This is a genomic window from Marinobacter sp. EVN1, assembly GCF_000475375.1.
Taxonomy (GTDB): domain Bacteria; phylum Pseudomonadota; class Gammaproteobacteria; order Pseudomonadales; family Oleiphilaceae; genus Marinobacter; species Marinobacter nauticus.
The window spans coordinates 1-57,671 of the sequence record NZ_AXCB01000011.1; the positions used below are offsets into that span (position 1 = coordinate 1).

Sequence of the window (57,671 nt, forward strand, 5' to 3'; positions counted from 1 at the left end):
CCCCAACGATAGTGAGGCGGTGGCTGCCTGATACTTGGTCATCCCACAGGGAATTCTGTTTTCGCGTAGCGGACGCGGGATTTGCGACGGACCGTCAGGGTATATCCCAGGGTAAGAGGCCCCAGACGGCCAATCAGCATGGTCGCCATGATAATCAGCTGGCCAGCGGTACCCAGCTCGCCCGTCGTACCCCGCGAAAGACCAACGGTGCCGAACGCGGAAACCACCTCAAACGCGATGTCCAGAAACTCATCCTCAACCAGGATGCTCAGTGAAATGACGCCCAGGAAGACCACCGCCATCCCGATGGTCGCTGTGGCGAGGGCCTTGAGCACCGTCTCGCTACTCAGGGAGCGTTTGAAAAAGCTCACGTTCAGATTTCCCCGCAAAAACGAACGGGTTGCGGCAAGCATAATGACGAATGTCGAGATTTTGATACCACTGGATGTGGAGTTCGGGGCACCACCGATGAACATTAGAAGCAGCATCAGCACACTGCTGCCGGCGGTTAACGATCCAATATCGAGGGTGTTGAAACCTGCGGTTCGTGGTGTCACGCCCTGAAACCAGGCAGCCAGGAGCTTGTCCCAGAAACTATCCAGTGCGCCAAGAGTCGCTGGATTGCCAAATTCCAGGATGAGGATGGCGCCGGTAGCGAACAGGTTCAGCAGTAGGGTGGCCAAAAGGATGACTTTGACGTAAACCGACAACCTCGACCAACATCGCTTATCAAAAAGCTCCATGATGACGATGTAACCCAGGCCACCTGTGATAAACAGGGCCGTGACGGACAGACTGATGCCCGGATGGTCAACGTAGGCGGAAAGGCTATCTGGTGAAAGAGCGAAGCCGGCATTGTTAAACGCTGAAATCGTGTAGAACAAGGCCTGGTAGAGACCCTCCCACCACCCCAACTCCGGGACAAAAAACACGCCGAGTAACACAACGCCAATAGCTTCTGCCGTTAAGGCGAATACGGCTATCGACCCGCTGGCTCGCCTCGCTGTCTGAAGCGAGATCTCATTAAAGGCTTCCTGCGCAACCAATTGATGCTTCAGTCGGAGCTTGAAGCCCAGGGCAAGGGCCGTGAGCACCGCGAACGTCATCAATCCTAGCCCGCCCAATTGAATTAAGGTCAGAATCACTAACTGTCCAAACAGGGTGTATTGACTCCCGGTGTCCACTACCACGAGACCGGTGACTGTGACTGCCGAGGTTGCGGTAAAGGCCGCCTCCATCCAGGTCACCGGCTCAACAGTCGCAAAGGGCAACTTGAGCAGGCAGGCGCCAAGAACTATGAGAACCAGAAACGACTCAAGCAGGAGTCTCGGTGGGTTCATACTTCCTTTTGCGGAAGGCTCGCCTCTGGCACCGTGGGAAACCAGATCCAGAAAATGGATTTTCATAGGCGGTTAACCAGATCCCTCAAGTCTTCAAGCTGGCCACCGAGGACAATCCTGTCGCCTTTTCGGATCTTCCAGGTGTGGTCCGGGTGGGGGTGCGCTTCCTTCATGCGCTTCACTACCAGTGCTTCAACTGGTTCGCCGTTGATCACCTCTCCGATGGTCTTGTCAACAAGGTCTTCTGTGGTGTGAAAATCCACGATGAAATAGTCATCGTCCAGGCCCAGGTAATCATGCACCATCGGATAATTCAGTTCCTGGGAAATCCGGACACCCATCTCAAATTCCGGTGCAATGATTCGGGTCGCCCCAAGCCTTTCCAGAATGCGATGGTGCTGGTTTGTGAGCGCCTTGGCCCAGACTTTCTTTACCCCAAGTTCTCGGAGTTGCAGCGTGGCGAGCATCGTAGCTTCGACGTTCCTACCTATGGCCACTACAGCGGTATCGTAACTGCCGGCGTTCAGTTCAATGAGCGAGTTTTCGTCTGTGACGTCCGCGATCACTGCATGAGTGATTTCATCAGCCAGTCGGTCAACTCGTTGTTCGTCCGAATCAATACCCAGCACCTCGTGGCCGAGGCGAGTTAATTCACGTGCGATCGTTGCCCCAAACACACCAAGGCCAATGACAATGAACTGTTGTTTTTCAATCATGGGTGCGATTCCGGTGTCGGTTACTGACTGGCTGAAGAAATCTTCTCATACACCTGTGATTGCGGTGCCCTCACTGCCGTAAAAATACCGTAAAAATTCGTTCTGCACCGTCCTAATTCCACCTCGAATATGATCTCCTTACGCCGTCTGATGCAAATTTGGTCGAGAGCAGGGCTTGTCGGCAATGGGATTCTATCGATTGAAACCGGGATTTCTGGGCCATGCCGTGATTGCGCTGGCTTGGCTCGGTTTTTTGGCTATAGCGAACAGACAGGCTTCCCAGCCAGTGGCGTCGATATTTCCTTATCTGGCACCCGTCGTCTTTTTTGCATGGGTATACAATGCAAGATGGGGATTCTTGTTGGCAGGCATTGCCACTCTTGCTGCACTTCCAGGTGATTATGTTGAAACTCATACCAGAGCGGAGCTGCTCTACGCAGGGTTTTCAACTTATGCGCAACTGACGGGAGCCGTAATTGGCTGCATGTTGGCGAAAATCATACGTGAACGGTCTGGGCGATCCTGATGATGGCTCTGTTTAATATCCTTCCTGTTATACAAATACTTGGCTTTCTGCTGATTCTCCTAAGTTTTTTGATGACCCTGCCTGTAAACCTGCTGATGTTCGGCGACACACCGGATTGGCTGGCTTTCGTGAAATCCGCAAGTATTTGTTTTGGCGTAGGACTGGTCTGCTTCTTCAGTGCTGGTCGAAAGCGATATGCGTTGAAACAGAGGCAGATGTTCATCCTCACCGTTTCCGCCTGGGTGTTCATTCCGTTATTTTCCAGCCTTCCGTTGCTGCTGAGCGATCTCAAACTTAGCGTGACGGACGCTTTTTTCGAAAGTATTTCCGGGGTAACAACCACCGGCTCCACAGTTATGAGTGGTCTCGATAACCTCCCGGGGGACATCTTGCTGTGGCGGTCGATCATGCAATGGATGGGCGGCATTGGAATCATCGGCATGGCGGTGGCAATCCTGCCATTCCTCAGGATTGGTGGTATGCGCCTTTTTGCCACTGAATCGTCCGAGTGGACAGAGAAGGCGGTGCCGCGCACCAATCGTTTAGCCCGTGGACTGGTGTTCAGTTACCTCGCACTGACGCTTGGTTGCATCCTGACCTACTGGGCATTGGGGATGGACCTTTTCAACGCGGTAAATCATGCCCTGACTACAGTTTCTACGGGAGGCTACTCAACGTCAGACAGCTCGATGGGTCAGTTTGACCAGCTCTCCATTCTTTTCGCATCAAGCCTCTTCATGATGCTGGGGGGCATACCGTTCTTTCTCTTCGTCAGGTTACTGAATGGCCAGGTTCAACCCATACTGAGAGACCAACAGATCCGCTTTTTCCTTAAGTTCCTTTTGTTGATCGCATGCCTGATTACCATTTATAGAGTGGTGAATGAGGGGGCGTTTCCGGTCGATGCCTTCGTTCATGCTTTGTTTAACGTGACATCGGTAGTCACAACTACCGGTTATGCATCTCAGGACTATTCGCTCTGGGGCCCCTTCGTGGTGGTACTGTTTTTCTTTCTTACATTCGTGGGAGGGTGTTCTGGCTCTACCAGTGGTGGCATGAAGATGTTTCGTTTTCAGCTGTCCATGCTGCTGTTACGTGAGCAAGTACTCCGGCTGCTACATCCGAACGCAGTAATTGCGAGACACTACAACGGACGAATCATCAGCGATGAAATCGTAGCGTCCAGTGTTGCCTTTTCATTCATCTTTCTTGCGACACTTGCTGTCGTCGCTGCCATCCTTGCTGCGCTGGGCCTCGACCTTGTGACGAGTTTGACCGGAGCCGCTACAGCATTGGCGAATGTTGGGCCTGGCCTGGGCGACACTATTGGTCCCGCTGGTAATTTTCAAACCTTGCCGGACGGAGCTAAATGGGTATTGATGGCGGCGATGTTGCTGGGGAGATTGGAGTTACTCAGTGTCTTTGTGATGTTCTCGCCTCATTTTTGGCGTAGCTAAGAGACTGACACATTCGAAATGGCCCTTCGAACAAGCCCCGCATCAAGGCAGAATTGGTAGCGGAGTAACTGTTAGAAGCTACCGTCATCGCCGATGGTCACGACAGTACCCAAGGTTCGCTTTTGTTTAGGAAGCCCATCTTTGAGACTGGTCAAAGCTCGAATAATCATGTTCTATGAAACAGCTCCCTCTTGCCATTTTTTAATCACGTTCCTCAGTTTTAAGAGCCCCGCCTCGGTGTCCATCAGCGTAACCGGCGCTTGATTGCCTATAGCCCGGATCGGAGATGACAGCCATAGTTCAGCTGTCACTCTATCGTCTTCGAAAAGCTCCAGGACCTCACAATAGACCTGCTCCCTCAGCTCGGCCACAGCCCGCGCGTCACTCATGTCAATACTCCTGTAGTAATCAACTAATCCCCGACAAGTTGGTTGGCTCTTGGCCAATTGCTTGGTCAAACACTGTGATCGTGTATTGTGGAATTCGACCGGTCAAAAATCTAATTCCACAAGAGATTTATCTATGAAGAACGTACTCGACCAAATCAGTTCATTGCTCAAAGAAGCGCTGGCTGTCGCAGAAACTCTCGATGACTTCAAAGGGAGCACAGCGACACTGGATTTGTCCTGTTTCGACGGCAGCACCGCCACTATCACCGAAACGCTCGACAACCTGTGCGATGACACCGACAACTCAGGATCGTCTATCACGCGCACGCCACCCAAAAAGTCATCGGTGGATCAACTTGGCGATATCAAAACGAACACCTGGTTCTGAAGGAAAACTGACTATGAAATCAATTACCGAAGCAAAGCGGCTCGCTGCCGCACTCTCAGCAGAATTCGGCTGTGGCGACCTGCACATCAATGTCCAAATGCACCGCGGCGACAGCTGGATCAGCATTGATATGTACCAGAACTCGGACGAACCTGAACGGCTTCTGGCCACTCTGGATTTCGATACCGGCGCGCGTTTGCTGGTGGATGAGTCAACCACACTGCACTAATAACTATGGAGCCGCCCCGGTCACACCCTCAATGACCGGGGCTCTTTGCCAAGAAAAACTCTCACATCTACGGAACTATGCCCAGCTGGATTTGCTGTATATAACGCTGCAGCCGAACAATGTCCGCTTGAGTCTTCAGCAAACATTCCGGCGCGACATTGCCCAAAAACAGCCGGGGGTGCCCTATCCAGTCCCGGGCCACAGCTTCGTCTCCTTCGAATAGTTCAAGCACGTCCTGCCAGGCTGCCTGTTTCAGCTGTAGCAGTTCCTGGTCGTGAGTCTCACTGTCATGTACCGGCATTGTGGGAACCTCTCCAATTCTGCATTTCCATCCGATCCCTCATCTGCTAACGGTAGAACTTTTTCGACTGTTTAACACCGATTTTCGTTGGACGGCCTCCTTGCTCCGTCGAAGTCTTTCCACCGAGAGCGCCCATCCACGTTTCTGGGCGTCCTGTCGCTCTGATAATCAGTCCAAGTGCACGCATATATTCGCTTTTTGTTGCGTCAGACGACGAATGGGCTGGCAGCCAAACATTCCGAAAGAACTGACAATTTTTCAACTTAATCTGCTCTGGCCGGGTTACGTGAGGGAATTGCGCCTCAATTACCGAAACAATCCGGATCATCCGGTTGATGTACCGTTTCCGCTCCGTTTCACTGAGTGCACTGAAATCCAATCGCCGCAAAATGTTGTCAAGCTGCATCGCGCGTTCCTCCCACATAAGAACTGGCTACTGACACTCTGTTGTGGCCCAGCTGCCTGGCCACTTCCTCCCTGGCAAGCCGGTCCATGATTTTGTCTCGAATTGGCTCTTTCAGCGGCGACGGCCCGCCCATTACTTCCTCGTAGATATCCTGGGCAAAACCCGCCCTGAGTTCCATGAAGTGAGGAATTCCGGATGACTGCAAAAACTGCCGGCATGGATTTACGTCGTTCAGCAAAAACGACTTTACCGTGTCGGTTTTCGACAACAGATTTCGGGATCCTTCCGGTCGAACCTCGATGGCATATCGCAACGCTTCCATTCGAAATTCATTCGCCTTGATGGTGCGGTCTTTCGAACGCCTTCCACCTTTGCAGCCTTCAAGAATCGTAGCTTCACCGGTGGCCTCGATTTCCCGCTTCATGCGATCAAGATCTTGAAGGATGCACTCTCTAACTCGCATACCCCAAGCACGAGCCAATAGAATCACGGCAGCACCAAGCTCGTATCCAGCGGCGATTGCCACGTTGGCTGCGTATCTGGCATCCAACACGTCTGCCTTAATTTCGTTGGTCCGAACCGATTTCCTGCAAACCCCTAGAACTTCCCTCGCGGATACTTTCAGAGCGTCATCACAACGAAATGCGCGCATGATGGTGTTAACCGTGCTGATGGCATTGTGTGCGTATGCGACGCTGATTTGCTCATCGACATCCCCATCAGGCCACTCGTAGTCACCATTCAATCGGGCTTTGATGTAGGCCCCGAATTGAAGGATCAATTCCCGATCGATTTTCCTAGCATCGTTCATCCGACAGCGTTTGCAGTAGCGCACAAATACAGCAGAGCGGCGTTTGTGGGTTGCTCGGGTGTTGAAGTGGCTGTCTGAACCGTAGTGCTGGTCCAACGCCCTATGAATAGCCTCGCTCAGTTTTTTGCCACAGCTGTAATTCCGCCTGTACGCCGGTTTTTTCCGCTTGGCAGAGCGGCGGCCTCTTTTGACAGATTTGTTGCTCATTCCATCCTCCGTTCTGTTGAAAAATCATGAATACAGAGTGCGTGGCCGACCATGCGGAATCTGGGGCTAAGAGCGGGTCCCCACGCTGATGCTCCGCCCCGTAGTCCGCATTAAGTGTGACTGTGCCAAAGCTTTGAAGGCGCCTTGACGGTGGGAGCATCCATCGTGCTGCTGTATCAGCACGTTTGCGTCTCGATTGCGAGCCGTGAACACGAGATCGAGAATCGACAGCGTGTACGGGGAGCGGCATCTCGTAATCAGCGAGATATCGCAACGGAGGGTTTGCCGAACGGCGGTGGGATGACCGGGGAGGCGAGCAGCCAACGATGATGCGCTGGTAACGGTCCTTGTTGCTCAGTTGCGGAGTTAACGTAGACCGTTTCCGCAATTTTCGGTCAGTGATCAGGCTTGCAACTTACTGATATCATTTTATTTGCAAGTCTCTTTCCTATATCCATCTCACTATGTAAACAGCAGCACTGCTGAGTGGTTAGCAGATCGGTTTTTGTGTTGGCGTTGATAGACGCACGTGCGGGAGTTGCTGGCGTGGCCAGCAGTTTTGGGTTGGATCTCGGAGATCCATTGAGGAGGGTGATCACGGGGGTCATTTCTGGGTCCGGCGAAGCCGGTTGTAAATGCTGATTATTTAAAATGCCCAGCTAGCACCCCTCGTAGTCCAAAAATGGAAGTGAGGATTTGATGATAAGTCTGGCGCATTGCTCTGAAGAGCTCAACGCGTGAAAACGCGAATTTTCCACGTAAACTCAAGAATATCCCACACCCAGAGTCCCGGCTTGCTCCCAAAGAAGAAGGGTCTAGCAAGAAAGGTGAGCACGGCAAGTGGACCCGAAGTGTACTCGAAATGGACTTACGCAAATTGCGCCGCAGCACGACCTTACAAAAAAGCGGCTCTAAGTGCCTTTGGAGTCCAGTTGGAGTCCACTGCGGCCGAATGAGCTCTTGGTATCCGGCGATGCACATTGCCGGCACAGGCCCTGGTCGATAAACTCAAACCCGTTTTCACCCGCATGGGGCCAAACTGATTGTTGCCCGTCCGTGTTCAGCACACGCCCCATGCTCATTGCAGTAGATGGAAGCCATTGAATGAGCCACAACATCACCCTTCAGCAACTTGAATCCTTCCTGTGGGAAGCCGCCGACATTCTGCGCGGCAACATGGACGCCTCTGAATACAAGCACTACATCTTCGGAATGATGTTCCTCAAGCGCCTGTCGGATGCGTTCGAAGAAGCACAGGAAGGCGTTGTCCGGTATTACATGGACAAGGGCAGGACCGAAGACCAAGCCCGTGAGCTGGCGGACGATGAAGACGAATACGACAAGACCTTCTATATACCACCCATTGCCCGCTGGGGTGCTATCAAAGACCTGAAGCACGACATTGGCTCTGAACTGAACACTGCTACCGAAGCCATTGAGGAATACAACCCCGTTCTGGAAGGGGTGCTGGTGTCCATCGACTTCAACATCAAGAACAAGCTGTCGGACAAAAAGCTGCGTGACCTACTCAGCCACTTCAGCCGCTACCGTCTGCGCAATGAAGACTTCGAACGTCCGGACCTGCTGGGCACCGCCTACGAGTACCTGATCAAGATGTTCGCGGACAGCGCCGGTAAAAAAGGCGGTGAGTTCTACACCCCGTCTGAAGTGGTGCAGCTGCTGGTTGCCCTGCTGAAACCCCATGCCGGGATGCGTATATATGACCCCACTGCCGGTTCTGGCGGTATGCTGGTACAGACCCGGAACCATCTTGCAGCCCACGGAGAAAACCCGTCCAACTTGTCCCTATTCGGTCAGGAGATGAACCTGAACACCTGGGCAATCTGCAAGATGAACATGTTCCTGCACGGGGTCTACAGTGCGGACATTCGCAAGGGTGACACCCTGCGCGAACCCCAGCACACCCAGCACGGGGAACTGATGACCTTTGACCGGGTAATTGCCAATCCGCCTTTCAGCCTGAAGAAGTGGGGCAAAGACGAAGCGGACAGCGATTCCTACGGTCGCTTCCCCTATGGAACACCGCCCAAGGATGCCGGTGACCTGGCGTTCGTCCAGCACATGATTGCCAGCCTGAACGCCGAAGGCATGATGGGCGTGGTCATGCCCCACGGTGTGCTGTTCCGGGGTTCCAGCGAAAAAGCCATTCGCCAGGGCATTCTGAACGATGACCTGCTGGAAGCCGTGGTTGGCTTACCGGCTGCCCTGTTCTACGGCACCGGTATTCCCGCCTGCTTGTTGATCATCAACAAGAACAAACCGGCAGACCGTAGGGGCAAGGTGCTGTTCATCAACAGCGAACTGGAATACGAAGAAGGTAAGAACCAGAACAAACTCCGCCAGCAGGACATTGAAAAGATCGTCCAGACCTTCAACGACTACGCTGAAATCAAACGCTATTCAAAAGTCGTCACTCTGGCTGAAATTTCCGAAAACGATTACAACCTGAACATCCGCCGCTACGCCGACACCAGCCCGCCCCCGGAAATCTTCGACGTGCGCGCCATCCTGCACGGTGGCATCCCGGTGCGGGAAGTGGAAAGCGAGTACATCCGGGAAGAGATTCTGGAAGACTTCGATGTGTCCACGGTGTTTGTGAAGCGGGATGCGGACTACTACGACTTCAAGCCAGAGATTGATACCAAAGAAGCCATTCGGGAAGCGCTCAGAGATGTGGATGCCAAGGTTGTCACCCAGCTGGAACGCTGGTGGGATAAGTATCGGGTATCACTGAACGAACTGGACGCACAGGTGACTGAAGCAGAAAGCGTGATGAATGGTTATTTGAAGGAGTTGGGGTATGAGTAAGGCTGCCGCCGACAATTGGAAGGAGGTTGCGCTTGGTGAACATGCCCATATAAAAGCCCGCATTGGGTGGCGGGGGCTTAGTAGCAATGAGTATACAGAGTCGGGTGCCTACCTCATCGCGGGTACGCACATCAAAGGTGCCAGAATAGATTGGGAAAAATGTGATCACATTGATGACTTCCGTTATGAAGAGTCCCCGGAAATACAACTAAGAGAACACGATGTCGTCATTTCCAAAGATGGAACCATCGGTAGGTTAGGCTATGTGGAAAACATGCCTGGGCGGGCCACTATCAACGGGACGATGATGCTAATTCGCCCCGAGAAAATGTTCTATTCCAAATTTATTTACTTCTATCTTCAGGGCGACAAATTTCAAAAGATCATCAAGGAAAAAATCTCAGGGAGCTCAGTACCCCATATTTTCCAGCGAGATATGGTGACGCTCCTAGTCCCGCATCCTCCACTCCCCGAACAACAAAAAATCGCAGCCATCCTGTCATCCGTCGATGACGTGATCGAAAAAACACGCGCACAGATCGACAAACTGAAAGACCTGAAAACCGGCATGATGCAGGAGTTGTTGACCAAAGGAATTGGTCATACGGAGTTCAAAGATTCGCCGGTGGGGTGGATACCTGCGTCGTGGGACGTTCGTTACATTTCTGACTTATGCAGTAACATCGTCGATTGCGTGAACAAAACTGCTCCAGTTGTAGACCACGTTACACCGTACAGAATGATTCGCACGACAAACGTTCGTAACGGACGAATTGTGATGGATGGGATGCGCTACGTTAGCCAAAAGACGTTCAAGTCTTGGAGCAGACGTCTTGCACTTAAGGCGGGCGATTTGATCTTTACCAGAGAAGCACCCGTTGGTGAGTGTGGGCTAGTCAGGGATGCTAAGGGGTTATTTCTTGGGCAGCGTACAATGGTTTACCGGGCAGCGTCTGAGAAGCTGGACTCAGGCTTTCTGCTCTGGTCCATGCTTAGCGAATACTGTCAGAATCAGATTGAAGACTTGAGCGGTGGTAGCACCACACCACATTTAAGGGTGCCCGATTGCGGGAAAATTCTGCTTAAAGTCCCTCCGTTGGCTGAGCAGCGAGGAATCAGCAGTGCAATCCAGTCAGTAGCAACATTGTTGGAGGAAAGGGAAACAAAGGTTGCTCACCTGACAGGACTGAAAAAAGCCCTCATGCAGGACCTGTTAACTGGCAAGGTCAGAGTCAACGTCGGCGAGAACGAAACAGCAGTCGCATGAAATTCGGCGGGGACAACCGTCCCCGCCGTTCCATCACCGCTTCTTACGAACCTTGATCGGAAAGACCTTGCCCTTCTTCGGGCGGATGATCTTTCCGTTCTTACGGATGTAAGGGCGGAAAATAATCTCATAGTCGTCTTTGCGAGCCATGGGACCATCTCCTGCAATTACCACGGCCTTGGAAACTTCGCAAAGTTGACGTGCTGCGCGGTGAGGTCTACTCTTTCGTGCGCAATATGCGATTGCAACCTGCCAAGAGAACAGGGCCGCCATGCTGAGTCCTGCTCTTTTGCGTCCTCCCGGTTCGGGCCCCCACCCGAGCCGGGTATCTTTCCAGAGAAAGCCCTTCAGACTCTCCTGCTACTCCGCCACTTCAAGTTTGAGACGAAAAACACTACATCTTGTGTGTTTGTGTAACCAATCTACCTATCAGGTTGACACTCGTCAAGCATAAACTAAAATCGTCAACCAATAGTTGTCAACGTTAAGGAAGAGAGCCATGTTGCATGATCGGTTGCGTCGTGCACGAGTCCTGAAAAATATGTCCCTGCAGCAGGTCGCCGACCAGATGGGGGACATCACCAAACAGGCTCTGTCGAAATATGAGCAGGGTAAGGATGCGCCCAATTCAACTCGCTTGATTCAGCTGGCGGATGTGCTGGGCGTGAATCCTGAATACTTCTTCCGCTCGGATTCCGTCGAACTGGGCGAGGTGGATTTTCGAAAGCATTCGGCGTTCGGTAAGAAGCATCAGGAAGCGGTTAAAGAACAGGTTCGAGAGCACCTGGAGCGCTACCTGGCTGCCGAACGTCTGTTTGATAACGAAAATGACGATAACGGTTTCGCCCAGTGGCGGGAACATTTTCGGGTGTCGAACACCGACGAGATCGAAAAGGCAGCCGAAGACCTGCGGAAAGCTTGGCACCTGGGTACCAATCCGATTGCCAACCTCACCGAGACTCTGGAAGAGAACGGCATCAAGGTTGTCGGTCTTGAGGCCCATGAGAAGTTCGATGGTTTGTGCGCGGTGGTCAATGATGGCGCTGATGCAGTTATCGTCAGCAACACCTCTCGCCCGGGAGAACGGCAACGGTTCAATCTGGCCCACGAACTCGGTCATCTGGTGATGAACATTCCCGATGACATTCATGGCACTCGCGAAGAAGAAAACTGGTGCCACCGTTTTGCCGGTGCGTTTCTATTTCCTGCTAGCCAGGTTCGGGCGACTTTTGGCCAATATCGAAGCCGCGTATTGCTCGAAGAGTTCCTGCTTGCCAAAGAGGAATGGGGTATTTCCATTCAAGCTATACTTCGGCGTCTCTATGACTTGGGCATTATTCAGCAGGGTTTTTACCAAAGCACTTTCCGGTTCTGGTCGTCCCAGGGTTATCGAAAAAACGAGCCAAGAGATCTGGAGCCGGAAAAAACCTATCGCCTGCGCCAACTCGTTTACAGGGCGCTGGCTGAGGGGCTTGTAACTCCATCCAGAGCGGCGGAATTACTGGGTGTCGGTCTGGGAGAGATCGAGGATGTGATGGCTAACGGACAAGCAGGTGACGGCGCCGATGCCCACGAAAATTCTCGTTTCTGATACCAACATCTGGATCGACCTGCACCACAGTAACCTGCTGGAAAACGTCTTTCAGTTGCCACACCAGTTCGTCACCACGGATTTTGTGTGGCGGGAGCTTCGGAAACCACCCGGGGCGCAACTGCAAGACATGGGACTCGTCATCGAAGCGATCAGCGGTGATGAAACCCTGGAGTTGTTTGGTCTAAAGCAGACGCTGAATAACTCCTCGCTGGCGGATGTGTCCTGCTACTTCATGGCCAGGGAGCGGGGCTGGACTTTGTTGACTAATGATGGCGCTCTCCGTAAATCCGGCCGACGCGCCTCGTTGGATGTTCGAGGCGTGCTCTGGATATTGGATGAACTGGAACACCACCGGGTTCTACCACCCACGGAGCTGTTCACCGCATTAACGGCAATGCTCAAGGCCGGGGCCCGCTTGCCTGAGGACGAATGTGATAAGCGCCTGGCCCGATGGCGGGCCGGCTGACATCCAATTTTTCCCTTCAAACTGCTAATCTAGGTTAATACCAATTAGTTGCCTCTCGCAGCAGGCACATGCTTACCAGGGAGCTTTCCTTGTTTCAGGATGAAGTCGAAAAGGTTGAACTGCCCGCCATCGAACAACTAACACGCCTTGGCTGGAATTATTTACCGGGATCGGCGTTGGTGCCGACAGCCGCAGGTTCAGAGTCAGGTGAACGGGGCTACTACCGGGATGTGGTGCTGTCCAAACGGCTGGAAGCTGCCGTGGTCCGGCTGAACCCATGGATCAGTGACGAGAACCTGCGCAAAGTCATCCGCGAGTTCACCCACCCCAACCACGCGGGGTTGATGGAATACAACCAGTCCATCTACGACCTGCTGGTGAACTACCTGTCGGTGGAGCAGGACCTCGGTGCCGGTCGAAAGGGGCAGACGGTCAAGATCATCGACTTCGACAATCCCGACAACAATGAATTCCTTTGCACCAATCAGTTCAAAGTTGAAGGCATCAACCAGAACATCATCCCCGATATTGTTTGCTTCGTGAACGGCTTGCCGCTGGCGGTGATTGAGTGCAAATCGCCATATACTGCCGACGCGGTCGCCGAAGGCATCAACCAACTGCGCCGGTACGCCAACCTGCGTTCGCCGGAAGACGATGAAGGTGCCCAAAAGCTGTTCTGGTACAACCAGCTGATGGTCTCTACCTGCCGCGATCAGGCGAAGGTGGGCACAATCAGCTCCAGTGCGCAGCATTACGGGGACTGGAAGGATGCTTACCCGTTCACGGATGCGGATATTCAGGCGACGGTGCAACAGCCAGCCTTCATCTCTACAGGCTCGACAGCATCCAGCCACAAGACGGGAGACGTGCCCTCACCGGAGTACCTGGTTGCCGCTAAACAGGTCGCTTCAGGTGCCGGAACCCGTTCAGGCGAAGTCACCCCACAACAGCGGTTGCTTGCTGGCATGTTTAACCCAGCCAGCTTCCTGGACCTGATGCGGAACTTCACCCTGTTTGAGCCGGTAGACGGTCGCCTAATAAAGAAGGTAGCGCGGTATCAGCAGTACCGGGCAGTGAACAAGGCCCTAGAACGCCTCAAGAACGGCACCACGCGCAAGGAAAAGTCCGGGGTAGTCTGGCATACCCAAGGCTCCGGCAAGTCCCTGACGATGGTTATGCTGGCGGTGAAGATGCGCCGTGACCCGGAGCTGAAGCAGTACAAGCTGGTGTTCGTCACCGACCGCACCCAGCTGGACGGGCAGCTATCGAAAACCTTCCGGGATGCGCAGAACGAAACCATTTATAACGCCGGATCAGTAGCGGACCTGAAGGAACTGCTCTCCAAAGATTCTTCCGACATTGTGACCGCCATGGTGCAGAAGTTTCAGGAAGCGGAACAGGAAGGCGATTTCACCGACCTGAACCCCAGCGACAAGATCATCGTGCTCGCGGATGAAGCCCACCGCACCCAGTTTGGCGGGCTGGCAATGACCATCAATACCGCCCTGCCCAACGCCCCGAAGATCGGTTTTACCGGCACTCCCCTGCTGAAATCCCAGAAGATGGACACAGCCTTCGGCGGCTACATCGACAAGTACAAAATCAACGAAGCAGTGGATGACGGTGCCACGGTACGCATCATCTACGAAGGTCGCCAGGTTCAGAGCGATGTAGTGGGCGACTCCCTGGACGCGCTGTTTGAAGAATATTTCAAAGACAAAAGCGACGACGAAAAGCGGGAAATCAAAAAGAAATACGGTGTGGAACGCGCAGTACGGGAAGCCCCTGCACGTATTCGCTGGGTGTGTATCGACCTGCTGAAGCATTACCGGGAAAAGATTCAGCCCAACGGCTTCAAAGCCATGATTGTGGTGGGCAGCCGCCATGCTGCCACGGTGTTCAAGAAGACCTTGGACGACCTGGAAGCGCCCCCTTCCGAAGTGATCATTTCCGGCACCCACAACGACCCGGCATACCTGAGCCAATACACCGACACCGCACACCAGAAGCAGGTAATCAAGAACTTCACCAAACCGATGGATGAAGACCCCACCAGCTTCCTGATCGTGAAGGATATGTTGCTGACTGGCTTCGATGCGCCCATTGCACAGGTGATGTATATCGATCGGAGCCTGAAAGACCATACCTTGATGCAGGCAATCGCACGGGTGAACCGAACCTATAAAGGTAAAGCCTGCGGTTACGTGGTGGATTACTACGGGCTGTCAGACTACCTGACCGACGCGCTGAAGCAGTTCAGCAGTGAGGACGTAGAAGGCGCCTACCACACCCTGAAAGACGAGATACCGCGCCTGAAATCGGCTCACACCCGTGTGGCTGCCATCTTTGTCGGGGTGAAAGGTACAGACGTGGATGATTACGTGCTGCACCTGAAAGATGAAGACACCCGCCAGCAGTTCGAACTGGCGTTCAGGAAGTTCGCCAAGCAGATGGAGGTGATCCTGCCGGACACCGCCGCCAAGCCGTTCATTCCGGACCTGAAGTTGTGGGGTAAGGTGCAGAACGCCGCCCGTAACCGCTACCGGGACCCCGGACTGAACATTAGCGATGCTGGGGCGAAAGTCCGCCAGCTGGTGGACGAACACATCATCAGCACCGGGGTAGACCCGAAGATTCCACCCGTGGACCTGATGGCAGCGAACTTCAAGGAGACGGTGGAGCAGATCAAATCCCCCGAATCCCGCGCCTCCGAAATCGAAAGCGCCATCAAACACCACATTACGGTGAACCTGGACGAAGACCCGGAATACTACAAGTCCCTGAGCCTTCGACTGCGGGACATAATCGAAAAGACGGCGGGCAAGTGGGACCAGCAGCTGGAACTGCTGCTTCAGATGGTCGATAGCATGGAGTCCGAACACAAACAGGCGGCGGACGATCTGGGGCTGAGCGAAACCGAATTCGCGTTCTACAACATCCTGATGGCGGAAGTGACCAGCCATGCCGGTGAAGATGCCATCAGCGAAGCCGTACACGACGAGATCAAGGCAACCAGCCAGGACCTGGTGGGCATGTTCGATGAAGCCACCCAGATTGTGGACTTCTTCAGCAAACCGGACGAAGTGAAGCGGATGAAGAAAGAAATCAAACGGGCGGTTCTGGATTGTTCGTTTGGTGAAAAAGCACTGGTCAACGTGGTTCAGGATCGGTTCATGGAACTGGCACAGAACAAGTTCAAATGATGGCAGCTGCACATAAACCAGAATACCGGGATGCCCACGGCTTCATTGCTGAAGTCATCCGCACCAACCGCCGCAAGTCTGCGGATATTCGGGTGGAAGACGGTGCCGTGTCTGTGGTGGTGCCCGTGAACACCCCTGCCGAAAAGATCGACCAGTTACTGGCAGCCAAACGCCGCTGGATCAAGGAGAAGATCACCCTGCACCAGGAAATGACACCCGCCAGCAGCAAACGCTATGTGTCTGGCGAAGCCTTCAGTTATCTGGGGCGCAACTATCGGCTAAAGTTAGAAACAGGCAACTTCGCGCCTGTGAAGCTGTTGAACGGACGATTGGTGGTCACCGTACCCAACGGCACCGAACAACCCCACATGGTCCGCAATGCCCTTGTACGCTGGTACAAACGGAAGGCTGAACAGAAGCTGACCGAGAAGGTGAACCGCTTCGTGCCCATGGTTGGCGTAGAGCCTGCCGGAGTTGGCATCCGCACCTTCAAATCCCGCTGGGGCAGCTGCACTACCAAGGGCAAGCTAGAATTTAACTGGCAGATTATGATGGCACCTAACCGGATGGTGGATTACGTGGTGATTCACGAACTCTGCCACCTGATACGCCATGACCATTCCCCGGAGTTCTGGCGGGAGATGGCGCGGGTGATGCCGGATTACCCTGAGCGCAGGGATTGGTTACGAACTCATGCTGCCAAGCTCCTGATGTAGCATTTGCCTGTCGAACTTCGACACTGATACAACCCAAGAGAGGTGTGACTATCCAAAGCGAACTCAATCAACGCTTTTCATCCCGAGCTGTAATCCGGTCAATCAGCCAGCAACGAACCTCCTCATACACATAAAAGGCTGGAGCCTGCTGAGAACTGCCATCCTTGATCGGCCTAGGAAAGGTGGGATCACGCTTCTTCAGCTCATAGAACCCACTGCTGGAGAGATCGAGCATTTCCATCAAGGTTTTCTGGCGGATAAGGATTTTCTGGATTTTCTTGGCCATGGGTGCCGCTCCTGAATTTGTTAAGAACGACACCTATACTATTGCCGGATTCGGTGGCCGTGTGGCGTCTAATTTCAATAAATTTGAAATAAGACCCGGGTGAGCCGATTTTCAAGCAGCAACCTGTTGGCCGGATTCGACCGGCCGATACCGGATCATTGCCTCGACAACACGCTGCTCAAATTTCTTTTTCTGCTTTTCAGTCAACCCTTTCCTTAGCGCGTCCAGATAATCGGCATACCATTGCATCATCACCCGGCGGGCTTCCAGATACGCGGCTTGGTTATAGACACCGGCAACACCCGGCATCCTGTGAGAGAGCTGGGCTTCAATGTGGTAATGGTGCCAGCCATGCTCATGCAGAAGGGTAGAAGCGGTGTGCCGCGAACCGTGGCCGGTCAATCGCCCCTTATAACCGATGCCCCGTAGCATCTTGTTAATCGAATCTGTGGGCATGGTCGGATTCTTTGGCCCGATACTTGGAAACAGGTACCGGGACCGACCGGTCATTTCTTTGAGTTTTTTCAGCAAAGCCACGAGTTGAACCGGAAGGGGAACAATGTGCTGAGTCCTGTTTTTCATATTCCCCTCGGGCACAACCCACAACGCCAGATCCAGATTTACATGCGTCCACTCCGCCTTGACGACCATCCCAGGACGCGATGCTGTGAAAAGCGTCATTTTCATAGCAATCACGGTCTGTGTCCGGGAGGTGGAGGATTCCACGGCTCTCAGAAAATCTGGCAGCTCAGGCTCTAATAAATGAGGGAAAGGAGTTTTTCCACCTCTTCGCTTGGCGATATACCTTAGTTCAGACGCGGGATTGGTCTCGCAGATTCCGCGCCCGATGGCGTAACGGAAGATCTGGTTCAGCGCCTGACGAACCTTCTTGCTTTTATCGAAGCTCTGGCTGAGCTCGATCTTGTGCTGCAGGTCGGCACACTGTTTTGGCGTAATCTGCTTGACCGGAATGTTTCCAAGTTCAGGCAGGATGTCATTGTCCAGATATCCACGCATCTGTTTGGCAGTACTTTTGGCATAACCATCATCGAGTTTCTTGTTGTACCAGTATTCACAAGACTCCGAGAAGGGATGTTCAATTAGCGCCTTTCTGGTTGCTTCCTCAGCACGGCGAACTTCCCGAGGATCCTTCCCGTCCGATACCTGTGCCTGAATGAGATCGGCCTGTTTTCGGGCAAACTTGGCGCTAACAGCCGGGTAACCACCAACACCCAGCCAGCTCCACTTACCATCAGGCCTTTTAAATCTGACCTCCCAGCGCTTAGAGCCATTAGCAGCCACGGTAAAATGCAGCTGGTTCGGCCCATCTTTGATCCTGTAGAGTTTATCTTCAGGCTCCAGGCTCCGCAGGACTGTCTCAGCCAGCGGGGTCCGTTTGATTTCTTTGCGCTTCATTCCGGTTTCCGTTTGTATAGCTCAGTTCGCCTTTGAAATTACCATACAAGCCGCTATACACAACGGGACCCGAGGTACAAGGATATACACGGGCGTATAAAGACATTAAGCTTACTTAAGCGATTGAAAAAACGGAGTTTTAAGGAGGTGTCAGGATGTGTGCGGGTATCGGTTTGGAGCGGGCGATGGGAATCGAACCCACGTCGTAGGCTTGGGAAGCCTCTGCTCTACCATTGAGCTACGCCCGCCTGCATAATGATTGCCACAGCAATATAAGCCCGGGCCCTGCGTTCGGGCAAGCCCCTTTGGTCTGGAGTCTGATGGATCCCACACTTACCCTGATTGGCGCCTTGATGCTGGTGATCAGCATCGTTCTCAGCCCGCTTTCCAGCCGCGTTGGCATGCCCGTGCTGCTGATCTTCCTGGTCGTGGGCATGATGATGGGGGAAGACGGCCCGGGTGGTATCGAATTCGACAACTTCGAGCTGGCCTTCCTGATCGCCAATCTGGCGCTGGGTGTGATTCTGCTGGATGGCGGCATGCGTACCCGGGTGGAAACGTTCCGGGTAGGTCTGCGGCCGGCACTGGTACTGGCCACCCTTGGCGTTGGCCTGACCGCCGGTGGCGCCGCACTGGTTGCCTGGTGGGTGTTCGACCTGCACTGGCTGATGGCTTTGTTGGTCGGCGCCATTATTTCCTCCACCGATGCCGCCGCCGTCTTCTCACTACTCCAGGGCCGGGGCCTGCATCTGAACGAGCGGGTCAGCGCCACGCTGGAAATCGAATCCGGCAGTAACGACCCCATGGCCATTTTCCTGACTCTGCTGCTGGTTACCCTGATTGGCAGTTACGAAGAGGGGGCATTGGCCAAAGGCCTGATGATGCTGGTACAGCAGTTCGGCATCGGCACGGTGGCCGGCCTCCTTGGTGGCTTTGCCGTGGTTCAGCTGGTCAACCGAATACGACTGACCCCGTCGCTTTACCCGCTGCTGGTAGCCGCTGCCGGCATCGCCGTGTTCTCCTCAACCAACGCCATCGGCGGCAGTGGCTTTCTGGCGATTTACCTCACCGGGGTGGTGATTGGTAACCGGCATGTTCGGATGATGCCGATGATTCTTCAGGTGCATGATGGCCTGGCCTGGTTGGCACAGCTTTGCCTGTTCCTGATGCTGGGCCTGCTGGTTAATCCATCGGATCTGGTGCCGCTGGCCGGTGGCGGTCTGATTCTGGCACTGGCGCTGATTTTCGTGATCCGGCCGGCCACCGTGCTACTCACGCTTTGGCCTTTCGCATTCAATCGGCGGGAACTGGGATTCATCAGCTGGGTGGGCCTGCGTGGCGCCGTGCCGATCGTGCTCGCCCTGTTCCCGATTATTGCAGACCTTCCGGATGCCCAACTGGTGTTCCATGCCGCTTTCTTTATTGTGCTGGTATCCCTGCTGGTTCAGGGCACCACCATGGCACCACTGGCCCGCAAACTGAAACTGGAAGTGCCTGCGGGAGAGGATCCATACCGCCGGCTGCCATTGGACGTGCCCGCCGCCGGTGACCACGAACTGATGCTGTTTCCGCTGCGCGGCAAGAACTGGGAAAGCCCCCGAGCCCTCGGCCAACTCCGGCTTCCCGACAACACCGCCGTTGCCGGTATTTTCCGGGATCGAACATGCCTGCAACCAACCCGGGAGCTGGAGGTCTATTCTGGCGATGTGGTCGCCATGTTCGCCACACCAGCGTTGCTGCCGGATCTGGGTAAAGCCTTGAGCGGCCGCCAGGCGCCGAAGCATCTGGCTGAGCGGGCATTCTTCGGGGATTTTGTGCTCAATGGCGATGCCCTGCTGGGTGATGTTGAACAGGTGTACGGCATTGAGTTTGATGAGCTGCCACCGGAACTCTCCCTGGCTGAGTGTTTTGCCAGGCGCACCAAGGGCCATCCGGTGGTCGGTGACAAGGTGGTGCTGGGCCCGGTTACCCTGGTCGCCAGGGCAACTGACGCTGACCGGGTCACCAAAGTAGGCATGAAAATGGATTCCTGAACGGGATCCCGGTCAAGAAAAGCCAAACTCTGTAACAGAACCCCTTATCAACCTGTTACCTGGCTATGGTATAAACAGCATGAATAAAGTTTAACCATTCAGCGATTTGTGCGAGTTTCATGATTGTTCGAGCTTTACTGACCATTGCCCTGGTTGCGGCCCCCCTGCTGGCGTCAGCCTCTGAGCTTCTGGCCCGGGCCGACACCAGCATGATGCCGAGCCCACCGGAACCGGCGTTAATGGAAGGCCTGCTGGAGATTACCCAGGTACTGGTCAACAAGGGGGAACGTCGCCTTTACCTGCTCAGCGGTGATGAAACCGTACGCCAGTACCGGATCTCCCTCGGTGACAATCCCGTCGGCCACAAGCTGTACGAGGGGGATGAGCGCACACCCGAGGGTGATTATGTGCTGGACTGGCGCAATGCCGGCAGCGATTTCTATAAATCCATCCATATCTCCTATCCCAGCCCCCGGGACCGGGAACTGGCCGAGGCCTGGGGCCTTGATCCGGGTGGCAGCATCATGATTCACGGCCTGCCCAACAACGCCGGCGACATGGCCTTTGCCTACACCGGGCTGGACTGGACCGATGGCTGCATTGCCGTGAGCAACGAAGCCATGGATGAAATCTGGCAGCTGGTTCAGAACGGAACCCCCATCCGCATCGTACCGTGATTCTTTCCGCTTGGTGACAACGCCATGAAAGCCGGATTAAGTTGTTGTCATAAGCTAAGAAAATTTACGTATCCTTAGTTAACATTTTGTCTCTGAGTGTTTTACACTGTTTGACGACTCCGGTAGTCACTGCCTATCGGGCCTAGCAGAAGGGAGCTGTCTGAACGGCTTCCGGATCACAGGAAATAAAACGACCAATAAGGGGATTTACAATGCGTAAACTGACGATCGCCGGGTTTGCACTGGCTACTGCTCTGACTGCAGGTTGTGCCACTACTGAACAAGCTGCTATCGACGAAGCGAATGCAACTGCCAGCTCCGCTGAGCAGACTGCCAACAACGCCCTGAACACTGCTAACAGCGCCGCCAGCAGTGCACGTACTGCCCAGCAGACTGCTGAAGAAGCTCTGGCTGCAGCCCGTGCTGCCCAGAAAGCTGCTGACGAAGCAAACGAGCGTGCCAAGCGCATGCTTGAGCGTGCCAGCCAGAAGTAAGGCTGTCAGCTAACGAAAAAGGCCGGTCAATCCGGCCTTTTTTGTGCCTGCTGAAAATTCCCGTATTACGGTTTCGGCTCTTCCTGCCCAGCCTTTTCCGGCCCCTGGTTCTTGATGAAGGTCTTGACCAGATCCATCGGCAACGGGAACACAATGGTTGAGGAATTGTTGTTGCTCATGTCCGCCAGCGTTTGCAGATAACGCAATTGCATGGCACCTGAGTTGACAGACATCACCTCAGCCGCTTCCACCAGTTTCTTCGAGGCCTGAAGTTCGCCTTCAGCGTGAATGACCTTGGCCCGGCGCTCCCGCTCGGCTTCCGCCTGACGGGCGATGGCACGGATCATGGACTCGTTCAGATCCACATGTTTGATTTCCACGTTTGCCACCTTGATACCCCACTCTTCGGTCTGGGCATCGATGATCTCCTGGATGTCGGCGTTCAGCTTGTCCCGCTCCGACAGCATCTCGTCCAGATCGTGCTTGCCCAGTACAGACCGCAGTGTGGTCTGGGCCAGCTGGCTGGTGGCGGCGCCATAATCTTCAACCCGGATGATGGCTTTTTCCGGATCCACCACCCGGAAGTACAGCACCGCATTTACCCGCACGGTCACGTTATCTTTGGAGATCACGTCCTGGCTGGGAACATCCAGGGTAATCACCCGAAGATCAACTCGCACAATTTGCTGGATGCCGGGAATGACGATGATCAGACCGGGGCCCTTTACACCCTGGAACCGGCCCAGAAAGAAGACCACGCCACGCTCATATTCCGGCAGGATCTTGATTGCCGACCCGAGGATCAGCAGCAGCACCACCGTCGGTGCAATATAGGGAATAATGTCACCGAGATTCATACGGCCTCCTTGATTTGCCGTTGATGTTTAATCTGTGTGCTTCGCCGGTTCATCGTCTCCGGGTTCCACCAGCAGGGTCAGGCCGTCCATACCGTTGACCCGCACCTGGGCCCGGGCTGCAATGGCCACCTGACTTCGGGCGTTCCAGCGCTCGCCGCTGACCCGCACATGCCCCGTGTAGGCATCGTAGGTGGGAACAAAGTTATCCAGTGCCACACCGTGTTCGTGGACCAGCTGCTCACTACCCGAGACCGGGTGTCGCCGCCTAAGGCCGATGAACCGAGTGACGGTCCAGAGAATAAAGCCCCCGGCCACCACCGCCGTGCCACCAATCGTGGGCAGCGAAATGTCCTGATGACTGCCGTCCATCAAAATGACCGAGCCGGTGACAAACGCCACGATGCCACCGATGCCGAGTATGCCGAAACTGGGCACAAACGCCTCGCCAACAATGAACGCCAGCCCTAACAGGATCAGCGCCAGGCCCGCGTAGTTCACCGACAAGACCTGGAAGGCGAACAAGGCCAGAATCAGGCTGATGGCGCCAATGACACCCGGCACCACCGCGCCAGGGTTGGCCAGCTCGAAAAGAATGCCGTAAAAGCCGATGATCATCAGGAAATAGGCCACATTCGGGTCAGTAATCACCGACAGCAATTCGGTGCGCCAGTCCGGCTCGGCCCGCACCAATTCCAGTTGCGCGGTTTCCAGCACCCGATCACCGGCGGCCAAGCGCACAGTGCGACCATCAATCTCGCTTAACAACGCCCGGAGGTTTGGCACCACCACGTCCACCACGTTACGCTCCAGGGCTTCGGTAGCCCCGAGATTGACCGCCTCTCGAACCGCCTCTTCCGCCCAGTCGGCATTACGGCCATGGCGCTCGGCCAGGCCGCGGATGTAGCTCACGGCATCTTCCAGTACCTTGCGCTCCATAGCAGTGTCGCCACGACGTTTGTCGGCCGATTCGCTCTGGTCGGTGTCCTCCGAAGATTCTTCAGGGGCAGATTCAGAAGGGGACTCAGGTTCTGTGGAGCCGGGCAGGCCACCCATTTGCACGGGTGTGGCTGAGCCAAGGTTGGTGGCCGGAGCCATGGCGGCAATGTGGCTGCCGTAGAGGATATAGGTACCGGCACTGGCCGCCCGGGCACCCTGGGGTGAAACGTAGGTCGCCACCGGCACATCGGAAGCGAGAATGGTCTTGATGATTTCCCGCATGGAATCCATCAAACCGCCCGGGGTGTCCATTTCAATCACCACCAGGCCGGCGCTTTCCCGCTCCGCCCGGCGAATACCGCGGGTCACATAATCCATGGTGGCCGGGCCAATCGCACCTTCAACCGAAAGCACCAGGGCCTGACGGGGCGATTCCTGTTGCGCAAAGACTTTCAGGGAAAGACTGAACAGGGCCAGCAAGGCTCCGGCTACAAACACCAGCGCCCAGAGCTTTACTCTGGGGGTGAGTGTCGATGTCCTGAAGTGGCTTGCACGCATCTCAACCTCCCACGGGAGTGATCAGAACAGCTTTGCCAGAACCGACTCCGGTAACCGCCTTAGCACGAAACCAATCGGAGCCCAGGGCCATGCCGGTACAAAATGCTCGGCTTTCCCGGCTTCTATGGCTTTCACCATAGCACGACAGCCGGTTTGTGCGTCGACGATGAACGGGGTGTTTTTCACCTTCTCATTGATCTCAGTGCGAATATAACCCGGATACAGGGTGGTCACACGGATCGGGGACCGGCGTTTCTTCAACTCAATGCGCAGTCCTTCACAAAGTGCTGCCAACCCGGCTTTGGTGGCCGCATAGGTGGTGACGTTGCCCGGCATACCACGCACTGCCGTTACCGATGATACGGCGACCAGATGACCCCGGTTCTGTTCTCTGAAAATTTCCATCGCCGCTTCAATCTGGGCGAGGGCGGCGACAAAGTTGGTTTCTGCTGTCTGCCGGTTAGCGTCAAAACGCCCGGTTCCCAGTGGCTGTCCCTTACCGATACCGGCATTCACGATAATCCGGTCCAGCGTTCCAAAGTGTGCCTGAAAAGCCCGGAACACTTCCTGCACCTGAGCATGATCATTCACATCCAGTGCCATCACGTGAATCCGGATACCCGGGTACCGCTGCTCAAGTTCGGACTTCAGCACCTCGAGCCGCTCGGTCCTCCGGGCACAGAGCGCCAGGTTATCTCCGCGGGAGGCAAATTCACGGGCCATGCCTTCGCCAAGGCCAGAACTGGCGCCGGTGATCAGAATGCTCCTGCTCATTGCGGTGTTCCTTTACCAGTGGGGATCAAAAATACAGGGTCTGTTCCGGCTTGCCCTGTTTCTCGGATTCTGCCGGCTCACCCGAATCCTCAGAGGCCATCCGGGTAAGCTTCTCGCCGATCATGGTGGGCAGACCGTCGGCCTGATCCACCGCCAGCTCAATGGAACGGCGGCGAAGATCCACATCCGGATGCTGCTGGCGGAAGCTCTCCACCTTCTCAAACACCTGAGCCCACAGGCGCTCCCGGTCGCGGGCCGAATAATCTTCATGGGGCCGATGCACTTCAAGCCACACCTCACCACCGGACATGCCGATCTTGACCGGTTCACGAATCACCTGAACCGGCGTGCCTTTCTCTACCTGATAGACAAACCGTGAAATGTCTTCGTTGTACATGCGGAAGCAGCCGTGACTGACCGGCATACCGACACCGAACTGTTTGTTCGTGCCGTGAATGAGGTAGCCCTTTTCGCTCAGCATGAGCGCATGGGTACCCAGGGGATTGCCCGGGCCAGGCGGAATCATTTTCGGCAGATAGTCGCCTGACGCCTCGTACTCAGCACGAATGCTGGCCGGCGGGTACCAGGCCGGGGACTCCAGCGGCATGGTCACTTTGGCATTGGTCAGCGGCGAGGGGTTTTCCTCGGTGCCCACACCAACCGGGTACACCTGCACACCGCCATCCGGTGTGAAGTAATACAGCCGGTACTCGGCCAGATTGATGATAATGCCCTTGCGCTCAACGTCCGGGAGCACATACATGCGGGGCAGCGTGATCATGGTATCCTCGCCCGGCAACCAGGGGTCAATGCCGGGGTTTGCCTTCACCAATTCCAGGTAGCCCAGGGCCAGTTTGTTGCCAATACCGGCAAAGGTGTCTTCATACACGGTATTGAACACCTGCAGTTCTCCGGCCAGGTCACCGTCAGGCCGGAACGTGGGAACCCGCGGGGACCGGTCCGGCGCCTGTTCTGATGCCTGCGGCTCGCTTACGTCCCGGGCGGCCTGTACCGTGGAAAACGGCCACAGCAGACTGACACCGAAGACAACAAGCAACCAGCTTTTCCACTGCATAACATTGGGTTCCCGTAACAACATTTCTCACACTCAGTGACCGGCGCCCGGCTCAGGAGTTCATTACCGTGGCCCAGACCGTCACCACGGCCAGGGCCACAAACAGAATACTCGCACTGATTCGCGCCATGGCCAGCGGCAGGCGTTCCATCAGCCAGCGACCCGCCATGATAACCGGCACATTGGCCAACAGCATACCCACCGTTGTACCCATGATAACCCAGAACGTGTCGGTATACCGTGCGGCCAGGACCACCGTGGCAATCTGGGTTTTATCACCAATTTCCGCCAGGAAGAACATGATGGTCGTGGCCATGAAGGCACCCATACCCAGGAATTTCGAGTCCTCCGAATCATCCTTGTCTGGAATCAACAGCCACAGGGCAATGGCAACAAAGCTGACGGCCAGGATCCAGGGCAGCCAGGCCTCCGGAATCCATTGCGCAACCCAGGCGCCCAGCCAGGCGGACAGGGCATGGTTAAGCACGGTAGCAATCAGAATCCCGAGGATGATAGGGGTACGTTTGGCGTATCTGGCAACCAGAAAGAGAGACAACAGCTGGGTTTTATCGCCAATTTCAGCGATGGCAACGGCAAGCGTCGAAGCGAGAAAAGCATCCATTCAGCAGAACCTCAGGGCGGAGACAATTCAGACATGAGACAGCCCACCTTCCGCCCATTGGAGGTGATCTGCCTCAGGTCTTGCCAGTTCCTGTTCAGGAACACGATGGCCATGCAGATTGAGCTGCAAGTATGTTGACCACCGTCTGCCCCGGATCACCGGTGCAGAGGCTACTCCCCCGAAGGTGCGGCCATAGTAATGAATAGCGGCAAACAAGGCAACTCCCGGCCTCAGGCCCGCATTTTCCAGATCGGCACCGCCGCCAGCGCCACGCATACCGCAACCAGCCACCAGGCCGAGGCAAAGGCTGAAACGGTTGGCAGCCCGCCTTCGTGTTCGCCGAACTCGATGGTGAGGGCAACGATATTCACTCCGAGCGCACCACCCAGCTGACGGGCGAAATTGATCGTACTGGAACCTGCACCCAGCTGTTCCGGCGCGAGCGGGTTCAGAGCTCCCGTCGACAGCGCCGGCAACATAAAGCCTATACCGATTCGGCCCACAACTGCCCACAATGCCAGCCAGACAAACCCGACCAGCGCCCCGGTAGCGGCAAACAACACCGCCGAACAGGCAAACATGGCAATGCCAAACAACACCAGCCCACGGGCACTGCGTTTGTCGGCAAGCCGGCCGGCGACGGGGAACACCATGCCCAGTACGACGCCTGCGGGTAACATCAGCAAGCCCGCTTCTGTGGCCGAGAAGCCCAGCGAAGTCTGCACAAATAACGGGATCAGATAGGTAGAGCCGAACAGCGCCAGACCCAGTGCCATGGCGCCCAGGGTTGCGTACAGAAACACCGGCTCTCGCAGTAACGCCAATCGGACAAGCGGATGGGCGGCACGACGTTCACGTACGATAAATCCAATAATCAGAATCGCAGCCAACGCGCCCTGCCAGGCAATACGCACAGAGTCTCCGGGCCAGTCCTGCAGACGGTTAAGCGTTTCCAGGGTGACAGCAACCGCGGCCCCCAGCAGAACCATACCGGACAGATCGAACATGTAGGGAGCCGGACGGGACCGTGGTGACGGCAGAAAGCGCAAGGCCATCCACACACCCAGCAGGGTGACCGGAGCCGGGGCAAACATCACCCAGCGCCAGTGGAACTGATCCACCAGAAAACCACCGAGGACCGGGCCCAGAGCCGGCGCGAGAATCACACCCATGCCATAGATGCCCATGGCGCGGCCGCGCTGGTCCGCCGGAAAAATCCGGAACACCAGATACATGCCCATGGGCTGCATCAACCCGGCCATGGCCCCTTGCCCAATCCGGGCGGCAATCAACAATTCTGGCGTGGGCGCCAAGCCACCGGCGAGGGAAATCAGCGTGAACATGGCCATGGCGGCACTGAGGGTCTTGCGGACACCGAAGCGGTCCAGCAGCCACGCCGAAGCCAGCATGGTGGTGGTCATGGCGGCAATGAAACCGGTCGCCAGCCAGTGAACCTGGCCCTGGCGGATACCGAACTCCACCATGATATCGTGCAGGGCAACGTTGACCACCGTGGCACTGAGCACCGTGGCCATGGTGCCGAGCACCACGGTAAGCACCGCCAGCCAGCGCCAGCGGTCACCATATCGGGCCCGCAGGCCCTCTACGGATTGATCAGCCAAGACTCACTTCTGCTTCTCGGCGTTTTCCATGATCTTGTGGAAAACCTTGAGCGATGCCTCAATGTCTTTGTCGGAAATGCCGTCAAGCATCTCCTCTCGGAGCGTGGCCGCGCGCTCGGACAACTCATCCATGAACTCGACACCGGCCTTGGTCAGGTGAAGGCGACGGGCGCGACGATCGTTGGGGCATGGGCGGCGCTCAATCAGCCCCTGTTGCTCAAGACTGTCCAGCAAACGTACCAGGGTCGGGTTTTCAATGGCCATCAGGCTGGCCAGTTCGCGCTGGGTCAGGCCTTCACCACCTTGCTGCAGATACACCATGGTGCTCCAACGCGCCTGGGTAACACCCAGATCTTTCAGGCGTTCATCGAGCATTTTGCGCCAGCGGCGGGTTACCCGGGCAACGGCAAACGGAAACTGATCTCTCATGGTTCATTACTCCTGATGGTGATCCGGCATGGGACAAGCAAACGCCACCCCGAAAACCGACAAAAGACTTACCTTATTGGAAATTCACCAATAGTAAGCTAACCATTGAAATAAAAACAGATGTGAAGACAAAAATATAATTGGGGAAAACCGAAAGCTGCGTCAACCGGCCTGACGCAGCTCCTCCTGCATTTCTTCCACTTCCGGTGATTCGTGAAACTCGGTGTTCCGGGGATCCATCTCGGTCAGCACCGGTGAGGTTTCCGGCATGGCCGGAACGAAATGCTCCTGCTCGTCCACCGGAACATCTTCGGTGTGGCTGATGCGGTAGCTGGTAATCACCGCCAATACCAGCAGGAAACCGGCATTGCCATAGAACAGACCGGCCGGACCCAACAGGCTGATCAGCTTGGCCATGGCAATAGGGCCGATGACACTGCCAATACCATAGCTCAGCAGCAAGGTCGCACTGGCGGAGACTATCCGGTTGCTGTCCATACGGTCGTTGGTGATCGCCACTGCGATTGGATAGATGGTGGCCGAAAGGCCGGTAAACAACCCCACCAACAAGGTCAACAACGCCAGGTTGCTCGCACCGAACACCGCGACACCGCCCGCGGAAGCCGAGGCGGCCATCGCCACCCAGAACATGACCCTGCGCCGGTCAAAGCGGTCGCACAGCCGTCCCAGCGGCCAGGCCAGAAGCATGGCCGCCACAATCGCGCTGGCCATAAAGGTAGAGGTGCGCGCCACATCCAGGCCAACCAGCGTGGCGTAAACCGGCCCAAGGGCATAGAAGCCACCGATCATCACCCCACAGATCAGCGCCCCGGCAACGCCCGAAAACGACTCCCGCGCCAGCTTGAACACCGACATGCGACTGGCCTGTTCAATAACCGGCGCCTCCATCCGGGTCAAAGACAACGGAATCAATGCCAGCGTCAACAACATGGCCGCCAGCGAGAACGGCAGGAAGTTGGCCGGGTCACCGACATTGACGATCAACTGGCCGCCGGCGGCCGAAAGATAGAAGACAATCTGATAGACCGCGAAGAGTGCGCCGCGATTAGCGTTGGTGGCCCGACTGGAAAACCAGCTCTCAATGACCACCAGCACCCCGGCAATACTGAACCCGGACAGCACCCGCAGCACGGCCCAGAACACCATGGAAATAGCCATCGGATACATCAGTGCGGTGACCGCCGCCATGGCTGCGAACACCGCAAAGGCACGGATGTGACCCACCCGGCCAATAATCTTGTGCACATACAAGGTGCCAAGCACAAAACCGATGGAGTAACACACCAGCACCCAGCCGATCACATCTGGCGAAATCTCTTCAATACTCAGGCGAATGCCCAACAGAGTCATCAGAAAGGCGTTGCCACTGACCAGAAGGACAATACTGAGTATCAGCGCTGATAAAGACGCAACCATTCGGGTCATCGGAATTCTGCCTGTCGCGATTACAGTGGGTAACAAAAAGAAAAGATAGCAACATTATAGATTGTCTGCTGGCGAGCATTTAACCAACCTCTTTATAGCCGCGCCACTAGGGAGTTGCCGAGACCCCGAGCCCGCACAGGCAGGCCATTTGACAATGTTTTACATTAATGGGTCGTAACAGACCCGATTGGCGGGAGCAGGTAACATATTTGCCATGCAATCTACTGGACCGTGAGCGCCTGGTTATGAAGAAAACGGACTGGCCCATTCGTTGGGATTTACTGCTTCGCTATCGCCTGATCGAGATTATCGCCCTGTGGGAGGGTCGACTGACCACCAACCATATCTGTCACAGCTTTGGTATCGGTCGACAGCAGGCTTCCAAGGACATCAATACTTATCTTCGTGAACTGGCTCCCGGCAATCTGGTCTACGACCGGCACCTGAAAGGCTATGTCCCCTCTGCCAATTTCAAGCCGGTGGTCACCCGGGGCGCCGTATCCGAGTATCAGGATCTTCTGGCCCGCCAGCAGAATCTGAGTGATACCTTCTCCGATCTTGAACTGGGCCTGCCCGGCAACGCCGTCATCCCGGAGGCGGCCCGGCATATAGACCCGGAAGTTATGCGGGCCGTGGTGACCGCCACCCGTTATCATCGCCAGCTGAAGGCGAGCTACGTATCACTGAGCCGCCCGGAAGCCGCCGAGAGTGTGCTGGAACCCCACGCTCTGGTCTGTGCCGGCAACAGCTGGCACATTCGGGCCTGGTGCAGCGCCAACCGGGAATTCCGGGATTTCGCCCTGAGCCGCTTCCACGGCCGTATTGAGGCCCTGCGCCAGAAAGCCCGGCACAACGCCCAGCAGGATGACGACTGGCAGCGGCAGGTGACACTGGAGATCACCCCGGACCAGCGTCTGACCGAAGCCCAGCAGAAGATCATCGCCCGCGACTACGGCATGACCAATGGCCTGCTGCACATCGAAACCAGAGCCGCCCTGGCGCCCTATGCGCTGTCCCGACTGGGCATCACCTACGAAAACAGCCATCCAGACCCATTGGTTCAGCAGCTCGAACTGGCCAACCCGGACCAGCTCGGTTTTGGCAGCAAACGCGAGCGGGCACTCAAGGCGGTGGCCGGTCTCTGCTAGACTGGCCCCGTGACCAGACCGCTCCAGACCTTTACTGCCCTTCTTTGCCTCGGGCTTGTGTTATCGGCGACGCCACTCCAGGCGCAAGCCGATAACCGCTGTGGAGCTTCCGCCACGCCCATCCATCAGGTACAGGGCACCGGCAACCAATCCCCACTGATCGGCCAAACCGTGACCGTAGAAGGCATCCTTGTACTGGATGCCCGAAAACCTGGCGGCTTTTCCGGCTTCTATCTGCAGCAGGCCGATCACCAGACCGATGACAATCCAGCCACCTCCGAAGCACTGTTTGTCTATACCCGCAAAGCCGGTGGCAGCGTGGGTCAGCGGGTGCGGGTTACCGGCACTGTCAAGGAGTTTCACGGCCTGACCGAACTGGCACCGGTGCACAACCTTTCAGTATGCGGCCAGGCATCCCTGCCAGCGCTGATCAACGTATCGCTACCCTGGTCGCAACCACCCGAAAGCCTGGAAAACATGCGGGTGCGTTTCGATGAGCCCCTGACGGTCATCGATAACTACAACCTGGCCAGGTACGGCGAGCTGGCATTGGCGGCCAGCGATCAGGTGATTGCCACAGAACAGTTAGCGCCAGGTCCGGCTGCCCGCACACTGGAACAGCAAAACCTGGCGCAACGGATAACCCTGGACGATGGCCTGGGCAAGCAAAACCCGACGCCGGTGCCCTGGCTATCAGAACGCGATACCGTTCGGGCCGGCGATATCGTGTCAGAACTGGAGGGCGTACTGGATTACCGCTTTGGCCAGTGGCGGGTTCAACCGGGCGCTGTACCACGTTTCCAGGCCCGTAACCCCAGACCACAAGCGCCGACCAAATCAACGGACAGTATCCGGATCATGACCCTGAACCTGCAGAACTACTTCAATGGCGACGGGCAGGGCAAGGGCTTTCCCACGCCACGTGGCGCATCATCGCTCGAGCAGTTTCAGACCCAGAACCGTAAACTCGCCCGAACCATCCAGGACGCGCACCCCGACATCCTTGCCGTGACCGAACTGGAAAATGACGGCTACGGCCCAGACAGTGCGGCGGCTGGCCTGGCCCGGACGCTCGGCGCTGATTGGGCAGTCGTACAGACGCCGGGCAGGGACGGCAACGATGCCATCCGCACTGCCTTGCTGTATCGGGAATCCCGGGTCCGCCCCACTAGCCCGGCTTACAGGCCCGGACCAGGCGAACTTCCAGGCGCGTCCCGCCCGCCACTCGCCCAGGCATTCCGTGCCCGGGGAAGCGAGCTGACGTTCTGGGTGGTGGTACCACATCTGAAATCAAAATCCTGCCGGCATGCAGCGGCCCGAGAACAGGATCAGGGCGACGGGCAGGGCTGCTACAACCGGCAGCGGACCCTCAGCGCCAACGCTATCGTGATCTGGCTCCAGGCACTGGCCGGAGATCCCGAAACCACACCCGTACTGATCACTGGCGATCTCAATAGCTATGCCCGCGAGGCGCCGGTCGAACAGTTCCAGGAAGCCGGTTTCACCAGCCTGGTACACCAGTATCACCCTTGCCTGCCAATGCAGTGCGAGCACTATACCTACCGGTACCAGGGCCAGAAAGGTACCCTTGATTACGCGCTTGCCAGCCCGGCACTGATGCCTTGGGTTGAGCGGGCGCAAACCTGGAACATCAACGCCGATGAGCCCCGGGCGCTGAGCTACCATCAGACCCCGGATCAGTCGGGCCCCTGGCGATCGTCTGACCACAATCCCGTGCTGACCGATCTGAACCTCAGCCCCACCCGCTGACTTGCTGCACCGCCTCCGGAGTCCGGCAGCCGGGCAATAGCGCACGGCTCGTGCCGCGTTAAACTGACAAGGCATTCACAGTAATGAGGTGTGCCCGTGGCATCGATCCCTGTACCCGATCTCTGGCCCATGGCCCGAACCGGACAACGCTGGCTGCTCAGAGCCAAACGCCGGGAAGCCGGTGTGGACGGTCATCGCATGATTTTTCTGGAACGCGGCCGGCCCGGCCCGGGGCGTCCGACCCTGGTGCTTATCCATGGCTTTGCCTCCATGAAGGAGAACTGGGCGCTCTGGATGCAGAAGCTGCCTTCGCACTGGCATCTGCTGATTCCGGACCTGCCGGGGCTGGGCGAAAGCCAGTATCAGCCCGCGGCCAGCTATCGCTACGAACGCCAGGCAGAGCGGCTGAGGGACTGGCTGTCTGAATACCCGGGCGACAACCTGCATCTGGCGGGCAGTTCCATGGGCGGTGCCATTGCCGCGATCCTCGCCCATAAGCTGAACCAGCCACCCCGCTCGGTCACACTGCTCAATAGCGCCGGCATTCCGGAACACCCGGATGTGGATATCAACGCGCCCTTCAAGTCTGATCGCGATGCCATTCTTATTCCTGGCGACTGGGCCGGCGTTTACCGCATGTTCAACAGCGTCGGGAATGGCAAGCCCACGGTACCCGGGCTGGCCATGACCGGCCTGCTGGGTCCTGACCTGCTAAAACGGCAAGCGTCGCTACGGCATATTTTCAACGATATGCTGGCCGATGCCCTGGCCCCCGCGCGATTTCTTGGCCCGGACACTCCACCACTGCAAGTGCAATGGGGTGATCGCGACGTGATCACACCAACCCGTTGCGTAGACTGGTTTCGTACCGCTACACCCAATGCGGAAGTTCACGTGTTCCCGGGTGTCGGCCACCTGCCCATGCTGGAGCGCCCGGGCCAATCCGCCAGGGTGTTGCAGGAATTTGTTCAACGACAGGCGAGATAAAGCAATTGGCCTCTCTGGCCCATTGACCCGTCAGCGAAGTCATGGGGCTCAACCGTGCAAAGCGCCATAATCGGTTCCAACGAGCTCCCTTACATAACAACAACACACGCTGACGAGGAACATCATGCGCGCCTCTGTTTCCAATTCTCAGGATCTGGGCATGCCGGCCATCTACCTGCATACCCTGGCCGAGCTGCTTCATACCATTGGTGTTGATGAGCGGGATCTGATTCTGAGAGTCGGGCTGGATCCCACCCGGCTCAATTCCACCGAACTTCGGGTCAGCCAGGCCCAGGCCAGCGAGTTTGTGACCCGGGCCATCATTGAAAGTGGTGAACCTGGACTTGGTATCCTGCTGGCAAGGGAACTCAAGCTGCCCCTGCACGGCGCACTGGGTACCGCTGTCATGAGCAGCCGCACGCTGGCCGAGGCTTTGGAGCTGATGACCCGTTATCTCACCTTGCGGGCACCGCATCTGAAGGTAGAGAAGCGAGTCGCAGGCAGCAATGTCTGGTACGCGGTCAAATGCGATATCGAGCTGGGCCCGTTGCAGGGATTCGTTCTGGATGCCGTGCTGTTCGGTTGCGTTTCCATGGGGGCACAACTCACTGGCAGCCCGGTGCCCGGGACACAGGTTTTGCGCCGGGGCCCGGAACCCAATCACTTTCACCGGTTCCGACGCTCCATCGGGGTGCCGGTGGACTACGGCGCCAGTGAAGATGCCCTGGTGATTCCTGCCAGCCAGCTCAATCTGCCTGTGCAGTTCAGTAACGATCAGTTGGCGATCAGTTCGCGGGAACAATGCGAAACGGCACTGAAACAACTAAAAGAAGATGCCGGGTTTGCCTGCCGTGTTCGACGGGTGATCGAAACCAGCCACCCGTTTCCGCCAAAACTGGCCCGGGTGGCCTCTACCCTGTATGTTTCAGAGCGCACCCTCAAACGCCGGCTGCAGGAAGAAGAAGCCAGCTTCCAGGCCCTTGTGGACCAGGTCCGCCTGGAGCGCGCACGGGATCTGCTGGCCAGCACCACCATGAATCTGAGCCAGATTGCCGACAGCCTGGGCTATGCCGACGCCGCCAATTTTACCCGGGCGTTCAAACGCTGGACGGGGCTGAGCCCCAGCCACTTTCGCAACCGGGAACTGCAGACCGCTGAAACCGCCTGACTCAGTCGATACCCAGAATCTTGTGCATCTGCAAGGTTAACCGCCATTGCGGATGCGCCAGGCAGTAGTCCGTGGCTTTGCGGGTATTGCTTTGCTTGATGGCATCCGGCCCACCCTCCGGCACAGACGGTGAGGCCATGGGTGACAGGAAGTAATGCCTCGCCCGGATGTGCAGAAATCGCTCCGGTGGCGCCAGCGGCTGCGGGTAGACCAGCTTCAGCTCATCACACTCAGCAATGACCACCTCGGCATCGGCTTTCGGGCTGACACACAGCCAGTCGATACCTTCGGGCGCGGGCAGTGTGCCATTGGTTTCCACCCCAACCTCAAACCCGGCCCGGTGAAAGGCCCTGATCAAAGGCTCATCCAGTTGCAGCAGAGGCTCACCGCCGGTACAGACCACATAGGGCCGGCCAGGAGCATCGGGCCACAGTGACCGGATATGGGCGGCCAGGGCCTCCGGGGTGTCGAAGCGGCCGCCATTCTGGCCATCGGTACCGACAAAATCTGTGTCGCAGAAATTGCACACCGCATTCGCCCGGTCTTTCTCACGCCCCGTCCAGAGATTGCATTTGCTGAACCGGCAGAACACCGCCGCGCGTCCAGCCTGGGCGCCCTCACCCTGGAGAGTGTAAAAGGCTTCCTTGACGCGGTACATCAGGCAAGACGCTCGTAGGTCAGTGGATCGGTGACGCCGTTGGCGGCAAAGGCCTCCAGCCGCTCGACGCAGGAACCACAACGTCCGCACGCCTTGTCGCGGCCGTTGTAGCAGGTCCAGGTCTGGCTGTAATCGAGGCCCAGCTTGAGCCCTTCAGCCAGGATCTGGCCCTTGTCCATGGCCATAAAGGGTGCCTCAATGCCCACGGGCTCGTAGTTGGCCACCCGGCACACAGCATCCATTTTTTCAACAAACTCCGGCCGGCAATCCGGGTAAATGGCGTGGTCCCCGCCATGGGCTCCATACCAGACCGCGCCCGCCCCGGTAGTCACCGCATACCCGGTCGCCAGCGATAACAGGATCATGTTGCGATTGGGCACAACCGTGGCTTTCATGGTGTCTTCTTCATAATGGCCTTCAGGCACTTCGATGTCGGACGTCAGAGAAGAGCCGGACATCACCTCACTCATGGCACGGATATCAATCACTTTGTGGGGGATACCTTCAGCCCGGCAAACATCGGCGGCCACATCCAGTTCCCGCACGTGGCGCTGGCCATAGTTGAAGGACAGGGCATGTACCTTGAGCCCCCTGGCGCGGGCCAGGTGCAACAGTGTGAAAGAATCCATACCACCGGAATAGATAACGACAACGGAGTCAGTCATGAGGGGTCAGCACCAGTTTTTCAGAAGGGTGTGTCATCGGGCTTTTACAAAGCGTGGCCATATTGTAACAGTGACAAACCGAGTTGGGTTCGCGTCCTGGCAAGATCAGGGGTAAACTCGAAAGAAAACGACAAAGCACCAGCACCGATTCAATGAGCTCAGACTTCAGCCCGGCCTTTATTGACTTTGAGGCGTCCAGCCTCGACCTGATCGCCAGCTACCCGATTGAGGTAGGCATCTGCATGCCCGACGGAGCACTGCACAGTTGGCTGATTCAGCCCCATGTGCTCTGGCAGGACTGGTCTGAAAGCGCGGAAACCATTCACGGAATTTCACGGCAACGGCTGTTGCAGGAAGGCATGCCGGTTAGCGAGGTGGCTCAGCAATTAAACAAGTTGTTGCCGGAGCAGGTATTCTGTGACGCCTGGACTTTCGACAGCTTCTGGCTACACAGGCTATTCCGGGCCGCCGGTGAGGTTCCGGCGTTTCAACTGGAATCCATTTCCATGCTGCTCGACCCGGGCCAGGTACGCCACTGGTCAGGCATCCGCCAGCAGGTGATTGCCGAACTCGGGCTGCCCGTGCATCGGGCAGCCAACGATGCACTCATCCTGCACAAAACCTGGGAACGGGTTATTTGCCGGGGCGAAGCCGCAGTGCAATAACTTCCAGGCCATCTCGGATGGTATGAAGTGTCCAGTAGGTGGCCAGTGCCATCAGCGCGGCACCAGTAACCGTAAAGGACAGGTTCTCACCCACCACTTGCCCCTGCGCCATCACCAGATAAACGGCAACCGCTACAATCAGGGCAATCTCGACAATAAAATCAGAACGGAACTTGTTACGGGCAGGTCCGGGTTCTTCGGGCATTTTCTTCGGTTTCAACCTCTGGATATCAATTGGATAACTGGATGTATTGAGTGGTTGAATTATCGCCAAAGCCGCCATAAATGGCTGTACGAAGTAGTGGCTACGAACTTACCGAGATGGCAAAAAAAACGCAGCCCATCGGGCTGCGTAGAAAGGAGAGATCCATTCGATACCTGCCAGGCAGGTACCGCGGATTGCACAACGTAAAAACACGTGACAGGGAGAAGTATGAGGATTTCCCGCCGGTGCGTCTGTACGGGTTTGCCGAATGAGCTGGGCTATTGCAAACCGTCCAATTGCCTATACACTGATGACTGAACCGAATCCACAGAGCCGATATGACCAGGATGATTTCAAAGCACACCGTATACTCAGCCGCCGGTTGCCAGATTGGGCAGGCCGTGCGTGCCATGGTGAAAGACAGCTAACGGCTTTCGGTCAGTCCCGGGAGCCGTTGCGGCAACCGGGGCAGCTTCTCCGCCAGACCCCGGTTGCCTGTGAGGCTCCGGGGTTTTCTGTTTTTGCAGCCGCAAAACGACAAGGAGAACATCATGAGAAGACATCCGACATCACGTGCAGCGAACCAGCCCATGGCCAATCGTCAGGCTCCGATCAAGCGCCCGGAGAAGCTGCCGCTGCTGGATGCAATCTGCAAGAAACTCAATCAGCGAGTCAATCTGGATGACGAGCAGCGGGTGCTGGGTCTGTATGAGCGGGGCTGGATTTTCAAAGGCGTACTCAGCAATCTGGACGGCGCCGAAGCCCGATATGTCCGGGCTCTTGCGACCCGCTACAACTCCTGGATTGCCCGCCAGGTAGCCTGATCAGACGTGCCGCCAAAGCCGCAGGCTGAACCGGTCAATGATGCCGGTTCAGCCCATCCATCATCGACAGATCACCGCCATGGACCATGGCGTAGTTGTTCACCACATCGTAAATCTTTTCCTGGGAGTAGGGCTTCACCACATAGCCATTCGCGCCGGCACTGATGGCACGTTGAATACTCTCAATGGAATCGTCTGCGGTGACCAGCACAATATGCTGGTTCTCCCGAACCTGTTTGAAACGGGTCATCAGTTCGTGACCGTTACCATCCGGCAGTCCCAGATCCAGCAGAATGATCTGGAACTCACTGGCCTCGAACGCCGCCCTGGCAGAGGCAGCATCCGCACATTCAGACACGCTGGTAGCACCGGCTTTGTAAAGCATGTCGACCAGACGCTCCCGCATCACCGGCTCATCTTCGACCACCAGTACTCTGAGATCACTCATTACACTCTCCTGTTCTGTGCCCTGGCTCAGTAGGTATCGTTGCCGGTTCGGCGCGGCAAGTCCAGAGGTGCGGGCCCGGGGCGGACATCAACCGGTTCATCACCGGCGGGCCCGCCATGGTCACCGACGGACGGTGGCGCGGTCACCCGGGTGAGAATATTGGCAATGCTGACTGCCGTTGTATAGAGGGAAATGGAGACAATCAGCAGTACCGGCTGCACAAAGGCCACAAAGCCCGGAATCTCCGCGTTCCCGGTCATACTCAGGATCAGGATGATGGCCGGCCCAAGGACCACGAACAGCGTCAGGGCAATAAAAAACACAATCCGCTCTTTGTAGCGCCCCAGATCGCGATTGGTCACCAACCCCAGCACAAACTTGCCGATAGCCAGGCCGGCCAGAATCGCCGCAGCAATACTCAGGTCGGGCCGCATCAGGGACTGGTACAGGTTGCCATCCCAGAGCCGCTGCATGGCAATGACAAGAAACGGAAACAGTACGAACAGTATGTCGGCGTACGTGCCATACATCATGCTCAGGGAATAATGTTCCTGTTTTTGGTTATCGCTCATTGGCCTGTTCCTTTGTGGTTTTCGACGACCTCTGGTGGCCCTCAAGGGCCCGGTCAATCATGGCGTTCAGGGTGGTCAGTTCCTGTCGAATCATCCCCCTCTCTCCGGGGCTTGAGCGTACACATCGCTCAAGTATCCCTGCCTGTTCTGTCATCAACGGATAGCCCATGGCACCGGCGGTGCCCTTGATCTGATGGCTCTCGGACTGCAATTGCTGCAACTGTCCCTGGGCCAGTGCGGCTTCCATGCGACGCTTTCGCTCAGCCAGGCCATCCAGGAAACGGTTCACCAGCGGACTAATGTCATCGTCAACCGCCTCGCCGACCCATTGTTCCACCGGCAGATAGCGATCCAGCAGGGCCTGCAGGTGGGCATGGTCAATGGGCTTGTTCAGCACCCCGTCGCAACCGGCCTCCAGCAAGGCTTCATTCTCTGCCTGATCACCAGCGGTAAAGGCAATGATCGGCCGCCGGAAGCCCGCCTGGCGCAAAAGCCGGGTGGCCGCAACGCCGTCCATGCCGGGCATGTGGCGATCCATAAGCACCAGTTTCACGGTTTCCGACAGGGCCCGGCGAACCGCCTCTTCCCCATTGGTCACCAGCAAGGGCTCTGCGCCGGTGCGGCGGAGCATCCGCTCCACCAGCCCACGGTTATCATCGTTGTCTTCGGCCACCAGCACCTTGCCGCTGTACCGGTGACCCGAACCCACCGCCGTTTCCGCCGACAACGCCAGGTAACGGGCCAATACCTCGTAAAAGCGCTGCTTGTCGATGGGTTTGGCCAGGTGATCATTGCATCCCGCCAGACGATATTCAGCGATATCCTCGGCCATGACATTGGCCGTAAGCGCAACCACCGGGGTGTTAACACCTGCTTCCCGCAACGCCAGGGTGGCATCCCGGCCATTCATCACCGGCATCTGGATGTCCATCAGAATCAGATCGAAGTGCTCGCGGGTGGCGCGCTCCAGGGCTTCCGCGCCATTACTGACATGCACCAGCTCGGCACCGGTGCGCCCCACCAGCAACGACACCAGCCGGCGGTTTACATCGTTATCCTCGGCACAGAGGATGCGGCCCGACAACCGGGGCGCCATGACCATGGCAATGGCCCGGCGCCGCTGGCTGAATTCCGAGGCATCCCGCAGGAAATGAACCTGCGCGAGTTCACCGGTGCTGATGCACACTTCAAATTCACTGCCTTCACCATAGGTGCTGGACACCCGGATATCGCCGCCCAGCAGTTCCGCCAGCCTCCGGGATATACTGAGGCCGAGCCCCGTGCCGCCATACTGGCGGGAAATTGCGGTGCTGCCCTGGGCAAAGGGGTCAAACAGACGGTCCAGCTGTTCAGGCTTCATGCCAATCCCGGTATCCACCACCCGGGCGTAAAGCTTCTCGGCGCCCCGGTCACAGCGAATAATCAGGGAGATAGACCCATTTTCCGTGAACTTCAGGGCATTTCCGCACAAATTAATGATAATTTGTCGGTAACGGGTTGGATCGGTCCGGATCTTCTCGGGCAGGGGATAATCGCAGATGATACTGAAATCCAGGCCCTTTTCCCGGGCCCGGGGGGCGAAGAAGGCGCGGATTTCATCCAGCAACTCCGGCAGATTGACCGGCACCACATCAACATCCAGCTTGTTGGCGTCGATCTTTGAGTGGTCGAGGATATCGTTCACCAGCTCCAGCAGGTGCCGCCCGCTGCGAACCACCGTTTCAGCACTGCTGCGTTTCTCGGTTTCGTTCAGATCCGGGTCCAGCAGGGTTTCGCCATAGCCGATGATTGCCGCCAGCGGGGTCCGGATTTCATGACTCATATTGGCCAGGAACTGGCTCTTGGCCTGAGCGGAATTCCGGGCCAGCTCTTTTTCCAGCCGCTCCTGCTCCCGCTCCCGCTCGATCTGCAGGCGCTGATGGCTCTCAGTGGCGTCAATACAGGTGCCTTCGAGATGCATGGGCAGGCCCTCGGCATCATACACCGTGTGCAGGGAAATGGTGGCCCAGCGTTCCTCGCCCTGACGGGTCAGGTAACGCGCTTCAATACCCTTCACCGTACCCCGGGCCTCCAGTTGCTCGACCACCAGACGCCGCAACCGCTCATCGGCAATGCAGGTTTCCAGCACATCCGGATTACGCGCCAGCAGCTCACGGCTGCTGCTGTAGCCCAGCAACTCGGCCATGGCCGGGTTGGCGGTTACAAACCGCCGTTCCGGTGACATCTGGAACACGCCCTCAATGGCGTTATCAAACAGTGACTGGTAACGCCTCAGGTTCGCCAGAGCGCGCTGGTTCCAGGCCAGGGCCTCGCCCTGAACCTGCTTGATTCGGTCAGCCAGGGCAAAGGAAAACAGGATGATCTGGGCCGTCAGGCCGAACTGTGGCGAATAGCTGGTAAAGGTATTCAGCGGCAGGTAACCCATCACCGTCAGCGCATAGATACCAAACCCGATCAGGGCCAGGGTCCAGGCAAAGAAATAAGAGCGTGCTGCCGGGTTGTAATAGCGCCAGGACAGATAACTGACCACAATCAGAATGATACTGAGCAGAATCGAGCCGACCACAATCCATTCCATGGCCACCGAATAGGGCATGAAAAACGACAAACCAAAGGTGGTGACGACAGAGGTCAGACATAACCGGAGTACATGATCCAGATCGGGCGAGCGTTGCCGGGTTTCCAGCAGCGAACGGGCCATTAACAGGCCAAAGAACCAGGTCAGAATAATCTGGAAATGGAGGTATTCCTTGTTGAGCAAGGCTGGCCGGCTATCCAGCAACTGAACCCCGTGCACCTGTTCGGTACCGATGAATACCGCCGCACATACCAGGTAGAGCACGTAGTAGATGTTGCTGCGCTCCCGCACCGACACCGCCACAAACAGGTTGTAAGCCAGGATAGCCAGGATGGCACCCAGCAGCAGCCCGCGCACGGCTTCGTCGATGGAAACCTTTTCTATGTAATTGTCCGGGTGCCAGAGGGTAATCGGCAGGCGGAAGGTGTTGGTGTTGGTAATGCGCAGGAAAACCGTGGTGACGGTGTCTGGCGACAATCTGAGCCGAAAGGTCGGGTTTGGCACGGCCAGATCCCGGTCGTCCCAGCTGTCCAGATACCCGGTCTGGCGTTGTTCCACCAGTTGCCCATCCCGAACCAGATACAGCCGAACGTCGTCCACCAGTGGCAGCGCCAGCTCCAGTATCCAGTCCGAGCGGGAGGTCAAACGGCGGGTGCTCAGGTCAAAGCGAGTCCAGTAGGCGGAGCCGGTATAACCGAAGTTGAGTACGCCACCCTGATGACGGGTCAACCTGTCCTCGCCTGCGGCGCGAACCTCGTCAATCGTCAGTGACTGCTCAGGATCTTCCAGGTACCAGAGGCACTCGCCCAGATCCGGAATGCTACCGGTGTTGTGATCCAGCATGATCTGCCCATCCCGGCAGGCATTCTGGGCCTTCGCCACAGATGGCAAAACCAGAACGGCCAGAAACAGGAGAAGAACCACCGTCCGCACCGGGATATGGGCAAACCGTTGCTGCAAAATGTGATCTCCGCGCGGGTAGCTGCGTGCTTTATCGTTTATTGTCAGCACTCGTCACTTTAGCCGTTCACACGCTTTTTCGCACCCCGGGGTCACCTGAAATGAGACATTCCTGCCTTTTTGCTGCTGTTTCACTCACGTTACTGACACTCAGCGGGTGTCGGGTCGACAGTGGCGGCGATTCCTCGTCGACGTTAAATCCGGCCAGTAATGTCGATCTCACCTTCAGCACCTTCGACCTGGCGGATACAGACCGTGCCCCGAATACTCTGAGCAAAACCCGCTTTGCTGACTTCTATCCCGGTATCGAGCCGAACGGCGCGGACCAGACCGCGGAGTACCAGGCAACGGCTGCCGACATCCGTCGCCATATCGACCGGTTTATCGGTGCCGAACCCACCAGCGACGGAAAAAGCTACCGCAAGGTTCGTAACCCTCTCGATCTGATGAATCAGGTGATCAGCGTAGGGCGCGTTGATAATTTTGATGAAGGGCGGGGCTATATCCGCAGGCGCATTGAAGCCGATGAATCAGGAACCTATAACTCCAGGGCCAACCAGGCCTCCATCCGATTTACCGATCAGGCTGCAACCCTTGAAAACCGACCTCTGAATGCCCGGGAATGGCGTTATCAGACCCTGGACTGGCGTTACCAGGCTGGCAGCGAAACCGGGCATGTTTATCGCACTATCCAGCACGTTGCCCGCAGCGTCGACGCCGAAGACAGGGATAAACAGCCACAACTGCTGAGCGTTCTCGCAGGCTCGAGGTTCAATGCAGCCTCATTCAGCGCCATTGGCTACAACCAGCCGGAATACGCGACAGCAGACTACGTGTCACGGGATTACGGCGGCATCGAACTGCGCCAGGAATTCATCGGAACTACCCAGAAAGATACCTTGTATATTAAAAGCCCGGAGCAGGCGGTCATCGATTTCAGTCGACACGGCTTCAATATGGAGGACGACAGCCCGGACTGTCTCCGCATTGAACTGGATTACGGCATGAGCACGGTCCATCTGTTCGTCTCCAACGACGAACCGGCAAGAATTCCGGATCCGGAGGAAGATCCAGCCGATTACGAGAACGCCGATGACATTCCAACCGTCAGCAATCCGGCAAACTGTGCCAATCAGCCGGAAACGGAATTCCTGATGTCCTGGAATGCAGTATCAACTCCTGACCGACAGTAGCAATCGTCTCTGCAGAACCGGGCCGGTTACAGGTCCCAGTTCTGCAGAAAGCCCTTTTTTCGGCAGATCATCCGTTCGTATGTGGAAATCATGATGGCTGCGTGGGGGGCTTTGGTCAGGCGCAGGGTTTCAATACGACGTTCCAGGCGTTGCACCTCATCGCAGATCTGCTGCTGCACGTGGGAACGAACACTGTCGTGCTGATCAAGCTTGACGCTACGCTGCTCAGGCGGGGGAAATTGCGGCTTTTCCATAGTTAACCTCGTCCAATGAGTGTGGAAAACATCCTTATTGATTGATGCCAAGTGTGCCGAACTGTCAGACAAAGTGCAATTACAATGAACAAGCTTTCACTTTTTTTGACAGATTCTGGCGTCAGGCCTTGAGCGCCAAGGCCTGGCGTCTTAATGAAACGCTCAGGCTGCCACCAGTCTCCGCTGGTTTTCCGGCAACACCGGGAACTGTTTGCAGACAGTGTAGACGAAACGGGCCAGGGCTGGTAAGTGATGGCCCACAATCGGAAAACCGGTGTTCAACAAGCTGACGGAAATGTCCCGGGCCGGGTCCGCCCAGCACAGTTTATTGATCAGCCCGACATGGCCAAACGCATAACGGCTTTGCTGGCCCCAAAGGCCAACAGGATTGCTGCCCAGCATCATGCCGGCACTGAATCGCATGGGCACCAGCATGGTCCTGTCCATCTGCAGTGAGCCAAATTGCTGGATGGCACGGCGAACCGTGAGTTCGCTGCAGATGCGCTTGCCATCCCAACTGCCACCATTGAGCATCATCTGGAAGAAGCGCCCCATTTCTTCGGCCGTGCCGCACAGGTTTCCGGCGGGGATCACCGCCTCCTGGAAGCGGGGGTCGTTGGTGACTTTCTCCACCGTCCGGATATCACCGCCCAAGGCGCGGTTCACCACCCAGGACACCGGAAACCGGGGCGTCGGCCCGGTAGCATAATTGCTGGCCAGCTCGTGCAGGTGTTCGGGAGCTATGCCATAGGTAAACCATTTCATACCCATGGGGCGGCGCAGGTAACGATCCAGGTAGCTTTCGATAGTGTCGCCGGTTACCTTTTCCAGAACCCGCTGCAACACAAAGCCACCGGTAATGGCATGGTAGGCCACCTTGGCGCCGTCCACTTCGACTGGCTTGGCGGCGCACAGAAGCCGCCAGATTTCGTCGCGGTCCCAAAGCACGTCGATCGGGGTTTCCCGGGGTATCGCGGGGATACCGCCCCGGTGGGAGAGAATCTGGTGCACGGTAATCGTGCGCTTGCCGTTACGCGCAAATTCCGGGCAATAGTAGGACACCGGGTCCATCAGGTTGACCAGCCCCTGCTCGGACAACATATGCATCAGTAACGCGGTGACTGCTTTGGAGGCGGAAAAGAAACAGATCGGGGTGTCGGTGGTCATGGGAATGCGCGGCAACGAGGCCGGATCGTGGGGACCATTACCCCGGGCGTGCCCGATCGACCGGTGCAATACCTGCTCACCCCGATAACGCAGTGACAACTGAATACCGGGATGCACACCCGTTCTGTACAGGGCCTCAACACTGCGCCAGACGGCTTCGGCGGCATTGCTGTCGAGCCCGACCCGATCCGGATGTTCACCGGCGGTGTCGCAAAATGTCACCGGGTTCAGGTCCCGAGGCACATTACAGGTATGCAGGGCACGGCGGGCGAGTGAATGCATGATAAACGCCTTATCAGTCTTGTTATTGGTTGGTGCGCCAGAGGTTTTTCGAACGGGGCCGGAAAACGTGACTATCTGAAACCATTATGGACTGGCTGAACCGCCTGTGCCATGGCGATACAGTTCCGACCCTGTTTTTTGGCCCGATACATCGCCTTGTCGGCGGCAGCGCAAAGTGCATCCAGGGTATCGCCATGGTCGGGAAAGACCGCCACGCCAATACTGATGGTCAATCGAATGTTGTGGCCGGATTCCAGGGCCACCGGCTGATTACAGACACGCTGGCGCAACCGCTCTGCCGTTTCCTCCGCTTCCGCAACGTCCATTTCTGGCAGAATAAGGACAAACTCCTCGCCCCCGAAACGGCCCAGGGTATCAACACTGCGGACGCTGTCCTCGAGCAGACTGCTGATGGAACAGAGCACGGAATCCCCTGCAGCGTGACCCCAGGTATCGTTGATTTCCTTGAAGTGGTCAAAGTCGATCCACAATAACGCGAGGGGACGGTTGTACCGACGCGCCCGCTCCAGCTCTTCGATCAGCACCCGTGAGCACTCCCGGCGGTTGAGCACGCCGGTCAGTGAGTCCCGCGTCGCCAGTGCTTCGAGCTCGTTTTCCAGTTGCTTGCGGTCGGAAATATCCAGAATAATGCCCTCAAGCACCATGGTGCCGTCATCATCCAGCACTCCGCAGCCCCGCTCCCAGACCCATATCTTCCGTCCGTCCTTGCGGGTAATGGCGTACTCGACGGAAAAAGACTCATCTTTGCGGACCGCCGCTTCCACTTCCTGCGCGACCTGTCCGGCGTCTTCCTCATCCATCAGGGCCGCGTAGCTGGTGATTCGATTACGAATCAGCTCCTCAGGTTGATACCCCGTGAGATCGGCACACCCGGCCGATACGAACAACATGGTCCAGTCTTCGTCGGGCAGACAGCGGTAGGCCATACCCGGCAGGTTATCCATCAGCACTGTCAGCTGTCGTTCACGCCGACGGAGCGCCCGGCGCTGGTCGGCTTGCAGGGACAGCAGCACGCGGTCCTTGTTGAGCTGGCGCAGAATCACCGTGAACAGCACCAGGCCGGTCACCACCACAAACAGGACCCCTTTCCAGGTCTGCACCAACGACAACATGCGGGCATCTGGAAACCAGAGCTCGACGATACGATCCGAGAAAGTAATCCAGATAAACCCGGCCACCAGATACACCAGAGTTGCCCACAGCGCACGTCTTCGCGGACTGTGGCTTTCCTTCAGTCGGGTCAGCCCCGGATAATCCGGCCGTTCTGGCTGCATGCCAATTTCCTTGTCGCCTCAAGCTTCCTATACAAAAAATAGACAGTTACGGCTCATGAGTCGAGAAGGATTTGCAGTTTCAGTCGGGATCGATGACACTAAACGTGACACATAATCGCGTTACGGATAACAAGAATGAGATTGCACCAGCATCTGCCTCGGGCCATTGTGGCCACCATTACCATCGGCCTGGCTGCCTGTAATGGCGGTCACAGCCCATCTGCTGCCGTTCAGGCCCATGCCGCCAACAGCAGCCCGGCGAGCCCGGAACTGGCCGCGGTTTACCAGCGATCCTGCCAGACCTGTCACGCCCGCGGCACCTCGGATGCCCCCTTGACCGGCCACGGCGAGGCCTGGCAGCCAAGGCTGGCCAAAGGCATGGAAACCCTCGTGGATAACGTGGTCTCTGGCATCGGTGGCATGCCACCCTACGGGCTCTGTATGGACTGCAACGCCGAGCAGTTCCGCCAGCTGATTCGCTTTATGGCCACACCCGCCGAAGCGGAGGACCACTGACGATGCAACGGCGCCATTTCCTGCAGTTACTGGTCAGCACTGCCATCGCCAGCCATCTGACCGGTGCCACCGCCAGTGAGAGCGCATTGCCGGCTGCGGGCGAGCCATCACAAAGCCCTTTGCCCTGGCGAAACTGGTCCGGCTCCCAGACCTGCCTGCCCGAAAACCGGATTGCTCCGGCCAACATTGACGAGCTCCGGCATCTGCTGCAGAACTCTGACCATGCGGGGACTACCATACGGCCCGTGGGGTCCGGGCACTCATTCTCGGCCCTGGTACCCACCGACGGCATTCTGGTCTCATTGGCGCGCATGACCGGTGTTCTGAGCCACGATGATCAGCAGTGCCAGGCCCGCATCGCTGCCGGAACTCTGCTGGGGCAGGTGGGCCGGCCGCTGGACGCCATCAACCAGGCATTGTTCAACATGCCAGACATCGATCAACAGGCATTGGGCGGGCTGTTGGCCACCGCGACCCATGGCACCGGCGCCGGGTTGATGAGCCTGTCCGGCTATGTCGAAGCCCTCACGCTGATGACTGCCGGGGGCGAGCTGCTGGAATGCAGCCGGCACCGGCACCCGGAGATTTTCCACGCCGCCCGGGTTGGCCTCGGCTGCCTCGGCATTGTGACTGATGTGACCCTGCAGAACACCCGACCTTACCGATTGCGCAAGACCACCGAGTGGCTACCGCTGGAGGATATTCTGGATTCTGCCGATGCCCGCGCCGACCAGCATCGCAACTACGAGTTCTACTACATTCCTTTTTCCGGCATGGGTTTTACCAGCCAGCATGATCTGACCGCCGAACCGGTATCGGCCACCACCCATCTGGACCAGAACGACGGCGCCCGGGATCTTCAGCGGGCGCGGGACTACCTGGCCTGGTCGCCCCGGTTACGCCGGCTGATCCTGGGCGGCTATATCCGCTCCCTGGACAAAGAAGTGAAAGTGGCCGCGTCCTGGCAGAACTACACCAGCGACCGCAATGTCCGTTTCAATGAAATGGAATACCATTTGCCGCGGGAAAACTGGCAGGCGGCCTTCCGGGAGATTATGTCTGTAGTGGAAGCACAGTTTCCCGAGGTGTTCTTTCCCTTCGAGGTTCGCTTTGTGAAGGCCGACGATGCCTGGCTCAGCCCGTTTTACCAGCGTGATTCCGTTTCCATTGCGGTACACCGGTTCTTCGAGGAAGACTATCAACCCATGTTCACAGCGCTGGAGCCGATTTTGCTGCGGCACGGCGGCCGGCCCCACTGGGGCAAGCTCAACACCCTCAAGTCCGGTGATTTCCGGGCCCTGTATCCCAGGTGGCGGGATTTTCTGGAGGTGCGGCGCAGCCTGGACCCGGGCGGGCGGTTTCTCAATCCTTACCTGGCCGGCCTGTTCGAGACGACGGGGGAGAGCGCGTAACCATGGCCCACAGTGATGCCTTCGTTCGACAACGTCGCCGGCTTCTGCTCGGCGCCACCGCCCTGGGTGCCGCCGGCGCCCTGGCCTGGCTGCGACCAGAAGCCCGCCGGGACGGTCATCACCCCTATTTCCAGGCCCTGGACGCCGCCCTTTCCAAAGCTGGCCTGGCAACCCCGACGCTGGTGCTGGATCAGGCCAGGCTGGATCACAACCTGTCGGCCCTGAACAGTCACCTGAACGGCGAGTACCACTACCGCATTGTGGTCAAATCACTGCCTTCTCTGCCGCTTCTGCAACGGATCATGGCAGCCACCGGCAGCAACCGGCTGATGGTCTTCCACCAACCCTTTCTTAACACCGTGGCCGAGGCCCTGCCTCAGGCGGATGTACTGATGGGCAAGCCGCTTCCGGTGGCCGCCGTTGACCGTTTCTATCAGCAGCTCACATCCAGTACCAGCGGCTTCCGGCCAGAACAGCAACTGCAATGGCTGGTGGATTCCCGGCAGCGGCTTGAGGCCTATGAAGGTTTCGCCCGGGCACAACAACGCCGGCTGCGGATTAACCTGGAGATCGATGTTGGCCTGCATCGTGGCGGGTTTACCGACACCGGTGACCTGGCTCGGGTCCTGACCATGATTGAACGCTCGCCCTGGCTCAGTTTCAGCGGGTTCATGGGCTACGAACCTCATATCATGAAAGCACCGGGGCCAGCGGCCTGGCTGCGGGACCGGGCCATGGCGCGGTATCAGGATTACGTGTCCACCGCCGAGCAACACCTGGGACGCTCACTGACAGACCTGACACTTAACACCGGGGGGTCCACCACCTATCAGCTCTATCGCAGGCTGTCCGGCGAGCTGCCCGTGAATGAGCTCTCCGCCGGTTCCGGCCTGGTAATGCCCACGGATTTCGACCTGCCAACACTGACTGACCACCGGCCCGCGGCGTTCATTGCCACGCCGGTCCTGAAGCTGCTGGAAACCACCCGAATTCCCGGTGCACCCGGGCTGGGCCGTCTGCAGGCGCTGTGGAACCCGAACCGGGCCCGCACGGCTTTCATCTACGGCGGCAACTGGCCGGCAACGCCGGTGTCACCGGCAGGATTAACCGATAATCCGGTCTACGGCCGATCCAGTAATCAGGAAATGCTGAATTTCGCCGATGGGCTCGATCTGGCAGAGGGCGACCGGGTGTTCCTGCGGCCGCACCAGAGCGAATCGGTCTTCCTGCAGTTTGGAGACCTGGCCATCTTCGATCCGGCCAGGGGAGCCATCACCCACCGCTGGCCTGTGTTCCGGGAAGGATGAACTCGTTGGCGGCACATGCTTTAATCGGTGCTACGTTCGATCCAACCAACAGGAACCGTCATGACCCCCGCAATCAACGCCGCCAAACAGGCCCGGGTGAATTTCATCATCCACGAGTATGAGCACGATCCGGCTGCGGAAAGCTATGGCGAGGAAGCGGCGGAAAAAACCGGTGCAAACCCGGCCCAGGTGTTCAAGACCCTGGTAGTCAGCCTCGATGGTAAGAATCTGGCGGTGGGCATCGTACCAGTCACCGCCATGCTCGGATTGAAACAGATTGCCAAGGCCGCCGGCGCCAAGAAGGCCGTCATGGCCGACAAACAGCTGGTGCAGCGCACCACCGGCTATGTCCTGGGTGGGGTCAGTCCCCTGGGCCAGAAAAAACCTCTGAAAACCTTCATCGACCAGTCTGCCGAGGGCTTCGAAACGGTCTTTGTCAGTGCCGGCAAACGGGGCCTGGAAATCGAACTGGCACCCGCCGATCTGGCCCGACTGACCCAGGCCCGGTTCGCTCCGCTGCAACAGGAGTAAGGGGGTGAATCACGCCAGCGACCTGATCCTTATCGGTAGCACCCTGCTGCTGGCACTCGCTGCGCACGCCGTGGGCCAGAAGGTACACGTGCCCCGGGTGACGCTGCTGCTGTTGCTGGGCGCCCTGGCTGGACCGGATCTGCTTGACCTGCTGCCGGATAACGCAGACCAGAGCTTCAGCCTGATTACCCAGTTAACCCTGGCGATGGTGGGTTTTCTGCTGGGTGAACGGATGTCGGCACGGGATCTCAGGCAGGGAAAAGAAGCGCTGATTGTCAGCCTGGCCGTCACGTTGCTGACCGCCGCGGCCGTCATCCTGGCGGTCTGGGCCGTCACCGGCAACCTGCCGGCGGCTCTGCTGCTGGGCGGCATTGCCACCGCCACCGCACCGGCAGCAACCCTGGATGTCCTGCGCGAAGCGGGCGCCAACGGCCCGCTCACCCGTCTGGTGTTTCAGGTGGTCGCCATCGACGATGCCTGGGGCGCCATACTGTTCAGTGTTCTGTTGGTGGCGGCCGGTCTTTTGCTGGGCAACGGCGACCTGAGCGGCCCCACGGCCATGTTGCACGGGCTCTGGGAAGTGGCAGGCTCGGTGCTGCTGGGTATGGTACTGGGGTTTCCCATGGCCTGGCTGACCGGGCGGCTACGGCCGGGTGAACCCATGCTGCTGGAATCCGCCGGGTTTGTCTTTGTCGCGGCGGGTCTGGCCAGCTGGTTTGGCCTGTCGTACCTGCTGACCTGCATGACCCTGGGCATTGTGGTGGCGAACCGAGCCCGACATCACGTTCGGCCGTTCCGTTCCATCGAAGGCATTTCCGAGCCCTTCCTGGCACTGTTTTTCTTCATGGCCGGCTACCAGCTCGACTGGCTGGCGCTACCCACCCTCGGTGCGCTTGGCCTGGCCTATGTACTGGCCCGCATTGGCGGCCGTCTGGCCGGGGGATATCTGGGTGGCCTGCTCGCCGGCTCTGCTCCGGAAACCCGGCAGCGTATCGGCGCCTGCCTGATGCCCCAGGCCGGCGTTGCCCTGGGCCTCGCCCTGGTGGCCACCGAACGGCTGCCGGAGCTTGGCTACATTCTGCCGCTGGTGATTGGCGCTACGGTGGTATTCGAGTTGATCGGCCCGCCGATGACGCTGCTTCAGCTACGTAAGGCCGGTGAAACCGGACAGGGCTACCAGGAAGAGCCAGACGAATAAAAAACCCGGTGAGCCTCAAGCGCACCGGGTTTCGGGGATTCATGCCGGGCCCATGGCCCGGCTGAAACACTGGCCTTACTTCACGGAATCCCGTGCCTCGGCCAGGATCTTGTTGAACGTGGCGCTCGGCTGCATGACCTCGCACACCTTCTCCATGGGCGGGTGGTAGTAACCACCGATATCGGCCGGATGGCCCTGCACCACGGTCATTTCTTCCAGGATCTTGTCCTTGTTCTCCTCCAACTGGGCAGACAGCTTGGTGAAGAATTCTTTCAGTTCCTTGTCTTCATCCTGTTTGGAGAGCTCTTCCGCCCAGTAGCGGGCCAGGTGGAAGTGGGAACCACGGTTGTCCAGCTCGCCGGTTACCCGCGACGGAGACTGGTTGTTTTCCAGCAGTCGCTCGGTGGCCTTGTCCATGGTCTGGCCCAGCAGGCGGGCACGCTCGTTGTTCTGCTTCTCGCCCAGCTCGTCCAGCGACACCGCGGTGGCCAGGAACTCACCCAGGGAATCCCAGCGCAGGTGGTTTTCCTGAATCAGCTGCTGTACGTGCTTGGGTGCGGAACCGCCGGCACCGGTCTCATACAGACCACCGCCGTTCAGCAGCGGCACGATGGACAGCATCTTGGCGCTGGTGCCCAGCTCCAGGATCGGGAACAGGTCGGTCAGGTAGTCACGCAGCACGTTGCCGGTGACAGAGATGGTGTCCAGGCCGCGAATCAGACGCTCCATGGTCCAGCGAATGGCGCGAACCGGAGACATGATGCGAATGTCCAGGCCTTCGGTGTCCAGTTCAGCCAGGTAGGTTTTGACCTTCTTGATCAGTTGGGCATCGTGGGCACGCTCATCGTCCAGCCAGAATACGGCCGGCATGCCGCTGGAGCGGGAACGGTTAACCGCCAGCTTGACCCAGTCGCGGATCGGCAGATCCTTGGTCTGGCAGGCGCGCCAGATATCGCCTTCCTCAACCTTGTGCTCGGTCAGGACAGTGCCGTCTTCGGCCACAACGCGCACGACACCGTCTTCCTTCATTTCGAAGGTCTTGTCGTGAGAGCCGTACTCTTCGGCTTTCTGCGCCATCAGGCCCACGTTCGGAACGGTACCCATGGTGGTGGGGTCAAACGCGCCGTGGGTCTTACAGAAGTTGATCACTTCCTGGTAGATGGTGGCGTAGGTGGACTCCGGCATCACCGCCTTGGTGTCCTTCAGCTTGCCATCACGGGCCCACATCTTGCCGGAGTTACGGATCATCGCCGGCATGGAGGCGTCGACAATGACGTCACTCGGCACGTGCAGGTTGGTGATCCCTTTAACAGAATCGACCATGGCGATTTCCGGACGGTGCTCGTAGCACGCGTGCAGGTCTTCCTGAATCTGCTCCTGCTTGGATTCCGGCAATTGCTTGATCTTCTCGATCACGGACGACAGGCCGTTGTTCGGGTTAACACCGATTTCCTGGAACAGCTCACCGTACTTGTCGAACAGTTCCTTGTAGAAAACCTTCACCGCGTGACCGAACACGATCGGGTGGGAGATTTTCATCATGGTGGCTTTCACGTGCAGGGAGAACATCACGCCGGTGTTCTCACAGTCGGCGATGGCGTCCTCAAAGAACTTCACCAGCGCCTTCTTGCTCATGAACATGCCGTCGAGCACTTCGCCTTCCTGCAGCGGCAGGTCGGATTTCAGAACGGTCTGCTCGCCCTTTTTGTTCTCGAACACGATGCGGGCGTTGGTGGCCTTATCCAGGGTCACGGACTGCTCGCTGGAGTAAAAGTCACCACCGCGCATGTGCGCCACGTGGGTACGCGAAGCCGGGCTCCATTCGCCCATGGTGTGCGGGTACTTACGTGCGAAGGCCTTGACCGCGGCCGGCGCGCGACGATCGGAGTTACCTTCACGCAGTACCGGGTTAACGGCACTGCCCAGCACCTTGCTGTAACGGGCGTGGATTTCTTTCTCTTCGTCGGTCTCCGGGTGCTCCTTGTACTCGGGCACCTTGTAGCCTTGCTCGTTCAGTTCTTTGATCGCGGCACGCAGCTGAGGAATGGAGGCGGAGATGTTCGGCAGTTTGATGATGTTGGCGTCCGGATCCTTGGTGTACTCACCCAATTCAGCCAGGGCATCCGGAACCCGCTGGTCTTCCTCAAGGTAGTCCGGGAAGCCTGCCAGAATACGCGCCGCGAGAGAGATGTCGCTGGTTTCGAAATCGATGCCAGCCGGCTTGGCGAAGGTTTCCAGGATGGGAAGCAGTGACCGGGTGGCGAGGGCGGGAGCCTCGTCGGTCAACGTGTAGACAATCTTGGCTTTGGATGATGTCATTTTCGTCCTCAGGCTATTGGGTGGGTTCAGGACGGTCATGGCGCGGTCGGGCGTCTTGTGAACGTCCGGTCGGGCCAGTGACTGATTCGGAACTTTTGATAGACCTACTAAGATAGCATTTTTTACAAAATTTTGGTTACGATCTTAGTATAAGAACGGACTTAAAATGCCTGATCTTCCGTGACAGGACGATGAAATGGCAGGAATTTACGAAACTTTCTAACATTTATCAGGTAAGGGGTAAGCGTGAGAGGGGGAGAGCTTTCCAAAACACGCTGTGAATACCTCCCTGTACGCTCTGCTCCGCCATCCATGGCTCCGCAAGGTTTTGGAAAGCTCTCCCCCTGCCACGCCCAAACGATGTACGGGTAGTCCAATTTCATCGTCGCAGAGTTCGCAAATATGGGCTGTTTTGTCGACAAAACAGCCCATATCGGCACACTTCACATTCCCCTTTATCCAGAATCAGTCGGGCAACAACCCTGCTTGCGCCAAACGTTCCCGAATCCGGTCCAGCGCTTCCGGGTTGCCCAGTGCATCCCGGTTGTCGGCTTTCCTGGAGCCGTTGATCAGCCGGGCCACCGCGAGTTCCACTTTTTTGCCGCTACGGGTGTAGGGAATGTCCGGCACCTCGACAATGTGTTTGGGCACATGTCGGGGGCTGGCACCTTCTCGGATTCGGGTTTTCAGGGTTTTGACCAGGTCGTCGGTGACGTTCTGGCCTTCGGCCGGAACCACGAACAGCACCACTTCCACGTCGCCGTCGATCTGGCGTCCGACCACGAGGCTGTCTTTAACCGCGTCAACGGTTTCCACCTGACGGTAGATTTCGGCGGTGCCGATGCGCACGCCGCCAGGGTTGAGGGTGGCGTCGGAGCGGCCGTAGATGATGGCGCCGCCGTGTTCGGTGAATTCGATGAAGTCGCCGTGGGCCCAGACGCCGGGGAAGGTGTTGAAGTAGGCGTCTTTGTAGCGTTCGCCGTCCGGGTCCTGCCAGAAGCTGACAGGCATCGAGGGCAGTGGCTGGCGGCAGACCAGTTCGCCCCGGCCTTCGCTGACCGGCTGGCCGTCGTCGCCGTAGGCGACCGCGTCCACGCCCAGGAAGCGGCACTGGATTTCACCTCTTCGCACCGGTAACAGTGGTGTTGATCCCACAAAACAGCCGCAGATGTCGGTGCCGCCGGCGATGGAGCCCAGCAATACGTTGGGAGCACCGTCGGTATAGATCCAGTCGTAGTCTTCCGGCAACAGCGGGGAGCCGGTGGAGAACACCACGCGCAGGTGGCTCTGGTCCAGGGTTTTCGCCGGTTGCAGTTCAGCTTTGCGGCAGCCGGCGATGAAACGGGCGCTGGTGCCGTAGTGGGTGACCCGTTCTTTCGCTACGGTTTCCCACAGGAAATTCAGACTCGGGTAACCCGGGGAGCCGTCGACGGTGATCACGGCGGCGCCGGTCATCAGGGCAGAGGCCTGCCAGTTCCACATCATCCAGCCGCAGGTGGTGAAGTACAGGAAGCGGTCTTCCGGGCCAACATCACCATGGAGCATCAGTTCCTTGGCGTGGTTAACCAGCAAGCCGGCAGTACCGTGCACGATGCACTTGGGTTTGCCGGTGGTGCCGGAAGAATAGAGGATGTACACCGGATGGTCCGGATCAACCGGGGTGAACGAGGGCGCCTCGCCTTCACCGACCTTCAGGGCATCATCCCAGGTGGTAACCAGTTCGCCGGGGATCGGTGCTTCATCGGGCAGTTGGGCAATGCTGACCACCACCTTCAGGGAGGGCAGGCCAGCGATCAGCTCGGCAAAGTCGTCCTGGCGCGCGAACACTTTGCCGCCATAACCGTAGCCGTTGACCACAATCAGGGCTGAGGGCTCGATCTGGCCGAAGCGGTCGTTGATGGCGCCGATGCCGAAGTCCGGTGACGCGGAGCTCCAGATCGCGCCCAGGCTGGTAGCCGCCAGCATACCCACCAGGGCTTCGTAGCCATTGGTGACCACACCCGCCACCCGGTCGCCCTTGGTAATGCCCTTGCTGCGCAGGAAGGCTTCCAGAGCGCCGGCGTCGGCTTTCAGTTCGGCGTAGGTCTTGCGCAGTACCGGGCGGGTTTCGCAGTAGGCCACCACGGCTTCTTTGTCAGAATGATCGCCGTCCGCCAGCCGCAGCAGGTTGGCGGCAAAATTCAGCTTCATGCCCGGGAACCATTCCGCCCCGGGCATTTCCCGGTTGCCAAGTACCCGTTTGGCCGGTGTCTCGCAGACCAGGCCGCAGTAGTCCCAGACTTTCTGCCAGAAGGTGTCCAGTTCGGTAATCGACCACTGGTGCAGGGCGTGGTAATCATCAAAGGGGCCAAAGCCCTGTTGCTCCAGCCAGGCCGTGAACTGGCCCATGCGGGAACGGGTGAGGGTGTCCTGGTCCGGGGTCCAGACAACCGGTGATTGTTCTGTGTTGCTCATCCGTCTCTCCAGAAAATTACTGCATATGCCAGCCGTGGCTGACCACGATCGACTGGCCGGTCAGGGCAGCGGACGGGAAGGCTGCCAGATGCACCGCCAGTTCTGATACGTCTTCCAGGGTGGTGAACTTCCCGTCCACGGTGTTCTTGAGCATGACCTTGCTGATCACTTCTTCTTCGGAAATGCCCAGCTCTTTGGCCTGCTCCGGTATCTGCTTGTCCACCAGCGGTGTCCGTACAAAGCCGGGGCAGATAATGTTGCTGCGCACCCCGTGCTCCGCACCTTCTTTCGCCACCGCCCGGCACAGGCCCAGCATGCCGTGCTTGGCGGCGACGTAGGGTGCCTTCAAAGGGGAGGCTTCAAGTGAATGTACCGACCCCATATACAGCATGGTGCCACCACCGCTGGCGTACATATGCCTGAGTGCCGCACGAGTCACCAGAAAGGCGCCATCGAGATGCACGTTCATGACCTTGTGCCAGTCCGCATACGCAAGCTTGTGCACCGGATCGATATGCTGAATGCCGGCGTTGGCGACGGCAATGTCCAGCCCACCCCACTGTTTAACCACATAATTGACGTTTACGTCAACTGCATCTTCATCAGTTACGTCCATTTCAAGGGCGATGGCGGTGCCGCCGGCCTGCTCGATGGCAGCCACGGTATCCTGTGCTGCCTGAAGCGTTAGGTCAGCCACAGCGACTTTAGCTCCCTCGCGGCCATAAGCCTCCGCAATGGCGCGACCGATGCCGCGGCCAGCACCGGTAATCAGGGCAATCCGGTTTTCCAGACGCATTGTTATTTTCTCCTTAGTCGTAAGCCACACTCGGCAGCCAGGTCGCGATTTCCGGAACCACGAACACAATGGCCAGAGCTACCAGCTGGATAATGATGAACGGAATAACGCCACGATAAATATCGGTGACTTTGATCTCCGGCGGGGCGACACCCTTGATGTAGAACAGTGCGAATCCGACCGGTGGTGTCAGAAAAGACGTTTGCAGACACATGGCAAACAGGATGGT

Annotated in this window: 53 protein-coding genes and 1 tRNA gene (1 of these 54 running past the window's edge); 24 read left to right on the plus strand and 30 right to left on the minus strand. The window is 57.4% G+C overall.

All coding sequences use genetic code 11. The features are described from left to right. Positions 1 to 38: 38 nt before the first annotated feature. Both Q674_RS24550 and Q674_RS24555 read right to left on the minus strand, forming a co-directional pair. Positions 39 to 1,406, minus strand: a complete 1,368-nt coding sequence (locus tag Q674_RS24550) for a TrkH family potassium uptake protein (protein WP_031209753.1) — start codon at positions 1,404 to 1,406, stop codon at positions 39 to 41. Beyond that, positions 1,403 to 2,056 carry a potassium channel family protein gene (locus Q674_RS24555; protein ID WP_022992340.1) on the minus strand — a complete coding sequence of 218 codons (654 nt, stop codon included), beginning with the start codon at positions 2,054 to 2,056 and terminating at the stop codon, positions 1,403 to 1,405. Before Q674_RS24555 ends, Q674_RS24550 begins: the two co-directional genes overlap by 4 nt. Positions 2,057 to 2,581: 525 nt before the next feature. Between Q674_RS24555 and Q674_RS24565 the strand changes: the two genes are divergently transcribed. Continuing rightward, a complete protein-coding gene (locus Q674_RS24565; protein ID WP_023008060.1) occupies positions 2,582 to 4,039 on the plus strand; it encodes a TrkH family potassium uptake protein in 1,458 nt (485 codons plus the stop codon). Positions 4,040 to 4,212: 173 nt separating this feature from the next. On the opposite strand, the gene Q674_RS24570 is transcribed toward Q674_RS24565, so the two are convergent. Then, a complete protein-coding gene (locus Q674_RS24570) occupies positions 4,213 to 4,428 on the minus strand; it encodes an MbcA/ParS/Xre antitoxin family protein (protein ID WP_023008061.1) in 216 nt (71 codons plus the stop codon). Positions 4,429 to 4,561: 133 nt separating this feature from the next. Here Q674_RS24570 and Q674_RS24575 point away from each other — a divergent pair, with 133 nt between their 5' ends. Then, positions 4,562 to 4,816, plus strand: a complete 255-nt coding sequence (locus Q674_RS24575) for a hypothetical protein (protein WP_023008062.1) — start codon at positions 4,562 to 4,564, stop codon at positions 4,814 to 4,816. A gap of 13 nt (positions 4,817 to 4,829) precedes the next feature. Beyond that, positions 4,830 to 5,045 (plus strand): hypothetical protein, encoded by a 216-nt coding sequence (locus tag Q674_RS24580; RefSeq protein WP_023008063.1) that lies wholly within the window; start codon positions 4,830 to 4,832, stop codon positions 5,043 to 5,045. A 67-nt stretch (positions 5,046 to 5,112) separates the two neighbouring features. On the opposite strand, the gene Q674_RS24585 is transcribed toward Q674_RS24580, so the two are convergent. The 3 genes from Q674_RS24585 to Q674_RS24595 are packed head-to-tail and all read right to left on the minus strand — an operon-like array spanning position 5,113 to position 6,770. Beyond that, positions 5,113 to 5,346 (minus strand): antitoxin Xre/MbcA/ParS toxin-binding domain-containing protein, encoded by a 234-nt coding sequence (locus tag Q674_RS24585; RefSeq protein WP_023008064.1) that lies wholly within the window; start codon positions 5,344 to 5,346, stop codon positions 5,113 to 5,115. Between the two features lie 46 nt (positions 5,347 to 5,392). After that, positions 5,393 to 5,752: a hypothetical protein gene (locus Q674_RS24590; protein WP_023008065.1), complete on the minus strand. Its 360-nt coding sequence runs from the start codon at positions 5,750 to 5,752 to the stop codon at positions 5,393 to 5,395. After that, entirely contained in the window at positions 5,742 to 6,770 is a 1,029-nt protein-coding gene (locus Q674_RS24595) for an integrase domain-containing protein (RefSeq protein WP_023008066.1), read from the minus strand. The genes Q674_RS24590 and Q674_RS24595 overlap by 11 nt, the downstream gene beginning before the upstream one ends. A gap of 1,104 nt (positions 6,771 to 7,874) precedes the next feature. Between Q674_RS24595 and Q674_RS24600 the strand changes: the two genes are divergently transcribed. The 6 genes from Q674_RS24600 (at position 7,875) to Q674_RS24620 (ending at position 16,845) form a co-directional block, all read left to right on the plus strand. Next, on the plus strand, positions 7,875 to 9,599 hold the full coding sequence (locus Q674_RS24600; RefSeq protein WP_023008067.1) for a type I restriction-modification system subunit M: 1,725 nt from the start codon (positions 7,875 to 7,877) through the stop codon (positions 9,597 to 9,599). Continuing rightward, entirely contained in the window at positions 9,592 to 10,866 is a 1,275-nt protein-coding gene (locus Q674_RS40660; protein ID WP_023008068.1) for a restriction endonuclease subunit S, read from the plus strand. The genes Q674_RS24600 and Q674_RS40660 overlap by 8 nt, the downstream gene beginning before the upstream one ends. Before the next feature lie 499 nt (positions 10,867 to 11,365). Then, positions 11,366 to 12,457 (plus strand): helix-turn-helix domain-containing protein, encoded by a 1,092-nt coding sequence (locus tag Q674_RS24605; protein ID WP_023008069.1) that lies wholly within the window; start codon positions 11,366 to 11,368, stop codon positions 12,455 to 12,457. After that, positions 12,432 to 12,926: a hypothetical protein gene (locus Q674_RS24610; RefSeq protein WP_023008070.1), complete on the plus strand. Its 495-nt coding sequence runs from the start codon at positions 12,432 to 12,434 to the stop codon at positions 12,924 to 12,926. Before Q674_RS24605 ends, Q674_RS24610 begins: the two co-directional genes overlap by 26 nt. 89 nt (positions 12,927 to 13,015) lie before the next feature. Next, positions 13,016 to 16,129, plus strand: coding sequence for a type I restriction endonuclease subunit R (locus tag Q674_RS24615; RefSeq protein ID WP_031209762.1), 3,114 nt, complete (start codon positions 13,016 to 13,018; stop codon positions 16,127 to 16,129). Next, positions 16,126 to 16,845, plus strand: a complete 720-nt coding sequence (locus Q674_RS24620) for a M48 family metallopeptidase (protein ID WP_023008072.1) — start codon at positions 16,126 to 16,128, stop codon at positions 16,843 to 16,845. The genes Q674_RS24615 and Q674_RS24620 overlap by 4 nt, the downstream gene beginning before the upstream one ends. A gap of 67 nt (positions 16,846 to 16,912) precedes the next feature. Here Q674_RS24620 and Q674_RS24625 read toward each other — a convergent pair whose 3' ends face one another. The 3 genes from Q674_RS24625 to Q674_RS24635 all read right to left on the minus strand — a co-directional run bounded on the left by Q674_RS24625 (position 16,913) and on the right by Q674_RS24635 (position 18,795). Beyond that, on the minus strand, positions 16,913 to 17,131 hold the full coding sequence (locus Q674_RS24625; RefSeq protein WP_022991843.1) for a helix-turn-helix transcriptional regulator: 219 nt from the start codon (positions 17,129 to 17,131) through the stop codon (positions 16,913 to 16,915). A gap of 111 nt (positions 17,132 to 17,242) precedes the next feature. Further along, entirely contained in the window at positions 17,243 to 18,547 is a 1,305-nt protein-coding gene (locus tag Q674_RS24630) for a tyrosine-type recombinase/integrase (protein ID WP_023008073.1), read from the minus strand. A 174-nt stretch (positions 18,548 to 18,721) separates the two neighbouring features. Next, a tRNA-Gly gene (locus Q674_RS24635) sits at positions 18,722 to 18,795 on the minus strand. Between the two features lie 72 nt (positions 18,796 to 18,867). Here Q674_RS24635 and Q674_RS24640 point away from each other — a divergent pair. From Q674_RS24640 to Q674_RS24650, 3 genes are all read left to right on the plus strand, one after another. Continuing rightward, positions 18,868 to 20,580, plus strand: coding sequence for a potassium/proton antiporter (locus Q674_RS24640; RefSeq protein WP_023008074.1), 1,713 nt, complete (start codon positions 18,868 to 18,870; stop codon positions 20,578 to 20,580). Positions 20,581 to 20,699: 119 nt separating this feature from the next. Further along, positions 20,700 to 21,257, plus strand: coding sequence for a L,D-transpeptidase family protein (locus Q674_RS24645; RefSeq protein WP_023008075.1), 558 nt, complete (start codon positions 20,700 to 20,702; stop codon positions 21,255 to 21,257). A gap of 212 nt (positions 21,258 to 21,469) precedes the next feature. Then, entirely contained in the window at positions 21,470 to 21,751 is a 282-nt protein-coding gene (locus Q674_RS24650) for an Lpp/OprI family alanine-zipper lipoprotein (RefSeq protein ID WP_011783700.1), read from the plus strand. A gap of 65 nt (positions 21,752 to 21,816) precedes the next feature. On the opposite strand, the gene Q674_RS24655 is transcribed toward Q674_RS24650, so the two are convergent. From Q674_RS24655 to Q674_RS24690, 8 genes are all read right to left on the minus strand, one after another. Next, positions 21,817 to 22,608 carry a slipin family protein gene (locus Q674_RS24655; protein WP_023008076.1) on the minus strand — a complete coding sequence of 264 codons (792 nt, stop codon included), beginning with the start codon at positions 22,606 to 22,608 and terminating at the stop codon, positions 21,817 to 21,819. Between the two features lie 27 nt (positions 22,609 to 22,635). After that, on the minus strand, positions 22,636 to 24,102 hold the full coding sequence (locus tag Q674_RS24660; protein ID WP_031209765.1) for an NfeD family protein: 1,467 nt from the start codon (positions 24,100 to 24,102) through the stop codon (positions 22,636 to 22,638). Positions 24,103 to 24,123: 21 nt separating this feature from the next. Continuing rightward, the gene (locus Q674_RS24665; RefSeq protein ID WP_023008078.1) at positions 24,124 to 24,876 is read right to left on the minus strand and encodes an SDR family oxidoreductase; all 753 of its coding nucleotides are present in this window, start codon (positions 24,874 to 24,876) and stop codon (positions 24,124 to 24,126) included. Positions 24,877 to 24,901: 25 nt separating this feature from the next. Next, positions 24,902 to 25,951, minus strand: a complete 1,050-nt coding sequence (locus tag Q674_RS24670; protein ID WP_031209767.1) for a L,D-transpeptidase family protein — start codon at positions 25,949 to 25,951, stop codon at positions 24,902 to 24,904. 52 nt (positions 25,952 to 26,003) lie between these two features. Then, complete coding sequence (locus Q674_RS24675; RefSeq protein WP_011783695.1) at positions 26,004 to 26,573, minus strand: TMEM165/GDT1 family protein; 570 nt, start codon at positions 26,571 to 26,573, stop codon at positions 26,004 to 26,006. A gap of 230 nt (positions 26,574 to 26,803) precedes the next feature. Further along, positions 26,804 to 28,195, minus strand: coding sequence for a DHA2 family efflux MFS transporter permease subunit (locus Q674_RS24680; RefSeq protein WP_023008080.1), 1,392 nt, complete (start codon positions 28,193 to 28,195; stop codon positions 26,804 to 26,806). Positions 28,196 to 28,198: 3 nt separating this feature from the next. After that, positions 28,199 to 28,624 (minus strand): MarR family transcriptional regulator, encoded by a 426-nt coding sequence (locus Q674_RS24685; protein ID WP_011783693.1) that lies wholly within the window; start codon positions 28,622 to 28,624, stop codon positions 28,199 to 28,201. Between the two features lie 162 nt (positions 28,625 to 28,786). After that, positions 28,787 to 30,070: an MFS transporter gene (locus Q674_RS24690; protein WP_023008081.1), complete on the minus strand. Its 1,284-nt coding sequence runs from the start codon at positions 30,068 to 30,070 to the stop codon at positions 28,787 to 28,789. Positions 30,071 to 30,315: 245 nt separating this feature from the next. Between Q674_RS24690 and Q674_RS24695 the strand changes: the two genes are divergently transcribed. From Q674_RS24695 to Q674_RS24710, 4 genes are all read left to right on the plus strand, one after another. Continuing rightward, positions 30,316 to 31,218 carry a helix-turn-helix transcriptional regulator gene (locus Q674_RS24695; protein WP_031209769.1) on the plus strand — a complete coding sequence of 301 codons (903 nt, stop codon included), beginning with the start codon at positions 30,316 to 30,318 and terminating at the stop codon, positions 31,216 to 31,218. 9 nt (positions 31,219 to 31,227) lie between these two features. After that, a complete protein-coding gene (locus Q674_RS24700; RefSeq protein WP_023008083.1) occupies positions 31,228 to 32,988 on the plus strand; it encodes an ExeM/NucH family extracellular endonuclease in 1,761 nt (586 codons plus the stop codon). A 96-nt stretch (positions 32,989 to 33,084) separates the two neighbouring features. Further along, complete coding sequence (locus tag Q674_RS24705; protein ID WP_023008084.1) at positions 33,085 to 33,975, plus strand: alpha/beta fold hydrolase; 891 nt, start codon at positions 33,085 to 33,087, stop codon at positions 33,973 to 33,975. Positions 33,976 to 34,099: 124 nt separating this feature from the next. Further along, positions 34,100 to 35,143, plus strand: a complete 1,044-nt coding sequence (locus tag Q674_RS24710; RefSeq protein WP_011783688.1) for an AraC family transcriptional regulator — start codon at positions 34,100 to 34,102, stop codon at positions 35,141 to 35,143. A 1-nt stretch (position 35,144) separates the two neighbouring features. Here the strand turns inward: Q674_RS24710 and queE are convergent, their stop codons facing one another. Then, positions 35,145 to 35,801 carry a 7-carboxy-7-deazaguanine synthase gene (gene queE, locus Q674_RS24715; RefSeq protein ID WP_011783687.1) on the minus strand — a complete coding sequence of 219 codons (657 nt, stop codon included), beginning with the start codon at positions 35,799 to 35,801 and terminating at the stop codon, positions 35,145 to 35,147. Next, positions 35,801 to 36,466 carry a 7-cyano-7-deazaguanine synthase QueC gene (queC, locus tag Q674_RS24720; RefSeq protein WP_022991829.1) on the minus strand — a complete coding sequence of 222 codons (666 nt, stop codon included), beginning with the start codon at positions 36,464 to 36,466 and terminating at the stop codon, positions 35,801 to 35,803. The genes queE and queC overlap by 1 nt, the downstream gene beginning before the upstream one ends. 152 nt (positions 36,467 to 36,618) lie before the next feature. Here queC and Q674_RS24725 point away from each other — a divergent pair, with 152 nt between their 5' ends. After that, complete coding sequence (locus Q674_RS24725; RefSeq protein WP_022991828.1) at positions 36,619 to 37,131, plus strand: hypothetical protein; 513 nt, start codon at positions 36,619 to 36,621, stop codon at positions 37,129 to 37,131. Here the strand turns inward: Q674_RS24725 and Q674_RS24730 are convergent. Next, complete coding sequence (locus Q674_RS24730; RefSeq protein WP_014420082.1) at positions 37,100 to 37,336, minus strand: hypothetical protein; 237 nt, start codon at positions 37,334 to 37,336, stop codon at positions 37,100 to 37,102. The genes Q674_RS24725 and Q674_RS24730 overlap by 32 nt on opposite strands. A gap of 551 nt (positions 37,337 to 37,887) precedes the next feature. Here Q674_RS24730 and Q674_RS24735 point away from each other — a divergent pair. Further along, positions 37,888 to 38,160 carry a hypothetical protein gene (locus tag Q674_RS24735; RefSeq protein WP_031209774.1) on the plus strand — a complete coding sequence of 91 codons (273 nt, stop codon included), beginning with the start codon at positions 37,888 to 37,890 and terminating at the stop codon, positions 38,158 to 38,160. 34 nt (positions 38,161 to 38,194) lie between these two features. Here Q674_RS24735 and Q674_RS24740 read toward each other — a convergent pair whose 3' ends face one another. From Q674_RS24740 to Q674_RS24750, 3 genes are read right to left on the minus strand one after another with little or no spacing between them, the layout of a single operon-like run. Continuing rightward, positions 38,195 to 38,608, minus strand: a complete 414-nt coding sequence (locus Q674_RS24740) for a response regulator (protein ID WP_011783682.1) — start codon at positions 38,606 to 38,608, stop codon at positions 38,195 to 38,197. Positions 38,609 to 38,634: 26 nt separating this feature from the next. Then, positions 38,635 to 39,180: a hypothetical protein gene (locus Q674_RS24745; protein ID WP_023008085.1), complete on the minus strand. Its 546-nt coding sequence runs from the start codon at positions 39,178 to 39,180 to the stop codon at positions 38,635 to 38,637. After that, on the minus strand, positions 39,170 to 42,718 hold the full coding sequence (locus Q674_RS24750) for a 7TM diverse intracellular signaling domain-containing protein (RefSeq protein ID WP_023008086.1): 3,549 nt from the start codon (positions 42,716 to 42,718) through the stop codon (positions 39,170 to 39,172). Before Q674_RS24750 ends, Q674_RS24745 begins: the two co-directional genes overlap by 11 nt. 101 nt (positions 42,719 to 42,819) lie before the next feature. On the opposite strand from Q674_RS24750, the gene Q674_RS24755 reads away from it, so the two are divergent. Continuing rightward, positions 42,820 to 43,911, plus strand: a complete 1,092-nt coding sequence (locus Q674_RS24755) for a hypothetical protein (RefSeq protein WP_023008087.1) — start codon at positions 42,820 to 42,822, stop codon at positions 43,909 to 43,911. 26 nt (positions 43,912 to 43,937) lie between these two features. On the opposite strand, the gene Q674_RS24760 is transcribed toward Q674_RS24755, so the two are convergent. The 3 genes from Q674_RS24760 to Q674_RS24770 all read right to left on the minus strand — a co-directional run bounded on the left by Q674_RS24760 (position 43,938) and on the right by Q674_RS24770 (position 46,909). Further along, complete coding sequence (locus Q674_RS24760; RefSeq protein WP_022991822.1) at positions 43,938 to 44,165, minus strand: hypothetical protein; 228 nt, start codon at positions 44,163 to 44,165, stop codon at positions 43,938 to 43,940. Positions 44,166 to 44,327: 162 nt separating this feature from the next. Further along, positions 44,328 to 45,614 (minus strand): EstA family serine hydrolase, encoded by a 1,287-nt coding sequence (locus Q674_RS24765; RefSeq protein WP_011783677.1) that lies wholly within the window; start codon positions 45,612 to 45,614, stop codon positions 44,328 to 44,330. A gap of 71 nt (positions 45,615 to 45,685) precedes the next feature. Beyond that, the gene (locus Q674_RS24770) at positions 45,686 to 46,909 is read right to left on the minus strand and encodes a sensor domain-containing diguanylate cyclase (RefSeq protein ID WP_023008088.1); all 1,224 of its coding nucleotides are present in this window, start codon (positions 46,907 to 46,909) and stop codon (positions 45,686 to 45,688) included. Between the two features lie 135 nt (positions 46,910 to 47,044). Here Q674_RS24770 and Q674_RS24775 point away from each other — a divergent pair, with 135 nt between their 5' ends. Genes Q674_RS24775 through Q674_RS24795 form a run of 5 tightly spaced genes read left to right on the plus strand, consistent with a single transcriptional unit; the run spans position 47,045 to position 51,873 of the window. Then, on the plus strand, positions 47,045 to 47,425 hold the full coding sequence (locus Q674_RS24775) for a c-type cytochrome (protein ID WP_023008089.1): 381 nt from the start codon (positions 47,045 to 47,047) through the stop codon (positions 47,423 to 47,425). A gap of 2 nt (positions 47,426 to 47,427) precedes the next feature. After that, positions 47,428 to 48,837: a D-arabinono-1,4-lactone oxidase gene (locus Q674_RS24780; RefSeq protein WP_023008090.1), complete on the plus strand. Its 1,410-nt coding sequence runs from the start codon at positions 47,428 to 47,430 to the stop codon at positions 48,835 to 48,837. A gap of 2 nt (positions 48,838 to 48,839) precedes the next feature. Then, on the plus strand, positions 48,840 to 50,144 hold the full coding sequence (locus Q674_RS24785) for a DSD1 family PLP-dependent enzyme (RefSeq protein WP_023008091.1): 1,305 nt from the start codon (positions 48,840 to 48,842) through the stop codon (positions 50,142 to 50,144). 60 nt (positions 50,145 to 50,204) lie between these two features. Further along, complete coding sequence (gene ybaK, locus Q674_RS24790; RefSeq protein ID WP_011783672.1) at positions 50,205 to 50,675, plus strand: Cys-tRNA(Pro) deacylase; 471 nt, start codon at positions 50,205 to 50,207, stop codon at positions 50,673 to 50,675. A 4-nt stretch (positions 50,676 to 50,679) separates the two neighbouring features. Further along, the gene (locus Q674_RS24795; protein ID WP_011783671.1) at positions 50,680 to 51,873 is read left to right on the plus strand and encodes a cation:proton antiporter; all 1,194 of its coding nucleotides are present in this window, start codon (positions 50,680 to 50,682) and stop codon (positions 51,871 to 51,873) included. A gap of 75 nt (positions 51,874 to 51,948) precedes the next feature. Here Q674_RS24795 and Q674_RS24800 read toward each other — a convergent pair whose 3' ends face one another. The 4 genes from Q674_RS24800 to Q674_RS24815 form a co-directional block, all read right to left on the minus strand. Beyond that, the gene (locus Q674_RS24800) at positions 51,949 to 54,192 is read right to left on the minus strand and encodes an NADP-dependent isocitrate dehydrogenase (protein ID WP_011783670.1); all 2,244 of its coding nucleotides are present in this window, start codon (positions 54,190 to 54,192) and stop codon (positions 51,949 to 51,951) included. Positions 54,193 to 54,657: 465 nt separating this feature from the next. Beyond that, positions 54,658 to 56,646, minus strand: a complete 1,989-nt coding sequence (locus tag Q674_RS24805) for an acetoacetate--CoA ligase (protein ID WP_023008092.1) — start codon at positions 56,644 to 56,646, stop codon at positions 54,658 to 54,660. Between the two features lie 16 nt (positions 56,647 to 56,662). Continuing rightward, positions 56,663 to 57,442, minus strand: coding sequence for a 3-hydroxybutyrate dehydrogenase (locus tag Q674_RS24810; protein ID WP_023008093.1), 780 nt, complete (start codon positions 57,440 to 57,442; stop codon positions 56,663 to 56,665). Between the two features lie 13 nt (positions 57,443 to 57,455). Further along, positions 57,456 to 57,671 carry the final stretch of a TRAP transporter large permease gene (locus tag Q674_RS24815; protein ID WP_023008094.1) on the minus strand. It continues 1,149 nt past the right edge of the window, so the window shows 216 of its 1,365 coding nt (coding positions 1,150–1,365); its start codon lies beyond the right edge, outside the window; its stop codon occupies positions 57,456 to 57,458.

Coding starts and splice junctions, on each gene's coding strand:
- Q674_RS24550 (WP_031209753.1), bottom strand. CDS start 1,406: ATGAAAATCCATTTTCTGGATCTGGTTTCCCACGGTGCCAGAGGCGAG.
- Q674_RS24555 (WP_022992340.1), bottom strand. CDS start 2,056: ATGATTGAAAAACAACAGTTCATTGTCATTGGCCTTGGTGTGTTTGGG.
- Q674_RS24565 (WP_023008060.1), top strand. CDS start 2,582: ATGATGGCTCTGTTTAATATCCTTCCTGTTATACAAATACTTGGCTTT.
- Q674_RS24570 (WP_023008061.1), bottom strand. CDS start 4,428: ATGAGTGACGCGCGGGCTGTGGCCGAGCTGAGGGAGCAGGTCTATTGT.
- Q674_RS24575 (WP_023008062.1), top strand. CDS start 4,562: ATGAAGAACGTACTCGACCAAATCAGTTCATTGCTCAAAGAAGCGCTG.
- Q674_RS24580 (WP_023008063.1), top strand. CDS start 4,830: ATGAAATCAATTACCGAAGCAAAGCGGCTCGCTGCCGCACTCTCAGCA.
- Q674_RS24585 (WP_023008064.1), bottom strand. CDS start 5,346: ATGCCGGTACATGACAGTGAGACTCACGACCAGGAACTGCTACAGCTG.
- Q674_RS24590 (WP_023008065.1), bottom strand. CDS start 5,752: ATGCAGCTTGACAACATTTTGCGGCGATTGGATTTCAGTGCACTCAGT.
- Q674_RS24595 (WP_023008066.1), bottom strand. CDS start 6,770: ATGAGCAACAAATCTGTCAAAAGAGGCCGCCGCTCTGCCAAGCGGAAA.
- Q674_RS24600 (WP_023008067.1), top strand. CDS start 7,875: ATGAGCCACAACATCACCCTTCAGCAACTTGAATCCTTCCTGTGGGAA.
- Q674_RS40660 (WP_023008068.1), top strand. CDS start 9,592: ATGAGTAAGGCTGCCGCCGACAATTGGAAGGAGGTTGCGCTTGGTGAA.
- Q674_RS24605 (WP_023008069.1), top strand. CDS start 11,366: ATGTTGCATGATCGGTTGCGTCGTGCACGAGTCCTGAAAAATATGTCC.
- Q674_RS24610 (WP_023008070.1), top strand. CDS start 12,432: ATGCCCACGAAAATTCTCGTTTCTGATACCAACATCTGGATCGACCTG.
- Q674_RS24620 (WP_023008072.1), top strand. CDS start 16,126: ATGATGGCAGCTGCACATAAACCAGAATACCGGGATGCCCACGGCTTC.
- Q674_RS24625 (WP_022991843.1), bottom strand. CDS start 17,131: ATGGCCAAGAAAATCCAGAAAATCCTTATCCGCCAGAAAACCTTGATG.
- Q674_RS24630 (WP_023008073.1), bottom strand. CDS start 18,547: ATGAAGCGCAAAGAAATCAAACGGACCCCGCTGGCTGAGACAGTCCTG.
- Q674_RS24640 (WP_023008074.1), top strand. CDS start 18,868: ATGGATCCCACACTTACCCTGATTGGCGCCTTGATGCTGGTGATCAGC.
- Q674_RS24645 (WP_023008075.1), top strand. CDS start 20,700: ATGATTGTTCGAGCTTTACTGACCATTGCCCTGGTTGCGGCCCCCCTG.
- Q674_RS24650 (WP_011783700.1), top strand. CDS start 21,470: ATGCGTAAACTGACGATCGCCGGGTTTGCACTGGCTACTGCTCTGACT.
- Q674_RS24655 (WP_023008076.1), bottom strand. CDS start 22,608: ATGAATCTCGGTGACATTATTCCCTATATTGCACCGACGGTGGTGCTG.
- Q674_RS24660 (WP_031209765.1), bottom strand. CDS start 24,102: ATGCGTGCAAGCCACTTCAGGACATCGACACTCACCCCCAGAGTAAAG.
- Q674_RS24665 (WP_023008078.1), bottom strand. CDS start 24,876: ATGAGCAGGAGCATTCTGATCACCGGCGCCAGTTCTGGCCTTGGCGAA.
- Q674_RS24670 (WP_031209767.1), bottom strand. CDS start 25,951: ATGCAGTGGAAAAGCTGGTTGCTTGTTGTCTTCGGTGTCAGTCTGCTG.
- Q674_RS24675 (WP_011783695.1), bottom strand. CDS start 26,573: ATGGATGCTTTTCTCGCTTCGACGCTTGCCGTTGCCATCGCTGAAATT.
- Q674_RS24685 (WP_011783693.1), bottom strand. CDS start 28,624: ATGAGAGATCAGTTTCCGTTTGCCGTTGCCCGGGTAACCCGCCGCTGG.
- Q674_RS24690 (WP_023008081.1), bottom strand. CDS start 30,070: ATGACCCGAATGGTTGCGTCTTTATCAGCGCTGATACTCAGTATTGTC.
- Q674_RS24695 (WP_031209769.1), top strand. CDS start 30,316: ATGAAGAAAACGGACTGGCCCATTCGTTGGGATTTACTGCTTCGCTAT.
- Q674_RS24710 (WP_011783688.1), top strand. CDS start 34,100: ATGCGCGCCTCTGTTTCCAATTCTCAGGATCTGGGCATGCCGGCCATC.
- queE (WP_011783687.1), bottom strand. CDS start 35,801: ATGTACCGCGTCAAGGAAGCCTTTTACACTCTCCAGGGTGAGGGCGCC.
- queC (WP_022991829.1), bottom strand. CDS start 36,466: ATGACTGACTCCGTTGTCGTTATCTATTCCGGTGGTATGGATTCTTTC.
- Q674_RS24725 (WP_022991828.1), top strand. CDS start 36,619: ATGAGCTCAGACTTCAGCCCGGCCTTTATTGACTTTGAGGCGTCCAGC.
- Q674_RS24730 (WP_014420082.1), bottom strand. CDS start 37,336: ATGCCCGAAGAACCCGGACCTGCCCGTAACAAGTTCCGTTCTGATTTT.
- Q674_RS24735 (WP_031209774.1), top strand. CDS start 37,888: ATGAGAAGACATCCGACATCACGTGCAGCGAACCAGCCCATGGCCAAT.
- Q674_RS24740 (WP_011783682.1), bottom strand. CDS start 38,608: ATGAGTGATCTCAGAGTACTGGTGGTCGAAGATGAGCCGGTGATGCGG.
- Q674_RS24745 (WP_023008085.1), bottom strand. CDS start 39,180: ATGAGCGATAACCAAAAACAGGAACATTATTCCCTGAGCATGATGTAT.
- Q674_RS24755 (WP_023008087.1), top strand. CDS start 42,820: ATGAGACATTCCTGCCTTTTTGCTGCTGTTTCACTCACGTTACTGACA.
- Q674_RS24760 (WP_022991822.1), bottom strand. CDS start 44,165: ATGGAAAAGCCGCAATTTCCCCCGCCTGAGCAGCGTAGCGTCAAGCTT.
- Q674_RS24765 (WP_011783677.1), bottom strand. CDS start 45,614: ATGCATTCACTCGCCCGCCGTGCCCTGCATACCTGTAATGTGCCTCGG.
- Q674_RS24770 (WP_023008088.1), bottom strand. CDS start 46,909: ATGCAGCCAGAACGGCCGGATTATCCGGGGCTGACCCGACTGAAGGAA.
- Q674_RS24775 (WP_023008089.1), top strand. CDS start 47,045: ATGAGATTGCACCAGCATCTGCCTCGGGCCATTGTGGCCACCATTACC.
- Q674_RS24780 (WP_023008090.1), top strand. CDS start 47,428: ATGCAACGGCGCCATTTCCTGCAGTTACTGGTCAGCACTGCCATCGCC.
- Q674_RS24785 (WP_023008091.1), top strand. CDS start 48,840: ATGGCCCACAGTGATGCCTTCGTTCGACAACGTCGCCGGCTTCTGCTC.
- ybaK (WP_011783672.1), top strand. CDS start 50,205: ATGACCCCCGCAATCAACGCCGCCAAACAGGCCCGGGTGAATTTCATC.
- Q674_RS24800 (WP_011783670.1), bottom strand. CDS start 54,192: ATGACATCATCCAAAGCCAAGATTGTCTACACGTTGACCGACGAGGCT.
- Q674_RS24805 (WP_023008092.1), bottom strand. CDS start 56,646: ATGAGCAACACAGAACAATCACCGGTTGTCTGGACCCCGGACCAGGAC.
- Q674_RS24810 (WP_023008093.1), bottom strand. CDS start 57,442: ATGCGTCTGGAAAACCGGATTGCCCTGATTACCGGTGCTGGCCGCGGC.